A 54,042-nucleotide genomic window follows, 5' to 3' on the forward strand; every position below is an offset into this window, starting at 1 on the left:
TGGTGGTGCGCCCGGGGGGTGGTCATATGCCCCCGGCAGGTCCCATCGGTACCGCCGACGGCCGGTGTGCCGGAAATCGCCGGGAACGGGTTGGTCGCGAAGTGGACAACTTCGTGCGTAAAGTGCAAAATTGAACGGAGTTGATCTTGCTGTGCGGGTCGCCGCCAGGTGCGCGGAGGGAAATGTTCCGCACAAGGGGGCGGCATCCCGCGAAGGATCTTCCGGGGCGGCCGCACGATGTGGTGGGGGCCACCCCGTCAACGTGTCCGGATACCGACCGCACCCCCGGTGCCGCACCCCGATCCCGCCCCGCTCGTTGGCAGGTCATGAACACCACCCAGCGCGCATGTGCCGCCCTCCTCCTCACCGGCGCCGCCCTCGGTCTCGCCGGCGCCCCTCAGGCCCTGGCCGCCGACAACCCGAACGCCCAGGCCCAGGACGCCGGTCTCGTCGACCTGCTCGGCCTCGACAAGGTGGGCCGTGACAACAAGCCCCAGGCGTCCGTCAGCGGCAACAGCTCCGACGCGAACATCGGCGGCAACGTCATCGAGCAGCACACCTGACGGGGCGGGCGAGCGGATCAGGGGCGACCCGCGCGTCTACAGGCCCGCCGCCGGTTCCGTCGCCGGCCGCACCACCGCCGGTTCCGCCGCCGGCCGCACCGCCGGCTGTGCCCCCGAATCCGCCGCCGGCTCCACCGGCAGCTCCGCCGTCACCCGGTACCCGCCGCGCGGGCCCGGCCCCGAGACCAGGGTGCCGCCCGCCGCGGCGACCCGTTCCCGAAGGCCCCGCAGACCGCTGCCGGGCGTGCTGCCGGCGGGGACGCCGCGTCCGTCGTCCGTCACCGTCACCCGCACCCGCTCCGGACCGCCGCCCACCTCGATCTCGCACCGGGTCGCGCCGCTGTGCCGTACCGCGTTCGTCGCCGACTCCCGGACCACCCAGCTCAACAGCGCCTCCGTCTGCGGTTCGAGGGGCGGGCCCGACTGGCGGACGACCGGCTCGATGCCCGCGGAGGACAGGGCGTCGCGGGCCCGGTCCAGCTCCGTCGTGAGCGAGGCCTCGCGGTAGCCCGTCACCGCCTCCCGGATCTCCGTCAGCGCCTGCCGGCCGACCGTCTCGATGTCCGCCAGCTGCGCGAGCGCCGCCTCCAGGTCGCGCGGCGCCAGGCGGCGCGCCGCCTCCGCCTTCACCACGACGACGGACAGGGTGTGGCCGAGCAGGTCGTGCAGGTCGCGGGAGAAGCGCAGCCGCTCCTTCTCCACCGCCGTGCGGGCGAGTTCCTCCTGCGTGGCCCGCAGCTCCAGGACCGTGCTGTTCAGGGTGAGGATCGCCGCCGTCACCATGACCGAGATGAACGTGCCGTACACGATCCCGAACGAGTCCCAGCCGTCCCGCCAGAACGTCACCGCCGCGACCGCCAGGACCAGGGGGAAGACGATCAGCCGCAGGAGCACCGCGCCCCGCACGATTGCGCCGACCGCGAGGCCGAGCAGCGGGAAGAGGAGCAGCCACTCCCTCCCGTACCCGATGGCGAGCGCGAAGGTGAGCACCCCGAGCGAGGCGAGGAGCCACCACGTGGCCGCGGTCTCGCGGCGGTGCTTGTCGAAGGCGCGGAGGACGATCGCGATGTAGAGGGCGTTGAAGGCGAGGAGACCCAGGACGCCGATCCACGGGTTCGGCGCCTCGCCGCTGACCAGATGGGACAGCGCGCCCAGCCCCATCAGCAGCCACGGCAGCAGGCTCAGCCCGCTCGGCCCCTCCTGGTGCCGCTTCTCCGCGCGCTGCCGCAGCGCCGCGCACCTGCACCGCCACCAGTCCCTGGTCCGCGTCCCCGTCCTCATCCTCACCCCTGCGCCCGCTTCCTGTTCACGCCGCCCGTGCCGAACGACGGTACGAGACCGCCGCGTACGCGCCGAACAGTGCCGCCCACACCGCCAGGACCGTCAGCGCCGCCGCCCCCGGAGCCGTGCCCTCCGCCACCGCGCGGCCCAGCTCCGAGAAGCGGTTGGTGGGGGTGTACGAGGAGACGGTCGCCAACCACTCCGGGAACAGGTCGACGGGGAACCACAGGCCGCCGACCACCGCGAGGCCCAGGTTGCAGGCCACGTTGACGACACCCGTCGTCTGGGCGGAGAGGCGGTAGCCGTTGCCGAGGCCGAGCAGGGTGAAGGGCAGCGAACCGGCCCACAGCGCGAGGGCCACGACCGCCCACTGCCAGGCGTCGAGCCGGACGCCGTTGGTGAGACCGCCCGCCAGCAGGACCGCGGCGATGGCGGGCAGGACGACGACCGTGCCGGTCAGGGCCCGGCCGGTGACCACCTGGCGCGGCGTCATCGGAGTGATCCGCAGCTGCCGCAGCCAGCCGGAGGACTTGTCCTCGGCGACCCCGGTGCCGAGCGACAGGGCGGCGCCCAGCGCGCCGTACGCCGCCATGCCGACCATCGCGGCGGTCTTGAACTCGGGGCTGTTCTGGCCGCCGAGGTTGGTGAAGAGCAGGTACATCATGACCGGCACGCCGACCGAGGAGATCGCGAAACCGGCGTCGCGCAGGGTGCGGCGGACTTCGAGGCGGACGTACGCGGTGATCATCGGACCCGCTCCAGGGTGTCGGTGCCGGTGGCTGTGCCTGTGTCGGTGTCGGTGCCAGTGGTGGTGCGGCTCGCGGTGGCGCGGGAGGCCTGGGCGGCAGGGCCTGCCTGGGCGGCGTCGCCCCGGGTGAGGGACAGGAAGGCGTCGTTCAGCGAGACCGGGGCGACCTCCAGCCGCCGGACGAGGCCCAGGGACGCCAGCGCCAGGACCGTCGCGTCCGGGTCGTCGCTGCGCAGCCGGGCACGGTCGCCGCGGATCTCCGCCGAGGTCACTCCGGGCAGCGCGGCCAGACCGTCGGTGGGCCGGCCGGCCAGGTCGAAGGAGACCGAGGAGCCGCCGGCCGCGCGCTTGAGCTGCTCGGCGGTGCCGTCGGCGAGGACGCGGCCGGAATCGACGACCACGATCCGGTCGGCGTGCTCGTCGGCCTCCTCCAGGTAGTGGGTGGAGAAGAGGACCGTGTTGCCGCGCCGGGCGTAGCGCCGCATGGAGGCCCAGAAGGCCTCGCGGGCCTCGACGTCGAGCGCGGCCGTCGGCTCGTCCAGGACGAGCAGTTCGGGGTTGCCGGACAGCGCGACCGCGAACCGTACGCGCTGCGCCTGGCCGCCGGAGAGCCGGTCGACGCGGCGGTCCGCGAGCTCGGTGAGACCGGCCAGCGCCAGCGCCTCGCCGACGGGCAGCGGGTCCGGGTAGGTGCGGGCGACGAAGCCGACCAGCTCGCGGACGGTGACCCGCGGCACCGGCCGGGTGTCCTGGAGCATCGCACCGACCCGGCCGGCCGCCACCGCGCGGGCGGGCTCGGCGCCGAAGAGCCGGACCCGGCCGCCGTCGGGCTCGTCGAGGCCGAGGAGGAGGTTGATGGTGGTGGACTTGCCGGCGCCGTTGCGGCCCAGCAGGGCCACGGTCTCGCCGCGGCGGATGGCGAGGTCCATCCCGTCCACGGCCCGGACGGCGCCGAAGGTCCTGGTCACCGCGGAGAAGCTCACCGCCGTCCGCGTCGCCGGTTCCGCCGGTTCCGCCGGCCTCGCTGTCTTGTTCGTCATGACCACGAAGGTACGGAGCCGGGGCCGGGGCCCGGCAGGCCCGGACGTACGGACCTGACGGTGACAAATGTCCTGGGTCCGGGGCGGCAGACCAGTGATCTGACATGCCGTCAGGAGGGTTCACAACTCCCAGGGGCTCGGCTATACATGGGGATCACCGTTCTAGAACGCGTTCTAGAACGCCCCCGCACGGCCTCGGCGCGGTCGACGGTGCGGACGACCGCGCCGAGGTCTCCACCTGCCACGAGGAGCAACAGAGCGATGCCCATTGACGCCGCCAAGGCCGTCGCCGCCGAGCCCCGCAGCGCCGAGATCGCCTGGGACCACAAGGACGTGCAGCTCTACCACCTCGGCCTCGGCGCGGGCGTCCCCGCGACCGACCCCGACGAGCTGCGCTACACCCTGGAATCCCGGCTCCACGTCCTGCCCAGCTTCGCCACCGTCGCGGGCGCAGGCATGGGCGTCGTCGGCGGACTCTCCGCCCCCGGCATCGACATCGACCTCGCCGCCGTCCTCCACGGCGGCCAGTCGATCACCCTGCACCGCCCGCTGCCCGTCTCCGGCAGGGCCGTCTCCACCTCCCGCGTCGCCGCCGTGTACGACAAGGGCAAGGCGGCCGTCCTGGTGCTCCGCTCCGAGGCCGCCGACGACGACGGGCCGCTGTGGACCAGCGACGCCCAGATCTTCGTACGCGGCGAGGGCGGCTGGGGCGGCGACCGCGGGCCCTCCGAGCGCCTCGAACTCCCGGACCGCGCACCCGACGCCACCGTCGAGCGGACCGTCCGCGAGGACCAGGCCCTGCTCTACCGGCTCTCCGGCGACTGGAACCCGCTCCACGCCGACCCCGAGTTCGCCAGGCTCGCGGGCTTCGACCGGCCGATCCTGCACGGCCTCTGCTCGTACGGCATGACCCTCAAGGCCGTGGTCGACACCCTCCTCGACGGCGATGTCACGCGCGTCCGCTCCTACCGCACCCGCTTCGCCGGAGTCGTCTTCCCGGGCGAGACCCTGCGGATCCGGATGTGGGCCGCCGAGGGCCGTACGCAGGTGGCGGTCACCGCCGTCGAACGGGACGACGCCCCCGTACTCGCCGACACCGTCGTCGCACACTCCTGAACCCCATGGGCTGATTGGAGCCGCACCATGCGCGCAGCCGTACTGCACGAGATCGGCCAGGACAAACTCGAGGTCCTCGACGACGTCGAGGCGGTGGGCTTCGGCCCCGGCAAGGTGCGGATCCGGGTCCGGGCCACCGGCCTGTGCCACTCCGATGTCTCCGCCATGAGCGGCGTCCTGCCGCAGCCCGCGCCCTTCGTCCCGGGACACGAGGGCGCCGGCGAGATCGTCGACATCGGCGACGGCGTCACCGGCCTCGGCGTCGGCCAGCGGGTGCTGCTGTGCTGGCTGCCCGCCTGCGGCAGCTGCCCCGCCTGCAGGCGGGGCCAGACCCAGCTCTGTCTGGCCGGCTTCATGAACGCCGGAACTCCCAACTTCAGGCGCCCCGGCGGAGACGTCTTCGGCTTCGCCGGGACCGGCACCTTCGCCGAGGAGGTCGTCGTCGACGCCGGCTGCGCCGTCCCCATCCCCGACGACGTGCCCTTCGACATCGCCGCGCTCATCGGCTGCGGCGTGACGACGGGCCTCGGCGCCGCCATCAACACCGCGAAGGTGGAGGCCGGTTCGTCGGTCGCCGTCATCGGCTGCGGCGGCGTCGGCATCTCCGCCGTCCAGGGGGCGAAGCTCCAGGGCGCCGCCCAGATCGTCGCCGTCGACCCGGTCGAGTCCCGCCGCGAGGCCGCCCTCCGCTTCGGCGCCACCGAGGCGGTCGCGCCCGACGCGCTCGCCGACGCCAGGCAGCGGATCACCGGCGGCGAGGGCTTCGACTACGTCTTCGAGGTCGTCGGCAGGTCCGCCACCGCGCGCACGGCGTACGAGGCGACCCGGCGCGGCGGCACGCTGTGCGTGGTCGGCGCGGGCGCGCTCGACGACTTCCTCCAGCTCAACATGTTCGAGCTGTTCTTCGACGAGAAGCGGATCCTGCCCTCGATGTACGGCGGCGGGGACGTGCTCCGCTCGTACGAACGGGCCATCGCGCTCTGGCGGGCCGGGCGCATCGACCTGGCGTCCCTGATCACCCACCGGGTGCCGCTCGCCGGGATCAACGAGGCGCTGGAGCAGATGCGGACGGGCGTGGCCCTGCGCACGTGCATCGAGATCTGACCGGCACCCACACCTGAGAGGACCTGCCCCATGTCACTGCCTCTTGAGGGGCTGAGCGCGATCGTCACCGGCGCGGGCCGCGGCCTCGGCCGGGCCGAGGCCCGGGAACTGGCCAGGCTCGGCGCGGCCGTCGTCGTCAACGACTACGGCCAGCCCGGGCGCGACGGCTCCGGCGAGGCCTCGGCGGCGCCCGCCGAGGAGGTCGCGGCGGAGATCCGGGCGGCGGGCGGCCGGGCGGTCGCCCACCTCGGCGACGTCGCCGACTTCGAGACCGCGCGCGGCCTGGTCGACCTGGCCGTGGCCGAGTTCGGAAAGCTGGACGTCCTGGTCAACAACGCGGGCATCCTGCGCGACCGGATGGTCTTCTCGATGAGCGAGGACGAGTGGGACTCGGTCATCCGGGTGCACCTCAAAGGCCACTTCAACACCACGCACTTCGCCGCCGTGCACTGGCGCGGCCGGGCCAAGGCGGGCGAGAGCGGCGTCTACGGCAGGATCGTCAACACCTCGTCCGAGGCCTTCCTCGCCGGCTCGGCCGGACAGCCCAACTACGCGGCGGCCAAGGGCGGGATCGTCGGTCTGACCACCTCCACGGCGCTGGCCCTCGCCCGGTACGGCGTCACCGCGAACGCCATCTGCCCGCGGGCCCGCACCCGGATGACGGAGGACGTGTTCGCCGGCTTCGCCGAGCCGACGGCCGCGGACGAGCTCGACCCGCTGTCGCCGGAGCACGTGGCGCCGCTCGTCGGCTATCTCGCCTCCCCGGCGGCGGCCGGTGTCAACGGCCAGCTCCTCGTCGTCCACGGCGGCATGGTGGCGGTCGTGGACCGGCCCCGGGTGGCGGCGAAGTTCGACACGGCGAAGGACGTCTTCACGTACGAGGAGCTGGACGCGCTCCTGACGCCGCACTACGCGGCGCGGCCGACGGGCGAGACCTTCGCGGCGGCGGAGGTGCTGGGCCTGAAGAAGGGCTGAGCGCCGGCGGGCGCACCCAAGACCGTCCACATGGGGGTGTGGTGGGGAACGCGAACGGCCCCCGGACCTGTCGTCCGGGGGCCGTTCGCGTGCTTCTCAGACGCTGCCCTACTGGGCGTCGGGTTCGCGCCGGTGACGGCCGTGCGGCGAGGACGACGAGTCCTCCGCCGGCGCGGCCGGTCCGCGGTGCTTGCCCGAGCCGTTCTGATCCTGCGCGTCCGTGTTGCTCATGCTGGAACTCACCCCGTGCTTGTCGCTCTTGATGCGGCCCCGTGAGTCTAGCCAGCGGCTTTACGGTTGGTGAGCGGAGCCTGCTGCAACGGCACCGGGCGGCACACCTTGGGCTCCGGAGCGCCGCATCCCGTGGCGGCCGCGGAGGTTCCGGCCGCCCCTGCCTCGGCCGCGGCGGGCTCCTCGGCCGGCTGCTCCAGGGCCGCGAGACCGCAGGGCGCGCCGGGCGTCGCGTACGGGAGGCGCAGGACGCCGGCGGCCGTCCACAGGCCCGAGCCGGCCAGCCAGCCCGCGGGCGCGGCGAGCTGGTGCATCCGTCGCGAGGAGGGCCGCCACATGCCCACCCAGCTGCCGGCCATCGCGTCGATCCGGAGCGCGACGCCGCAGTTCTCCGGCATCAGCACCTGCCCGGGCTGGACGGCGATGGGCGTCACCGCCGCGTCGTCGAGCCGCAGGCACTCCGGGAAGCGGACCGGCAGCAGGCTGCCCAGCACGCCCCAGCCGAGCCGGTCGTGGCCCGGCGACGGCGCGTCGGAGCGGAGGAGCAGCAGACCGCTGTCGGGGTCCGCGAGGAGCAGCCGGTCGTGACTGTCCTCGGTGATCTGGAGCAGGGGCGTGACCTCGCCGCCGCGCTCCAGGTCGACGGCGACCGCCTTCACCGGGCCGCCGTCCAGCTGCCGGTCGAGCGCGAGCATCCGTCCCGTGCGGTCCAGCCAGACGCCGCCCGTGCAGCGGCCCCTGACCTCCGCCACCTGCTCGGGGCCGAAGGCCCCGCCCGCCACCAGCCACAGCGTGGTGGTGTCCGGGCCGACGCACATCGCGTACGCGCAGATGCCGTCCGGCGACGGCGGCAGGAGCGTCAGGGCGCCGGGGGCGGGCGCCCGGACGGAGCCGAGGGAGAGCTCGCCGGTGTCGGGGCCGGTGGGGTAGAGGAGCGAGAACGCGTACCGGCGTCCGTCCACGGCGCGGCCGACCAGCACGCGGCCGTCCGCCAGCGGCGTCAGGAGCGCGCCGGGCTCCTCTGGCTGCGCGAGCGGCAGCGGTACGGCGTAGGGCTCGGGTCCGTCGAGGGTCCACCGCTCCACGTAGAGGGCGTCTCCGGAACCGGCGAGCCGCGCCGCGTAGGCGCCGTTCGCGGTGATCGTGAACGCTCCCGGGCCGACGGCGGGGCTTCCGGGGCCGTCTCCCGTGGTCGTCTCGATGGCACAGGCTGTCATCGACTCGTCACCTCCGGCCACGAAGCTAGTTTTCGCACTTCCAGCCGAACAACACGAGCCACCCCACTTCACACCAAAGGGTGGCGGTCGTCCGATTCCTCTGAGGGGCGGGGCCGGGTTGTGCTGGTGGGGCCGGGGATGGATAAGGTAAGGCGACCCTAAGTGGAACCTGTGAGTCCGCGGACGGGTCGCGAGCTGCCCTTTCCGGCGGCCCGGCAGTCCTGCGGTCCCGCGGTCCCGCGACGCTGACGCCAGCGCCCGGTCCGCGGTCCACGGTCCCGGCCGGAGCCGGCGGACGTGGTCCGAACGCAGTAGTGCCCCTTGCCAGCCCCACCCCCGTACGCGTACAGGAGACCCGCCATGCCCCTCCGCCGCCGCGGCACCGCAGCCGCCGCCCTCAGCCTCGCCGCCGCACTCACCCTCGCGGCCTGCGGAGGCGGTGACGGCTCCTCGGAGGGCGCCAAGAAGGACGAGGGCGGCAAGAAGAAGGACGTCGCCGTCGGCGGCAAGGACTTCGGCGACGCCGCAGCCAAGACGGCCGCCATGGGCACGGACGCCAAGGCCGGCCAGTTCCCGCGCACGCTCACCCACGCGCTCGGCAGGACCGAGATCAAGTCCGCCCCGAAGCGCGTCGTCGTGCTCGACGTCGGCGAGCTCGACAACGTCGTCTCGCTCGGCATCAAGCCCGTCGGCTACGCGCCCTCCGAGGGCGACGACGGCATCCCCGGCTACCTCGCGAAGGACGCCGGCGCGCCGAAGTCCGTCGGCACCATCAACAACCTCAACCTGGAGGCCATCGCCAACCTCCAGCCCGACCTCATCCTCGGCAGCCAGCTGCGCGCCGCCGACAAGTACGACGAGCTGTCGAAGATCGCGCCCACCGTCTTCTCCATCCGCCCGGGCTTCACCTGGAAGGAGAACTACCTCCTCAACGCCGCCGCCCTGGACAGGACGGCCGAGGCGAAGTCGAAGCTCGCCGCGTACGAGACCAAGGCCAGGCAGCTGGGCACGGACATCGGCCCGAACAAGCCGACCGTCTCGATGGTCCGCTACCTCCCGGGCAAGATCCGCCTCTACGCCAAGGCCTCCTTCATCGGCACCATCCTCGAGGACGCCGGCCTGCCGCGGCCGAAGAACCAGCAGGTCGACGACCTGGCGGTCGAGATCAGCCCGGAGAAGATCGACCAGGCCGACGGCGACTGGATCTTCACCGGCGTGTACGGCGACCCGAAGGCCACCAAGCGCGACACCGCCCAGGGCAACCCGCTCTGGAAGAACCTCAAGGCGGTCAAGGCCGGCCAGGCGAAGGACGTCCCGGACGAGACCTGGTACCTGGGCCTCGGCGTGACGGCCGCGAACAGCGTGCTCGACGACCTGCGCGCGGACCTCGTCAAGTAGCCGACGGAGCCCCTGGCACGCCCGGTGCCGGGGGCTTCTCTCGCGGAGACGGCGGCAGCCGTGGGGGGAGACGGCCGCAGTTGTGTGGGGAGACGAGGGTCGCAGCCGTGGGGGGAGACGGCCGGACTCATCTGCGGGGACGGCGGCAGCCGTGTGGGGAGACGGCCGCAGCCATCTGGGGAGACGGCGGCAGCCGTTTGGGGAGACCGCCGCACCCATCTGCGGAGACGGCCGCAGCCGTTTGGGGAGGCGGCCCGCAGCCATCTGCGGAGCTGACCGCAGCCATCTGCGGAGACGCCGCACCCATCCGCTCAGATGACCGCGACCGTCAACCGGGGAACCGCGACGGCGGAGGACCCCCTTCGCGGCAGCGGCGCCGGTTCAGGCGCACAAGGCGGCCAGGTAGCCTTTCCTCCGTGCCCCGTCTGTCTGAAGTCATCGCCGAGCTCGACGCCCTCTGGCCGCCGGAGCGGGCCGAGCAGTGGGACGCCGTCGGCACGGTCTGCGGCGACCCCGACGCGGAGATCAGCCGCGTCCTCTTCGCCGTCGACCCCGTCCAGGAGATCGCCGACGAGGCGATCGACCTCGGCGCCGACCTGGTCGTCACCCACCACCCGCTCTATCTCCGCGGCACGACCACCGTCGCCGCCTCCCACTTCAAGGGCCGGGTCGTGCACACCCTGATCAAGCACGACATCGCCCTCCACGTGGCGCACACCAACGCCGACACCGCCGACCCGGGCGTCTCCGACGCCCTCGCCGGCGCCCTCGACCTGCGGGTCACCGGGCCCCTCGTCCCGGAGAACGGCCTCGGCCGGATCTGCGAGCTCGACCAGCCCGAGACCCTGGCCGAGTTCGCCGCGCGCGCCGCGAAGCGGCTGCCCGCCACCGCGCAGGGCATCCGGGTCGCCGGCGACCCCGACATGCCGGTGCGCCGGGTCGCCGTCAGCGGCGGCTCGGGCGACAGCCTCTTCGACGCCGTGCGGGCCGCGGGCGTGGACGCCTTCCTCACCGCGGACCTGCGCCACCACCCGGTCTCCGAGGCGACACAGGCCGCGCACTCCTCCGCCGGACCCCTCGGGCTCGTCGACGCCGCCCACTGGGCCACCGAGTGGCCCTGGTGCGAGCAGGCCGCCGCCCAGCTCGACACCATCTCCGACCGCCACGGCTGGGACCTGCGGGTCCACGTCTCGAAGACGGTCACCGACCCCTGGTCCTCCCACCACACCTCTTCTGGAGCCCCCAACTGAACGCCGCGCCCGCCGACCAGATCCGACTCCTCGACGTCCAGGCGCTGGACGTGCGCCTCCAGCAGATCGCGCACAAGCGCAAGTCGCTGCCCGAGCACGCCGAGATCGAGTCGCTCAACAAGGACCTCACCCAGCTGCGCGACCTGCTCGTCGCCGCGCAGACCGAGGAGAGCGACTGCGCCCGCGAGCAGACCAAGGCGGAGCAGGACGTCGACCAGGTGCGCCAGCGCGCCGCGCGCGACCAGCAGCGCCTCGACTCCGGCGCCGTCTCCTCGCCGAAGGACCTGGAGAACCTCCAGCGCGAGATCACCTCGCTGGCCAAGCGCCAGGGCGACCTGGAGGAGATCGTCCTCGAGGTCATGGAGCGCCGCGAGTCCGCACAGGAGCGGGTCACGGAGCTGACCGACCGGGTCTCCGCCGTCCAGGCCAAGGTCGACGACGCGACCGGCCGCCGTGACTCCGCCCAGGCCGAGCTCGACGCCGAGGCCGCCTCGGTCGCCAAGGAGCGCGAGCTGGTGGCGGGTTCCGTCCCGGCCGACCTGATGAAGCTGTACGAGAAGCTCCGCGAGCAGCAGGGCGGGGTCGGCGCGGCGCGGCTGTACCAGCGCAAGTGCGAGGGCTGCCACATCGAGCTGAACATCACCGAGCTCAACGAGGTGCGGGCGGCGGCGGCCGACGCGATCGTGCGCTGCGAGAACTGCCGCCGGATCCTGGTCCGTACGTCGGAGTCCGGCCTGTAATGCGCGAGCTCGTGGTCGAGGCCGACGGCGGCTCCCGGGGCAACCCGGGACCCGCCGGCTACGGCGCGGTCGTCCTCGACCCCGCGACGGGGGAGACGCTGGCCGAGCGGGCCGAGTACATCGGCGTCGCCACGAACAACGTGGCCGAGTACAAGGGCCTGGTGGCGGGCCTGCGGGCGGCCTTCGAGCTCTTCCCGGACGCGACCGTCCACGTCCGCATGGACTCCAAGCTGGTCGTCGAGCAGATGTCCGGCCGCTGGAAGATCAAGCACCCCGACATGAAGCCGCTGGCCGCCGAGGCGGGCCGGGTCTTCCCGCCGGGCCGGGTGCGGTACGAGTGGATCCCGCGCGAGCGCAACAAGCACGCGGACCGGCTCGCGAACGAGGCGATGGACGCGGGGCGCCGTGGCGAGCAGTGGTCGCCGTCGGCGTCGACCGCGGCCGTGGACCACGCCGCCGAACTTGCCGCGGCGCGCGCCGCCGCGGGCGACGCCACGACCGGGGCGGCCCGGGCGAGGGCGGCCCTGACGGGCGCGGGCCAGACGGGCGGAGGCCCAACCTCCCGCCCCGGGACCGGCACCGCCGGCGCGCGTCCCGAACCGGAGCCCGAGGGCCTCTTCGCTCCCGACGCGGCCCTGGCCGCCCAGGCCCGCGCCTCCCTGGCGACCGCGGCGACCACCGACCGCGAGGCCGCGGCGAGCGGCGACTTCGAGGCGGAGGCGGCCCACCCGGCGGCGAGCGCCACGCTCACGGAACGCCCGCCGGCGCCCGCCGCGCCCACCGCACCCGGCTGGTCCGGGCCCGACATGGGCGCGCCCGCGACGTTCGTGCTGCTGCGGCACGGGGAGACGGCGCTGACGCCCGAGAAGCGGTTCTCCGGAAGCGGCGGCACGGACCCCGAGCTGTCCCCGGCCGGGCTCCGCCAGGCCGAGGCCGTCGCGGCGGCGCTCGCCGCGCGCGGCACGATCCAGGAGATCGTCAGCTCGCCGCTCACCCGCTGCCGCCAGACCGCGCAGGCGGTCGCCGACCGCCTCGGCCTGGACGTGCGGATCGAGAACGGCCTGCGCGAGACCGACTTCGGCGCCTGGGAGGGCCTGACCTTCGCGGAGGTCCGCGAGCGGTACAAGGACGACCTGGACGCCTGGCTCGCCTCGCCGAAGGCCGCCCCGACCGGCGGCGGCGAGAGTTTCGCGACGGTCTCCCGCCGCGTGGCCGCGACCCGCGACCGTCTGACCGCCGCCCACGCGGGCCGCACGGTCCTCCTCGTCACCCACGTGACCCCGATCAAGACCCTCGTCCGGCTGGCCCTCGGCGCCCCGCCGGAGTCCCTCTTCCGCATGGAACTCTCGGCGGCCTCGATCTCGGCGATCGCCTACTACGCGGACGGCAACGCCTCGGTACGGCTCCTGAACGACACCTCGCACCTGCGGTAGGCGGGCGGGCCGGCCGGAGGCACGCGATCCGGCCCGCTCGGCGAGCCGGCGAAAACGGCTGGACCCGCGCCCCGGGCCCGTACCACCATCCCCGCATGGGCTGGCACTTCACCGAGGATCCCGAGGTCTTCCGGCGCGCCGCGCACGCGTGGCTGAGCGCCGAACCGGCGCGGAACACCACGCTGCTCGGCATGCTCGACGCCGACGGGCTGCGCGGCTGGTGGGACGGCCCGGGCGGCGGCGGCTTCCTGTCGACGCCGGCCGGGGTGCTGCTGCTCGGGACGATGCCGGACGCCGCCTCCCGTGCGCTGGGCGCCGCCGTACTGCCGTACGAGGGCGAAGTGACCGCCGCACGGGGCGAGTCCGGCACGGTCGAGGCGTACGCGCGGGCCACCGGCCGGCCGTGGCGGACCACCCGCCGGCTGCGGCTGTTCCGGCTCGCCGAGCTGACGCCGCCGCGGCCCGCACCGCCGGGCGCGCCGCGGGTGGCCGGGCCGGCCGACGTGCCGCTCGCGGCGGCGTGGATGCGGGAGTTCGCCCGGGACGTCGGCGAGGACGCCGACGCCGACTACACCGCGAACGTCGAGGCGCGCGTGGCGGAAGGCCGGCTCCACCTCTGGGAGACGGACGGCGAGAGCGTCGCGATGGCGAGCGTCTCCCGGCCCGTCGCCGGCCAGGCCCGCGTCTCGCCCGTCTACACCCCGCCCGCCCACCGCGCCCGGGGCTACGGTGGCGCCGTGACGGTCGCGGCGACCCGCGCCGCCCGCTCCGCGGGTGCCGACCAGGTCCTCCTCTTCACGGACGCGGCCAACCCGACGAGCAACGCGCTCTACCAGCGCCTCGGTTACCGCCCGATCGGCGACCACTCCGCCGTGGACTTGGAGTTGGAGTTGGAGTTGGAGGTGGATTGCAGTTGGAGTTCGGCGAGCGCCCGTCCGGCGGATGAGGGGCGGACGGGCCCGGGGAGCCGCCTGGGCGGGTGAGCGGCTAGGAAGTGCCCCGGCGGGCCGGCGGCCAGGAGTCGCTCCGGGGGGCCGGCGGCCGGAGCTGCCCCGGCGCAGGCGAGTGGCTAGGAGCCGCCCCGGCGGGCAAGCGCCCCCGCCTCGCCGGCCAGCGCAGCCGCCTCGCGGGCCAGGGACGCGACCCGCGGCCAGTCGCGCGTCGCGAGCGCGTCCGCGGGGAGCATCCAGGAGCCGCCGACGCAGGCGACGTTCGGCAGAGCCAGGTAGGACGGCGCGGAGGCGGGCGAGATGCCGCCGGTGGGGCAGAAGCGGGCCTGGGGAAGCGGGCCGGAGAGCGACGTGAGGTAGGGGACGCCGCCCGCCGCCTCCGCCGGGAAGAACTTCATGTCCGTGACCCCGCGTTCGAGGAGCGCCACGACCTCCGAGGCCGTCGCCACCCCCGGCAGGAACGGCACGCCCGAGTCGCGCATCGCGTCCAGCAGCGAATCCGTGCAGCCGGGGCTGACGAGGAACCGGGCGCCGGCGCCGACCGCGTCCGCGACGGCCGCCGCGGACAGCACCGTGCCCGCACCGACGACCGCCTCGGGGACGCCGTCCGTGACGGCCCGGATCGCGTCGAGCGCGGCCGGCGTGCGCAGGGTCACCTCGATGGCGGGCAGGCCGCCGGCCACGAGGGCGCGGGCCAGCGGCACGGCGTCGGCGGCGTCCTCGATCACGACGACGGGAACGACGGGGGCGGCGGAGGCGAGGTCGAGCACGCTCGTCATGCGCTCACCCTGCCGAGGGCAAGCGGACCACGCAACGGGCGTTGCACATGCTGCAACACCCTTCCGTGCGGACCCCTAGGGCTTGTCGGCGGATCAGGGCCGGACGGACCCCTAGTGGATCTCGTCGACCAGCACGTCGAGGGCGCCCGCCTTACCGCCGTCCTCCACCACGTATCCCAGGTCGCGCAACGCCTCCACCAGGTCCGCCACGCCCGCCGGCTCCGCACCCGCCTCCAGCAGGCTGCGCACGATGCGCCCCTTCGTCGCCTTGTTGAAGTGGCTGACCACCTTCCGCGTCGGCGCGTGCAGCACCCGTACCGTCGCCGTCCGGGCGGCCACCTCGCCCTTCGGCTTCCACGCGGCCGCGTACGCCGCCGAGCGCAGGTCGAGGACCAGGCCGTCGCCCGCCGCCTCCGGCATGACCGAGGCCATCGCCCCGCGCCAGTGCGCCCCGAGCGCGCCGAGACCCGGCAGCTTCACCCCCATCGAGCAGCGGTACGACGGGATACGGTCGGTCACCCGCACCGCGCCCCACAGGCCCGAGAACACCAGCAGTGAGCCCGCGGCCCGCTTCCTCGCCGCCGCGTCGAGCGTGGCGAGACCGAGGGCGTCGTACAGCACACCGGTGTAGATCTCTCCGGCCGGCCGCGCCCCGGCCGTCCGCAGCCCGGCGTTCTTGGCGACCTCGCCGCGCAGCCCCTCGCTGAGCCCCAGCACCTCGCGGGCCTTCTCCTCGTCGCCGGCGCACAGCTCGACCAGCTCGTCGAGCACCGCGGCCCGCGCCTCCGCGAGCCCCTGCAACGACAGTTCTTCCGCCTTGAGCGGCGCCCCGCGCCCCGAAGAGGCCTTTCCTTCGGAGGGCGGCAACAGGACGAGCACGGCGGTTCTCCTTCGTACGTACGGGGGTGGGGGTGCGGCCCCAGTGCCCCAGCGTACGAGGTGAGCGCCCGGGCCCGGCATGACGCCGGCGGCGGACGGACGGGGGCGGGCGGGCGCGACTCCGACACACTCCGAAGTCAACGGCCCCGGCCTCGCACGGGGTGCCGCGCCCGAGCCTGGCACGTCGTGCCGCACCCGGGGCCCGCCACAACGTGGCGCGCCCGTGCCTGGCAGGTCGTGGCGCGCCGGGCCCTGCGGGTCGTGCCGCGCCGGGCCCCGCAGGTATGGCGCGCCCGGGCCCGCACGACGACGTGTCCCGCCCCGGGCCCCGCACGACATGCGCGCCCGGCCCCGCACGACGTGCCCCGCCCCCGGCCCCCACACGACGTGCCGCGCCCGCCTCCGCACGACGTGCCCCGCCCCGGGCCCCGCACGACATGCCGCGCCCGCCCCGCACGTCGTGCCGCGCCCGGCCCCCCGCACGACAGGCCGCGCCCCCCCCCCCGCACGACGTGCCCCGCCCCGGCCCCCGCCATACGCTCGGTCCATGCCCCGTCGCCACATTCACGTGACCGGCGCAGCCGAGGCTCCGTTGCGGGCCGCGCTGCGCGCGCTTCGGACGGAGCTGGGGACTCCCGGTGCGTTCCCGGCCGACGTCCTCGCCGAGGCGGAGGCCGCGGCCAAGGCGCCCCGGCTGCCCGGGCGCGACGCGACCGACCTCCCCTTCTTCACGATCGACCCGCCCGCCTCCACCGACCTCGACCAGGCCATGCACCTCGCCCGCCGGGCCGGCGGCGGCTACCGCGTCCACTACGCCATCGCCGACGTCGCCGCCTTCGTCACTCCCGGCGGCGCGATCGATGCCGAGGCGCACCGCCGCGTCCTCACCCTCTACTTCCCCGACGACAAGGTTCCCCTCCACCCCGCCGTCCTCTCCGAGGGCGCCGCCAGCCTCCTCCCCGGCGAAACGCGCCCCGCCGTGCTCTGGCGCATCGACCTCGACGCCGACGGCCGGCGCGTCGCCACCGACGTCCGCCGCGCCCTCGTCCGCAGCCGCGCCAGGCTCGACTACGAGGGCGTGCAGCGCGAGATCGACGCCGGCACCGCCGAGGAACCGCTCGCGCTGCTCCGCGAGATCGGCACCCTGCGCGAGCGGCTGGAGAGCGAGCGCGGCGGGATCTCCCTCAACGTTCCCGAGCAGGAGATCGTCGAGCACGACCACACCTACACGCTCGCGTACCGGGCCCCGCTCCCCGCCGACGGCTGGAACGCCCAGATCTCCCTCCTCACCGGCACGGCCGCCGCCGACCTGATGACCGCCGCCGGCACCGGAATCCTCCGCACCCTGCCCACCGCGCCCGACGGCGCCGTGGCCCGGCTGCGCCGATCCGCGCAGGCGCTCGGCGTCGACTGGCCGCACCACGTCTCGTACGCGGACGTCGTCCGTTCCCTCGACCCCGCCGACCCGCGGCACGCCGCCTTCCTCCAGGAGTGCACGACCCTGCTGCGGGGCGCGGGCTACACCGTCTTCACCGACGGCGAGGTGCCGACGCCCGCCGTGCACGCGGCCGTCGCCGACGAGTACACCCACTGCACGGCGCCGCTGCGGCGGCTGGTCGACCGTTACGCCGGCGAGCTGTGCGTGGCGGCGGTGGCGGGGGAGGAGCCACCGGAGTGGGTACGGGCCGCGCTGCCCACGCTGCCCGACGAGATGGCGTCGGGCGCGCGCCGCGCCAACGCCGTCGAGCGCGAGAGCGTCGACATCGTGGAGGCGGCGCTGCTCAGCGGCCGGATCGGGGAGCTCTTCGACGCGTACGTGATCGACGTGAAGGAGAACGAACCGGCGGTCGGCACGGTCCACCTGGAGCAGCCCGCCGTCGTCGCCCGCATCGAGGGCGGGGGCGAGGCCGGGCTGCCGCTGGGGGAGTGGCTGCGGGTCAGGCTGACGCAGGCGGATCCGGGACGGGCGAAGGTGCGGTTCGCCCCGGCGTGAGGGAGCCCTCGGGCCGGTCGCGGACGGCGCAGTGGGGCGTGTCGTGGGGCGCGGCGTGACCCGCGCGTGCGTCCCGAAGGGCGCGGTGGAGGGCGCGGGCGTCGTCCGCGTGGAGACGGACGACCCGTACCGGGCGGGGCGCGCCGAGCAGCCGGGGCGCATGCACCGCCTCGGTGAGCTCCAGGGTGAGGGAGGTCTGGGAGCCGACCGCCAGGTTGAGTTCGCCGTCCTTCTTCTCGTGCGAGAACAGCGACTCCTGCCGCACGGCGGCGATCCGCTCCAGTGGGATCGTCACGTCCACGTGCGCCGCCTGCCGTACGCGGAGCGCGTCGCCGGTCAGCAGGTGCGGCCGGGTCGCGGAGGCGGCGTGCAGACCGAGGACGAAGAGCACGGTGTACACGTCGAGGACCAGGACGACGGCGTGGACCACCGGCCAGTCGGCGAGGAGGTACGACATGCCGACGGTCTCCACGACGCAGACGAAGGCGAAGCCGTACATCAGGGCCGCCTGGTCCCGTGCGTGCGGGAACGCCGTCGCGCCCGGCCCGCCCAGGTCCGGCCGCCGGACCGTCCACCGCCCGAGGCTCGCCATCAGCCGCAACTCGTGCCCCACGAGCCGCAGCGCGGGCTCCGGCACCAGCGCGTGCAGGGCCTCGCGGGCGGTGAGCCCGCGCCGCAGCAGCCGGAGGAAGGCGAGACCGTGTGCGAGGAGCAGCAGGGTCACGGCGGCCTCGGAGACGTGGAGGACGACGGGGGGTATCCGCACGCCGGCGACGAGACAGACGACGAGGACGAACTCGGCGGGCAGCAGGGCGTACGTGAGGAAGGCCGTCGCGCGCCTCATCGCGCACGCTCCGCCACGAGCCGCAGGGCCAGGCGTACGGCGGCGGCCTGCGCGGGGGCGAGGTCGCCGAAGAACAGGTCGGCGAGCCCGCCCTCCGGCACCTCGACGCCCGCCGCGTCCGGCAGGGCGGCGGCGAGCGCCGCGGCGGCCTCCGTGACCAGCGGGTCGTCGGGCGCGGCGCCGGCGAGGGCGTCGAGCCGGGCGTAGATCGCGGGGGCGTGGCCGGCGGCGCCGCGCATGAGCTCCATCAGCCGGGCCCGCTCCTCCTCCGGGACGACGGTGTCGAGCAGGGTGAGGATCTCGCGGTCCTTGGCCGCCATGGGCGAGTCGGCCGGAATGCCGGGCGCGCCGGGCCCGCCGAGGTCGGCGAGGAGCGCGGCCAGCTCCGGCGACACCGGCCCCTCGGCGGCGAGCCGCCCCTCCCGGGCCTGCGCGAGCAGCCCGGCGAGCCGCGCCCGCCGCTCCCGGATCACCCGCTCCTGCCGCTCCAGGTCCGCGTCCAGCTCCTCCAGCACCTCCACGAGCTCCCGCCCTTCGTCGTCCGCGATCACGTCCCCGACCTCGTCGAGCCCGAGCCCCAGCTCGGCCAGCCGCCGGATCCGCGCGAGCAGCACGGCGTCCCGGATCCCGTACTCCCGGTATCCGTTGGCCCGCCGCGCGGGCTCGGGCAACAGCCCCATCCGGTGGTAGTGCCGCACGGCCCGCGGAGTGACCCCGACGAGCGCGGCGATCTCGCCGATACGCATGACCCCAGTAGAAACCTTGACGCTGCGACAAGGTCAAGGGAGATCCGTTGCCCGGGGCGGATCATGTGCCACGATCGAGGGAACGACGATCGCTCCCAGGACGGCGGGTGCCTCGATGTCCGACGATCACGACATGACTGCCGTGCCGCACGCACCACTCACGCAGGAGGACGTCCTGCTGGAGGGCTTTCTGGCGCTGGACACGCCGGAGGGTTTCCGGGCGGAGCTGATCGAGGGGGAGATCGTCGTGACGCCGCCGCCGGACGGGGACCACGAGCACTACATCAGCCGGATCGTCCGGCAGGTGATCCGGAAATCCATGACCGACATGGACTTCTCGGGCAACAAGGGTCTGACGCTGAAGGCGGCCCCCGGGGCGCCGAGGGACCACGTCGTCCCGGACGCCACGTTCGCGCCGGAGCGGCTCTCCCTGTTCCGCGGAGCCGACTCCTGGATGCCCTGCGACGGCGTCGCCATGGTCCTGGAAGTCACCTCCACCCGCCCGGACAAGGACCGCGACGTCAAACGCCGCTGTTACGCCCGCGGCGCCATCCCGCTCTACCTGCTGGTCGACCGTGACGACTCCACCGTGACGCTCTTCACCGACCCGGGGAACGGCGACTACCGCGAGCAGCACCGGGTGCCCTTCGGCAAGCCCCTCGGCCTCCCCGCCCCCTTCGGCTTCGACCTGGAGACGTCCGACTTCCTCTGACCCGGCCCGCCCGGAACGCCAGGTAGCATGGTCGGCACGGCAGACGAGCCGGGCGGGCGGCCGCGTGGGGGTCTTCGGATCCTCCCGAGGAACGTCCGGGCTCCACAGGGCAAGGTGGTGGCTAACGGCCACCCGGGGTGACCCGCGGGACAGTGCCACAGAAAACAGACCGCCGGGGACCTCGGTCCTCGGTAAGGGTGAAACGGTGGTGTAAGAGACCACCAGCGCCTGAGGTGACTCAGGCGGCTAGGTAAACCCCACCCGGAGCAAGGTCAAAAGGGGACACCTCGGTGTCCCTGCGCGGACGATCGAGGGCTGCCCGCCCGAGTCCGCGGGTAGACCGCACGAGGCCGGCGGCAACGCCGGTCCTAGATGGATGGCCGTCACCCCGACGACCGCGAGGTCCCGGGGCACAGAACCCGGCGTACAGCCCGACTCGTCTGCCCCTTCCTCGCCGCACCCCTGGCCCGGCTGCCGGGGCTTATCGGCCCCCGTCCTCCAGCGAGCGTGCCGCCACCCGGCCCACGTGTCGCGCGAAGATCTCCGCTGCTTTCGGGGTCAGGGTTCGCAGGGCGACCATCGCCGTGATGATGACGTCGCAGAGTTCGGCCTCGACGTCCTGCCAGGTGTGGCTCGTGCCCTTGCGGGGGTTCTGGCCGGTCGCGCCGATCACCGCCTGGGCGGCTTCGCCGACCTCCTCCGAGAGTTTGAGGACGCGGAGCAGGATCTCCTCGGAGCGGGGAAGATTCTGGTGGGCCGTCAGCCAGGTGTGGAGGCGGGCGATGGTGGGCCAGGGATCCTGGGCGGCGGCGTCGGCCGCGGCGTCGGTTGCGGCGGCGTCGGCGGTTTTGGCGTCCGTGTCCCTCGCGCTGGTGTCCGTCATGGAGGAAGCCTGCCAGTTCCTCGCCGCGGCGGCCGGGGCTCGGCGCTCGCCCAGGTGGCCGACGGCCGGCGTCGGTGCCCGGCCCGGTTCCTGGGCCGGGGAACGCTCGCGGTGTACCGGTAGGGCATGACCATTCCCGTGGACCGGCTCAGCGACCCCGTCGTGCGGGCCTTCGTGACCGCCCTCAACGCCAACGACCGGGATGCCCTCTTCGGGCTCCTGACCTCCGACGCCTCCATGACCGACGACGGATCCGACCGGAACCTCCAGGAGTGGACCGAGCGGGAGATCTTCTCCTCCAACGGCCGCATGGAGGTGGAGGACGAGACCGACGGCGGGCGCACCCTCGTCGCCACCTACACCAACGACACCTGGGGCTCCATGCGCACCACCTGGCGCTTCACCGTGACCGGAGAGAAGATCTCGCGGTTCGAGACCGGGCAGGCTCCCGCCGACTGACGGCCGCCGCGCCGCATCCCCTGGGCGGGGCGCCGGCCTCATACCCCGGAGCGGGGCGCCGGCCTCCGCCCCGCCCCGCCCCCCCGGCCTCCGTCCTGCCCCGGCCCCGGCCCCGCCCTCAGCCCCGGCCGATGTACGGCATCGTCGTCGCCATCACCGTCGCGAACTGCACGTTCGCCTCCAGCGGCAGGGCCGCCATGTGCACCACCGTCGCCGCCACGTCCGCCGCGTCCATCACCGGCTCCACCGCCAGCTGCCCGTTGGCCTGGAGGATCCCGGTCTGCATCCGCGCCGTCATCTCCGTCGCCGCGTTGCCGATGTCGATCTGACCGCACGCGATCCGGTACGGACGGCCGTCGAGCGACAGGGACTTCGTCAGGCCCGTCATCGCGTGCTTCGTCGCCGTGTACGCGATCGAGTGCGGGCGCGGCACATGCGCCGAGATCGAGCCGTTGTTGATGATCCGGCCGCCCTGCGGTGACTGCTCCTTCATCGCGCGGAACGCCGCCTGCGCGCACAGGAACGCGCCCGTCAGGTTGACGTCCACCACCGACCGCCAGGTCTCCGGGTCCAGCTCCTCCACCGGCACCCCGCCGCCCGCGAACGTGCCCGCGTTGTTGAAGAGCAGGTCCACCCGGCCCCATCGGGCCCGTACCGTCTCGAAGAGGGACGCCACCTGCTCCGCCGACGTCACGTCCGTCGGCACGCACAGGGCACGCTCGGCCGGCATGGCCGTGGCCGTCTCCTCCAGCGCTTCCGCCCGGCGGCCCGCGAGCGCCACCGACCAGCCCGCCGCCGCGAGGGCCCGCGCCACGCTCCGGCCGATGCCCGAACCCGCTCCCGTCACCACTGCGATGCTCATGGGCGCGCAGCGTACGGCAGACACGGGCGCCACGAACTCATCCGTCCGACACGTGGATGTTCTGTACCCGACAACGTGAAGTCGTCCCGTCCCCCTGCAATCGGAAGCACAACATCCGTCAGGGGAGGGGACCATGACCGCCGCACCCGCCTATGCCGACGAACTGCGCTCCGCCGCCCGCCACTTCGGGCGCCGCCGCTTCCTCACCACCACCGGGACCGCCGCCGCCCTCGCCTTCGCCGTCGGCCTCCCGGCCGCCGGCACGGCCGCCGCGGCCGAGCTCGACGCCCGCCGGATCACCGACGACCCCTTCACCCTCGGCGTGGCGTCCGGCGACCCGCTGCCCGGCTCCGTCCTGCTGTGGACCCGGCTCGCCCCCCGCCCGTACGAGACCGGCGGCGGCCTGCCCGCCGGCACCCGCGTCGACGTCGCCTGGGAGCTCGCCAAGGACCAGCGCTTCACCCGCGGCCTGCGGCGCGGCACCGCCATCGCCCACCCCGAGTTCAACCACTCCGTGCACGTCGAGGTCGAGCACCTCGCCCCGGGCACCGACTACTTCTACCGCTTCCGCGCCGGCTCCTGGACCAGCCCCGTCGGCCGCACCCGCACCGCTCCCGCGCCCGCCGCCCGCAACACCTCCGTGAAGCTCGCCGCGGTCTCCTGCCAGGCGTACCCGGACGGCTACTTCACCGCCCACCGGCACCTCGCCCAGGAGGACCTCGACGTCGTCTTCCACCTCGGCGACTACATCTACGAGTACGCGGTGCCCTCCACCGCCGCCGACCGGGGCTACAAGCCCGGCACCCTCCCCGACGTCTTCGACCACGAGACCGTCACCCTCGACGACTACCGGCTGCGCTACGCCCTCTACAAGTCCGACCCCGACCTGATCGCCGTCCACGCCGCCCACCCCTTCGTCGTCACCTGGGACGACCACGAGGCCGAGGACAACTACGCCGCCGGCATCCCGCAGAACGGCCAGTCGCCGGAGGAGTTCCTGATCCGCCGCGCCGCCGCCTACCGCGCCTACTGGGAGAACCAGCCGCTGCGCCGGCCCCAGCGCCCGCAGGGCGCGGACATGAGGCTGTACCGGCGGCTGACGTTCGGGCGGCTCGCCCAGTTCGACATCCTCGACACCCGGCAGTACCGCTCCGACCAGGTCTACGGCGACGGCTGGCAGCTCCCCGGCCCGCTGATCGACGACCCCTCGCGCACCCTCACCGGCGCCACCCAGGAACGCTGGCTCGTCGACGGCTGGCGCGCCTCGCGCACCCGGTGGAACGTCCTCCCGCAGCAGGTCATGTTCTCCGAGCGGCGCAACCTGGCGACCGCCGCGTACAAGCTGTCCATGGACGCGTGGGACGGCTACCGGGCCTCCCGGCGGAGAGTCCTCGACGGCGCGGCCGCGGCCGGCGTCGAGAACCTGCTGGTCCTCACCGGCGACGTCCACGTCGCCTTCGCCATGGACATCAAGGACGACTTCGGCGACCCGTCCTCCCGCACCGTCGGCACCGAGATCGTCACGACGTCCGTATCCAGCGGCCGCAACGGCGCCGACCGCCCCGCCAACCACGCCACCCTGATGCAGGCCAACCCGCACATGCGGTTCTACAACGGGCGCCGGGGCTACGCGAAGGTCACGCTCGGCCTCGACAGCGCCCGCGTCGACTTCCGTACGGTGTCCGCCGTCACCACGCCCGGCGCACCCGTCACGACCGCCGCGTCCTTCGTCACGGAGGCCGGCAACCCGGGACTGACCCCGGCCTGACACGCGTAACCTTGCGGAGGGATCCAACGAAACGGAGCAGTCGATGCCGGAGAGCGGCCGGGCCACCGCCAAGGACAGCAGCAGTCACATACCGACCACGGCGGCGGCCATACCGGCTCCACCGGCCACACCGGCCACATCGCCCACATCGACCGCTCCGGCTCCACCGACCGCACCGGCCGATCCAGTCGCACCGGCCACACCGGCCACGCCAGACACACCGGCCCCGTCGACCGCCGCCGCCCGGCGGGCCGGGCTCCTCGTCACCCTCGTCCTCGGCGGGCTCACCGCGCTTCCGCCGCTCTCCATGGACATGTACCTGCCGGCGCTGCCGGAGGTCACGGAGTCGCTGCGCGCGCCCGCCGCCACCGTCCAGCTCACCCTGACCGCGTGCCTCGCCGGCATGGCGCTCGGTCAGCTCGTCGTCGGCCCCATGAGCGACAAGTGGGGCCGGCGGCGGCCGCTGCTCGTCGGCATGATCGTGTACGTCCTCGCCACCGCCGTCTGCGCCTTCGCCCCGTCCGCCGGGCTGCTCATCGGCTTCCGGCTGGCCCAGGGCCTCGCGGGCGCGGCCGGCATCGTGATCGCCCGGGCCGTCGTCCGCGACCTGTACGACGGCGTCGACATGGCCCGGTTCTTCTCGACCCTGATGCTCATCTCCGGCGTCGCGCCGATCGTCGCGCCGCTCATCGGCGGCCAGATCCTGCGGATCACCGACTGGCGCGGCGTCTTCCACGTCCTCACCGCCGTCGGCGTCGTCCTCACCCTGGTCGTCTGGCGCTTCCTCCACGAGACCCTGCCGCCGGAGCGGCGGCACGCGGGCGGCGTCGGCGAGGCGCTGCGCACCATGCGCGGACTGCTCGCCGACCGGGTCTTCACCGGCTACGTGCTGGCCGGCGGCCTCGCCTTCGCCGTGCTCTTCGCCTACATCTCCGCCTCGCCGTTCGTCGTCCAGGAGATCTACGGCGCCTCCCCGCAGACCTTCAGCCTGCTCTTCGGGCTCAACTCGATCGGTCTCGTGGCCGTCGGCCAGATCAACGGCAAGCTGCTCGTCGGCCGGGTCAGCCTCGACAAGGCGCTCGGCTGGGGCCTCGGCACCATCCTCCTCGCCGCGCTCGCGCTGCTCGTCATGACCAGCGGCGTCCTCGGCGACCCCGGGCTGCCCGCCGTGGCCGCCGGGCTCTTCGTGCTGATGTCGGCGATGGGCCTGGCGATGCCCAACACCAACGCCCAGGCCCTGATGCGCACCCCGCACGCGGCGGGATCCGCCTCCGCCCTGCTCGGCACCAGCTCCTTCCTCATCGGCGCCGTCGCCTCCCCGCTCGTCGGCATCGCCGGCGAGACGACGGCCGTCCCGATGGCCGTCGTCCAGGTGAGCTGCGCGGTCGCCGCCCTCGGCTGCTTCCTGCTGATGTGCCGGCCCTGGCGCACCGGGACGACCTGAGGGGCTGCCGGCGGCGAACACTAGAATGTCGAGGTGAACGCCTCCCTCCCCTCCGCCGCCACTCTGCGCAGCGCGCTCGGCGCGGTCCTCGACGGCCTGCCGCCGCGGCAGGCCGCGCAGGCCGTCGACCGGCTGATCGCGAACTACCGGGGGGCCACCCCGACCGACGCGCCCGTGCTGCGCGACCGGTCCGACGTCGCCGCCTACGCCGCGTACCGGATGCCGGCCACCTTCGAGGCGGTACGGGCCACGGTGTACGCCCTCGCGGACGCCGCTCCCGACTGGACGCCCGCCTCGCACACCGACGTCGGCGGCGGGACCGGGGCGGCGAGCTGGGCGGTCGCGGAGGCCTGGGAAGGCGCCGCCCGCACCACCGTCCTGGACTGGGCCGAGCCGGCCCTGGCGATCGGTGCCGAGCTCGCCCGCGGCGTCTTCGAGGCCGAGTGGCGCCGGGAGCGGATCGGCGGGGCGCTGCGGCTCGCCGACACCGACCTGGTGACCGTCTCCTACGTCCTCAACGAGCTCACCGAGGCCGACCGCACGGCCCTCGTCACCGAGGCCGCGCGCGCGGCGCGGGCCGTCGTGATCGTCGAGCCGGGCACGCCCGACGGCTACGAGCGGATCATCGCCGCCCGCACCCTCCTCGTCGAGGCGGGCTTCACCGTCGCAGCGCCCTGCCCGCACAGCGGCGCCTGCCCGATCGTGCCGGGCACCGACTGGTGCCACTTCGCGGCCCGGGTCAGCCGCTCCTCGCTGCACCGGCAGGTGAAGGGCGGCTCGCTGCCGTACGAGGACGAGAAGTACGCGTACGTGGCCGCCGCCCGCTTCCCCGTCACCCCGGCGACCTCCCGGGTGACCCGCAAGCCGCAGATCCGCAAGGGCCAGGTGCTGCTCGACCTGTGCGGGCCGGACGGCCTGGCCCGGGAGACGGTCAGCAAGCGGCACGGCGCGCTCTACAAGGAGGCCAGGGACGCCGAGTGGGGCGACCCCTGGCCCCCTGCCGAAGAGGAGCGCTAGGCCCGTCCGGCCCTACTCCGCCCGCAGCTCCTGGGTGCAGCACTTCACGCTGCCGCCGCCCTTGAGCAGCTCGCCCAGGTCCATGCCGATCGGCTCGAAGCCGCGCGCCCGCAGCGGCTCGAAGAGGCCCACGGCCGCCTGCGGCAGCAGCACGTGCCGGCCGTCGCTCACCGCGTTCAGGCCGAGAACGGCGGCGTCCCCGGCCGAGACGAGCAGGGCGTCGGGGAACAGCCGCTGCAGGACGGCGCGGCTGCCAGGAGAGAAGGCGTCCGGGAAGTACATGATCTCGTCGTGGACGTCGTCCAGGACGCACAGCGCCGTGTCCAGGTGGTAGTAGCGCGGGTCCACCAGCTCCAGGCCGATCACCGGCCGGCCGAAGAACTCCTGGGCCTCGTGGTGCGACAGCGGGCTGGAGCGGAAGCCCTGGCCGGCCAGGATCCATGAGGCGGTCACGGCGAAGTCGCCCTCGCCCTCGTTGACGTGCTCGGGAACCCGTACGTCCGCGTCCGCGTAACCGTTCCTGCGGAACCAGTCCAGGTGCGCCGCGGCCTCGGCGGACCGCTCCGGGTAGGCGAACCTCGCGCCGAGCACCCGGCCGCCGACCACGGTCGCGCCGTTCGCGGCGTACACCATGTCGGGCAGCCCGGGAAGCGCGTCGAGCAGCTCGACGGTGTGGCCGAGCGCGCGGTAGCGGTCGCGCAGGTCCTCCCACTGCGCGAGCGCGAGCGGCAGGTCGACCGGTTTCGTGGGGTCCATCCAGGGGTTGATGGAGTACGTCACCTCGAAGTGCGTGGGTGGGCACAGGAGATAACGGCGGGGCGAGGGCTCACGCGGAGTGGTGCGCAAAGAGGGCTCCTCTACGGTCTGTGGACTCGAGCTCGTCGGCGGACCGGTCGTCGACGCCGATCGTGAGCCCATGGTCCGCTTTCCGGGGTCGGTGCGCAGTGGACCGTTCGGGTGGTTCGGATGAAGAGCGGGCGACCGTACGGGTGGCGAGACGGGGCGTCTCGCCACCTGGTAGCGTGGACGCATGTCCGACACCAAGGCGCCCGACTCCTCCCGGCGCAGCGAGCGTTCCCGCCGCGCCATCTACGCCGCCGCCCTCGACCTCGTCTCCGAGCAGGGCTACGCGAAGACCACCGTGGAGGGCATCGCCGCCCGCGCCGGCGTCGGCAAGCAGACCATCTACCGCTGGTGGCCCGCCAACTCCAAGGCCGCCGTCCTCATGGAGGCCTTCCTCGACCTCGCCGACCAGGCGGGCGAGGCGCTGGGAGACGACGCCGGAAGTGAGATCCCCGACACCGGCGACCTCGCCGCCGACCTCAGGCTGGTGCTCCGCGCCACCGTCGACGAGCTCAACAACCCGCTCTTCGACCGGCCCACCCGCGCGCTCGCCGCCGAGGGCATCGTCGACCCGGCGCTCGGTGCCGAGTTCACCGCCAAGCTGCTGGAACCCCAGCTCCAGGCCTACGTGCGCCGCATCGAGGCCGCCCAGGCCGCCGGACAGGCCGACCCCGACGTCGACCCGCGGATCGCCCTGGAACTCCTCGTCGGCCCCCTCCACCACCGGTGGCTCCACCGCACCCTGCCGCTCACCCACGCCTACGCCGACGCCCTCGTCGATCTCGCCCTGCGCGGCCTGTCCGCGAAGAAGTGAGACCCCCGGTTCCCGACTCCGGTCACCCGGGGCGCAGGATGGTGGGACCATGGAGAGCCCGTAGGACCGAACGGGCGAGCTTGAGGTGAGGGGATAGATGGGCGACGGCATCGGCCGCTACCGCGGCACGGAGAGCAGACTCGCGCAGTGGCTGCGCAGGCGCCCCAGGCGGAGCGCGGCCGACATCGAGAACGACCGCGAGAAGTCGCTCCTGGCCGTCGCCGCCGCGGGGATGCCCGTCGCCCCCGCCGCGTACCCCGTCGGCTACCGCTGTTCCTGCGAGCGGATCGGCTGTCCCACGCCGGCCCGCCACCCGGTCTCCTTCGCCTGGCAGACCCAGTCGACCACCGACCGCGCCCAGATCGAGCGCTGGGCCCGTAACCAGCCCGAGGCGAACTTCATCACCGCCACCGGCATGGTCCACGACGTGCTCGACGTGCCCCTTCCCGCCGGCCGCGCCGCCCTGGAGCGGCTCCTCGCCGAGGGCGTCGAGGTCGGGCCCGTCGCGGTCTCCGGCGCCGCGGAGGACCGGCCCGACGAGGGCCGCATGCTCTTCTTCACCGCCACCCGCGGCACGCCCGAGGACGAGGACGAGTGGTGGCCGTGCGAGCTGGACTGCCATCCGGAGACCATGGACGAGCATCCCGGCCTGCGCTGGCACTGCCGTGGCTCGTACGTCCTCGTGCCGCCGTCCCGGCTTCCCGGCGACGAGGGCAGCCAGCCCGTCCTGTCCTGGCTCCGGGGCCCCGAACACGCCCTGCCCGAGCCGCTGAACCTCCTGGAAGCCCTCACCGACGCCTGCGCCCGGCACGCGGCCGCCCAGGCCGAACAGGGCGCCCATGGCGCTCACGAGCCCGCCTGGCCGCTGAGCCGCTGAGGCCGAGCCGGCCCGGGACTCGGGCCCGGGCCGTCGAGCCCGGGCCGGGGCCCGGCCTCGGGCTCCGGCGAGCCGCGGGCCGCTCGCCCGGTTACGAGCCCTCCGCCGCCGTCACTCCCTGGAGGCGGGCCAGGACCTCGACGGCGGCGGTCGTCGTGCCCGTCGGCTTCACCAGGGCGGACTGGCTGGAGACCCAGCGCTTGGTGACCGTGTTCCTGATCTCGCCGGTCATCAGCGCCCGCACCTCCGGGCCGACCTTCGGGCGGTAGCCGGGTGCGGCCGTCTGGCGTTCGAAGTAGCGGGTGGCGAAGAAGACCAGGGCGCCGCCGTCCTCCGTCGCCAGGGCGAGCGGGGCGAAGTCACCGCGGTTCTCGGTCTGGTCGACGTACTGGGTGGCGAGGCCCGGGCGGGTGCCCGCCTTCTTGCGGTCGTCGCGCCAGCCGGTGGTGTGCGGGCCGGGCGCGAACGGCCCCTCCTGCCCGTCCTTCAGGAAGGACACGTAGCGCTCGCCCAGCCGCCCCGGCGCGACCGCCACGGCGGCGCTGTCGGCGGCGACCGGCACCGCGTACCCCGCCTCCTTCTTGAACGCGGGGATCTCGTCCGGCGTCAGGATCGACAGATAGGCCACCTCCCACGACTGGGAGGCGCTGCCGCGCACGAAGACGAGCAGCCAGCGGGTGTCGCCGGCGGCCTTGTCGGTGTCGCGGTTGGAGTCGGTGTCGGCGACGAACCAGCGCGGCCAGCCCGCCTTGCGCGGTATGACGAACCTCGCGTCGGTGAGCTCCAGCGGCGAGTGGTCCTTGTTGCCTTCTGGGCTGAGCTTCTGACGCGACCGCAGACCCGCCTGGTTGATCTCCCCGAGCGGACCGGTGACCCGGCCCGCGTCCAGGGCCGGGTCGTAGGCCTTGTCGGCCTTGTTGTAGGCGTCCGTGAAGTCCTTGACGGCCTGGGCGGCCTCGGCCTCGCTCGCCGCCGGGATCAGCTCCCGCTCGCCGTGCACGGTCACGCACCCGCTCGCGCCCAGCGCGAGGACGGACGCCGTGACCGCCGCGAGGAGCGTGTCAGCCTGCCGCCTCGGCCCGGTTCGCCTCAGCCTTCTCATCGGTCTCGGTCGCCTTCTGCTTCTCCACCCGCCTGGACGGACCCGACCCTACCGGGGCCAGGAAGACGGCGAGCGTGGGGATCAGATAGAGCGCCCACACCGTGACCTGAACGACCGTCGGATCGGGCTGGAAGTTGAACACGCCCTTGAGCAGCGTCCCGTACCAGCTGTCCGGCGGGATCGTCGCGGAGACGTCGAAGGCCTTGTTCCCCAGACCGCCCAGGAAGCGCGCCTCCTGGAGGTCGTGCACGCCGTACGCGAGGACGCCGGCGGCCACCACGACCAGCATGCCGCCGGTCCAGGTGAAGAACCTCGCCAGGTTGATCCTCAGCGCGCCCCGGTAGAACAGCCAGCCCAGGAACACCGCGGTGAGCAGCCCGAGCACCACGCCGGCCAGCGGCGCGTACGTGCCGTCGGCGCCGCTCGACGAAGCCGCCCGCACCGACGCCCACACGAACAGCGCCGTCTCCAGGCCCTCGCGGCCCACCGCCAGGAACGCGGTCGCGACCAGCGCGCCCGTGCCCATCCGCAGCGCGGCGTCCAGCCTGCCGTGCAGTTCGGCCCGCAGGTGCCGCGCGGTGCGCCGCATCCAGAAGACCATCCAGGTCACGAGCACCACGGCGAGGATCGACAGCGAGCCGCCGAGCAGCTCCTGCGCCTCGAAGGTCAGCTCCTGCGAGCCGAACTCCAGGCCGGCGCCGAAGGCCAGCGCGAGCCCGACGGCGACGCCGATGCCGATCCAGATCGGCTTCAGGGCGTCACGGCGGTCCGTCTTCACCAGGTAGGCGATGAGGATGCAGACGACGAGGCTGGCCTCGAGGCCCTCACGCAGGCCGATCAGATAGTTCCCGAACACGTCGGACTCCTTCTTGGATCACGCGAACAGCGCCCGGCCCCACCAGTCGTCCTTGTCCCGGACGCCCGGCGGGATCGCGAACATCGCCGAACCCACGTGCTGGATGTACTCGTTGAGGACGTCGGCCCGCGCCAGGGAGGTCTGCACCGGGATGAAGCCGGTGCGGACGTCCTTCTGGTACGCGAGGAAGAACAGGCCCGTCTCCAGGCGGCCGAGACCGTCCGTGCCGTCCGTGAAGGAGTAGCCGCGGCGCAGGATCGTCGCGCCGTTGTTGGAGTCCGGGTGCGCGAGCCGTACGTGCGCCTCCGGCTTCATCGCCTTCAGGAACGGCTCGTCGTGCTCCCTGGCCTTGCCGACGGGCGCGCCTTCCTTCTTGTCGCGGCCGAAGATGTCCTCCTGCTCCTGGAGCGGAGTGCGGTCCCAGATCTCGACGTTCATCCGGATGCGGCGCGCCACCAGGTACGAGCCGCCGTCCATCCAGGCCGCCGGGCCCTGGGCGGCCTTCCCGGACACCCAGACGTGCTTGTCCAGGCGCGCGGTGTCGGTGCCCGCGATGTTGCGGGTGCCGTCCTTGAAGCCGAACAGGTTGCGCGGGGTCTGCGCTTCCGGGGTGGTCGAGGAGGTCTTGCCGAAGCCGAGCTGCGACCAGCGCACCGCGACCTTGCCGAAGCCGATCCGGGCCAGGTTGCGGATGGCGTGCACGGCGACCTGCGGGTCGTCCGCGCAGGCCTGGATGCAGATGTCGCCGTTGCTGCGGGCCTTGTCGAGGTTGTCGCCGGGGAACTTCGGCAGGTCGACCAGCGCCTCGGGCCGCCGGTCCCGCAGGCCGAAGCGGTCGTCGAAGAGCGAGGGGCCGAAGCCGATGGTGAGGGTCAGCCGGGAGGGCTTGAGACCGAGCGCCTCGCCGGTGTCGTCCGGCGGGGCCTCCGGCAGACCGCCATAGGCGCCCTCGCCGACCTCGTGACCCGCCGTCATGCGCTCGGCGGCCCGGGTCCAGTCCTTGAGGAGCTGGATCAGCTCGTCGCGGTCCTTCGTCTTCACGTCGAAGGCCGCGAAGTGCAGCCGGTCCTGGACCGGGGTGGCGATGCCGGCCTGGTGCACGCCGTGGAAGGGGACGGCGCCGCCGAAGTCGGCGACCGGGGCGGTGTCGTCCGTACGGCCCTGGGCCAGGACCACGGCGCCGCCCGCCGCGGCGGCGCCGAGCGCGAGCCCGGCCCCGCCCCAGCCGATGACGCTGCGGCGGGAGGGCGCGGCGCCGCCCTGCTGCTTGGAGGCGCCGGTGCTCCCGGCGCCTTCCGTGCTCTCGGCGCCCGCGGCGCCCTCGGTGTGCTCGGTCATCCCTGTGTCCCCCTTACTTCACGACCGCGGCGGCGAGCTTGGAGAGCGGCTCGCCCAGCGCGTTCACGCCGTCCGAGAGCTCCTTGCGCTGCTCCTTGGAGACCTTGTCGTACGAGGTGAAGACGTAGCTCGCCTTGTCCGTGCGGTACTTGTCGAGCAGCGTGTTCAGGGCGGCGAACTGCTTGTCGAGCTCGGCGACCAGCTTCGGGTCGTTCTTCTGGGCGACCGGCTTGAGCAGCTCGAAGGCCTTCTGGGCGCCCTCGACGTTGGCCTTGAAGTCGACCAGGTCGGTGTGGGAGTAACGCTCCTCCTCACCGGTGACCTTGCCGGAGGCGACCTCGTCCAGGAGTTCCTTGGCGCCGTTGGCCATCGAGGTCGGGGTGATGTCGGCCTTGCCGACCCGCTTCACCCAGTCCGCGAGGTCCTTGTCGAGGAGGTCGGCGAGCTGCTTCTCGCGGTCGCCGATCTTCTTGTCCTGCCACAGCGCCTTCTCCAGGCGGTGCCAGCCGGTCCAGTCCTTCGCCGGGTCCTGGCCGGCCTCCAGGCCGTCCTCGCGGACGTCGACCTTCGGGTCGATGTCGCCGAAGGACTCGGCGACCGGCTCGGTGCGCTCCCAGCCGATGCGGGAGTCGGCGTAGGCCGCCTTGGCGGCCTCGACGTCGCCGGCGCGGACGGCGTCGGTGAACTTCTTCACCTTGGGCAGCGTCTCGTCGGCCTGCGCCTGCACGTACTGGCGGTAGGCGGCGACGGCGGCGTCCATCTCGGGGGAGCGCTTGGCGGTTCCGGCGCCGGCGCCGGTGGCCTTGACCTGCTGGCGGATGCCGTCGCCCTTCATGCCGGGCTTGCAGGCGATCTCGTAGTCGCCGGCCTTGATCTCGGCGGTGATGGTGGCCTTGGTGCCGGGGCCGATGTTCTCGCGCTCGGTGACGATGCGGTCGTCCGGGTAGAGGACGTAGACCTCGGTGACCTTGCTGCCGCGGTTCTCCACGTTCAGCTTGAGGTGACCGGCCGGGAAGTCCTTCTTGGAGACCTCGCAGGAGTCGTCCTTGGCGACCACGGTGATCGCACCGTCGCCACCCTTGGCGTCGTCGCCTTTCTGCGCGCAGCCCGTGACGGCGGCCAGGGTCGCCGCTGTCGCGGCGGCGGTGACGACGGAGAGACGGACGGCTCGCATGAGGGCTCCACTCGGGGACGGAAGGGCGGGGGACGGGGGTGAGGCGGACCTAACTTAACCGAGGCTTACCTCAGCCATACCCGCCCGTCCAGTGATTCAGCTCTCAGGCCCGGCGGACCGGACACGGCACGGTCACAGCGGACTCATGGGGATTTCATGGCTCGGTCAAGGGACGGTCAAGCGGGGGGAATTGTCCCGATTTCAGTTACGTACGGGTAGGGGCCGGTGGCCCGGCCGCCGCGATCCGCCCGCCGACGAGGCCGGCCGCCGCCCCTACCGGTCGCGCGCATGCGTGGACCGGAGCGACGGCGGGGACCGCACGCCCGCGTGGCCGATTCCGGGTGGAGCCGCCGAATGGGACGCCTGGATGCTTGAATTCCGCCATGAACACGACCGCGACGAGCCCCTCCGCCGCCACTGACATCGACGTCCTGCGGGTCTTCTGCGCGGGCGACGGCCGGTACGGCAACGCCCTCGGCGTCGTGCGTGACGGGCGCGCCTACCCCGACGAGGCGGCCCGGCAGGCGCTCGCGAAGGAGCTCGGCTTCAGCGAGACCGTGTTCGTCGACGACCCGGAGCGCGGCACCGTCGACATCTACACGCCCGGAGTGCGCCTGCCCTTCGCCGGGCACCCGCTCGTCGGCGCGGCCTGGCTGCTCGACGTGGAGGTGGTCTGCCCGCCGGCCGGCGAGGTGTGGGTGCGCGGGGACGGGGAGTTCACCTGGATCGAGGCCCGCGCCGAGTGGGCGCCGCCGCGCACGCTGCGCCAGTACGGCTCCGCCGCCGAGGTCGAGGCCCTCGACGTGCCCGAGCCGGGTGAATGGATCTACGCCTGGGCCTGGGAGGAGGAGGCCGCCGGCCGGATCAGGGCCCGTGCCTTCCCCGGGCGCGGCGACGGCATCGACGAGGACGAGGCGACGGGCGCGGCGGCGCTGCTCCTCACGGCCGAACTCGGCCGCGCCCTCAACATCACCCAGGGCCTGGGCTCGCAGATGCTCACCGCGCCCGGCCCCGACGGCATCATCGAACTCGGCGGCCGGGTCCGCCTGGAGCGGACCCTGACCGTGTGAGTGCCCGGGCGCGGGCGCGGGCGGGCGGCGGCCTGTGACCGCACGAGCCTGTGAGCGTCAGGCGGCGCTGAGCGGGAACTCGTCCGACAGCTGCCGGAACACCGCTCCGTTGAAGTCGAACGCGCGCTTGCACTCGTCGACGATCCGCTGCTTCTCCAGGTCGTCGGCGTTCACCGCGTCGAGCAGCTCCCGGTACCCCCGCTTGAAGGCGGCCGGGTTGGCGATGTCCTCGAAGACGTAGAACCGCACCCCGTCGCCCTTGCGGGTGAAGCCCCACGTGCGCTCGGCCTTGTCGCGGATGATCTGGCCGCCCGAGAGGTCGCCGAGGTAGCGGGTGTAGTGGTGCGCCACGTAGCCGGCCGGCCAGTCGCGGGCGCACTCGGCGATCCGCGCCGCGTACGCCTCGGTGGCGGGCAGCGCGGTCACACCGGCGCGCCAGCCGGGCCCGCGCAGGTGGGCGAGGTCCTGCTCCAGGGCCTCCGTGCGGAACAGCTCCGGCTGTATGAAGGGCCCGGCGACCGGGTCGGTCCTCAGGGTCTCCGCGCCGTCCTCGAGTGCCCGGTACACGAACCACAGCTGCTCCGTGTAGCGGGCGTAGGCGTCGACGGCCAGCCGTCCGCCGAGGAGGTCGCTCATGAACGACGACGACTCCGCTTCCGTGTGCTGTGCGTGCGAGGCGGTGCGGATGAGCGTCGAGAAGGGGGTGTCCAAGGCGTGCCTCCGGGACCGTCGGGACCGTAGGGGTCGGGAACCACTGCCGATCGTGCCGACTTAGGTAGACCTAAGTCAATGGTTCCCGACGTCCTGTCGGTAAAAACGTACCCCTGCGACGCGTCAGGGCAACGTGAGGATCTCGGCCCCGTTCTCCGTCACCACGAGCGTGTGCTCGAACTGCGCGGTCCGCTTCCGGTCCTTCGTCACCACGGTCCAGCCGTCGTCCCACATGTCGTACTCGTGCGTCCCGAGCGTCAGCATCGGCTCGATCGTGAACGTCATGCCCGGCTGCATCACCGTCGTGTGGTGCGGAGAGTCGTAGTGCGGAATGATCAGCCCGGAATGGAACGACGAGTTGATGCCGTGCCCGGTGAAGTCCCGCACCACGCCGTAGCCGAAGCGCTTGGCGTACGACTCGATGACCCGGCCGATGACGTTGACCTGGCGGCCCGGCCTGACCGCCTTGATGGCCCGGTTCAGCGACTCCCGGGTCCGCTCGACGAGCAGCCGGGACTCCTCGTCCACGTCGCCGCACAGGTAGGTGGCGTTGTTGTCGCCGTGGACACCGCCGATGAACGCGGTCACGTCCAGGTTCACGATGTCGCCGTCCTTCAGGACGGTCGAGTCGGGGATGCCGTGGCAGATCACCTCGTTGACGGACGAGCACAGCGACTTCGGGAAGCCGCGGTAGCCGAGCGTGGACGGGTAGGCGCCGTGGTCGCACAGGAACTCGTGGGCGACCCGGTCCAGCTCGTCCGTGGTGACGCCCGGCGCGATGTGCTTGGCGGCCTCCTCCATCGCCTGCGCGGCGAGGCGGCCGGCGACGCGCATCCGCTCGATCGTCTCGGCGTCCTGCACCTCAGGACCGGTGTACGGGGTGGGAGCGGGCTTTCCGACGTACTCGGGGCGGCGGATGGACCCGGGAACGGAACGGTGGGGGGACAGCTCCCCCGGAACGAGAAGCGACTGGCCAGACATGTCAGCGAGTCTAACGACCGCGTCTGGGGCAGCATGGTGACGGAGGAAGGAGCCGACATGGCCCTGTTCAAGAAGCGCACGTCGGGCAAGCCGGGCGAGTGGTACTACTGCCTGGAGCACAAGAAGGTCGAGGAGGGCCCCGAGTGCCCGGCCAAGAACCGCTTCGGCCCCTACACCAGCCGCGAGGAGGCCGCCCACGCCATGGAGACCGCCCGCGAGCGGAACCTGGAGTGGGACACCGACCCGCGCTGGCACGACAAGGCGGGCGGGGGACCGGTCGGCGACGAGGACCCGGGCGACCGGGACGGCTTCGGCCGCTAGGGCCTGACCGGCGGATCCTTGACCGGGTCCGCGATGCCTGGGCCGTCCCTTCCGGATCTCGGCCGGGGCCACGACCTGGGCCGTTTCTTTCGGATCAGGGCCGGATAGGCCGTGCCAGGCGTCGCGGACCCGGCCCTGATCCGGAAGAGACGGCCTAGGCGCGTCCGACCGCGGCGGGTCCGCCCATGTGCCGGATGCCGGACAGCGCCCGGGGCGGGTCAGGGACCTGCCCCGGGCTCGGCGCTCGGCCCGGTGAAGCGGGCCTCGGCGAGGACGGTGCCGTCCGGGCTCAGCAGGCGGGCGCCGGTCACCGCTCCCGGATCCACTCCGGAGACCGGCGCACCCCAGTACCCGTAACCCTTCTTCAGCGGGAACGAGCCCACGGGCGTCGTCGACCCGTCCGCCGCCACGAGGACGCAGCGCACCGGGCCGCCGGCGGCCCGTTCCAGATCGACCGACATGTACACCCAGCCGCCGCCGGCCCCCGCGTGGGCGTAGAACCGGCCCACCTCACGGCCGTCGGCGAGCAGCGCGGCCTCCCGCAGCAGGGTCCCGTCCGTCCGCTCGGCCACCGCCGGCGCGCCCTGGACCGCCGTTCCGACCGCCCAGCCGCCGAAGCCGAAGGCCAGCGCACCGGCGACGGCCGCCGCCGCGAGCCGCAGCCGCCGCCCGCGCACGCGCCCCGCCCGCCGCGGCACGGGCGGCTCCGCGGCCACGGCCCGCACCACCCGGGTCTCGAAGCCGACCGGCGGCTCGGCCTCCGGCAGCAGCCCGAGCAGCCCGTCGCCGACCGCCGTCAGCTCCCGGACCCGCTTCCGGCAGTCCGGGCAGCCGTCCAGATGGGCCACCGCCTCGGCCCGCTCCCGGGCCGGCAGGACCCCGAGCGCCAGCTCCGCGACCCGCTCCCGCAGCCGCTCGCACTCCGCGCCGCTCACCGTCTCCCCTCCTCCCCTTCGTCCCGCTCCCTCTCCTCGCGCTCCCCTCGGCCGAACCTTCCTGCTTCGCACCCTCCCTCGCCGGGCTCCCCTTCCTCCAGGAGCACCCGCACCCTGAGCATCCCCGTCCTGATCCGCGTCTTGGCCGTCCCCAGCGGAATGCCCTCGACCCCGGCCACCTCCCGCGCCGTCATCCCGTAGATCCCCGCCATCACCAGCGCCCGGGCCTGCCCTCGCGGCAGCGCCGCCACCGCCCGCCGTACCCGCCGCGCGCTCTCGTCGGCGAGCGCCCACCGCTCCGGCGTCTCGGTCACCAGGCCGAGGAGCGCGTCCAGGTCCTCCGGCGGAACCGGGCTGGTCCGTCGCGCCCGTACAGCGTCGACCGCCAGGTTGTGGGCGACGGCCGTCAGCCACGTCCGTACCGAACCGCGCCGCGGGTCGTACACCTGGGCGTGCCGCCACGCCCGCTCGAAGGTCTGCTGGGCGATGTCCTCGGCGAGCTGGGGATCACGGACGACGGCGACGGCCACACCGAAGACGGTGCGCTGGAAACGGCGCACGAACGCGACCGCGATCTCCGGATCGCCCGTCGTCAGCCCGGAGAGCAGTGCCTCGTCGGACACCCGCCCGAGGGGCAGGCCTCCGAGGGGAAGGGCCATGCGCCGCATACCCGTGGATACGTACCGTCGCCCCGAGGGGATTGCCTACGGCCATTGTCCGCCGCGGGCGCGCCGCGGACCCGCAATCCCTTCCCGCGGCTGCGCCGTATCCCCTGCGGAGGACCGAACCATGACGTACTCACGCACCCCACCCAGCCCCCGCACCCCACCCGGCCCGCACACCCCGCGCACCCCCGGCGCTCGACGCCGCCGGCGTGACCGTGTCGCGCTCGGCATGTCGGCCGCCGCCCTCACCGCCTTGCTGGCCGCCGCATGCGGCGGCGACGGAGACGGCGACGACGGCGCCACCACACCGCCGCCGGCCGACACCACGGCCTCGACCCAGGTCGACGCGACGCTCTCCGACTTCCGCATCACCTTCTCGCAGCAGACCTTCGAGCCCGGCGCCTACACCTTCACCGCGAAGAACACCGGACAGCACGACCACGCCCTGGAGTTCGAGGGACCCGGCGGCGAGAACCGCAGCGCGACCGTCGGCCCAGGTGAGTCCACGACCCTGAAGGTGACCCTGGAGTCCGGCACGTACGAGGTCTACTGCCCCGTCGACGGTCACAAGGACATGGGCATGAAGACCGAGATCACCGTGGGCGGCGGCACGAACGGCACGCCGGACCGGAGTCCCGGCACCGGCTACTAGAGACGGCCGCGAGAACCGGCCACGGGGAGCTGGACATGGCTACGAGAAGGGCGGTGGCGACGGTGCTCCTGCGGGTGGCGGCCGCGGGACTGACCGCCGCGACGGCCGCGATCCACCTGCACCTGTGGGACTCCGGCTACCGTGACCTCGCCACCATCGGCGCGCTGTTCCTCTTCAACGGCGTCCTCGGCTGCGTCCTCGCCGTGGCGCTGCTCGTCACGCCCACGCGCTGGCTCGGGCCGGTGGCCGCCGTGACGGCGCTGTTCACGGCCGGGACCCTGGGCGCGCTGTTCCTCAGCCTCACCACGGGCCTGTTCGGCTTCGAGGAGTCGCCGGACGCCGAGCTGGTGCGGCCCACGCTCGGCGTGGAGACGGCGGGAGTGGTCGTCCTGACCACACTGGCGGTGGCCACGCTCAGCCACCACCACTTCCAGCACCTCCCGCACCCTCCGCACCTCCCACACCTTCCGCACGAGCCGCACCGCGCTCATCCCCGCCGGCCTTCCGGACGGGAGGACGGCTCCTAGGGGGTGTCAGGCCGTCGCCGTCCGCGTCGCCGGTTCCGATGCCGTCGCCTGCTGCTGGGCCTTTCTGGCCAGCGCGTCCTCGTCCGTCTCGGCGTCGTACGCGAGGAGCTTCGGCAGGGCGAGGCAGAGCAGCCCCACCGACGCCACGCACGCGACGCCGCCCGACCAGACCGCCGGCCGGGTGCCGGTCCAGCCGGCCATCGTGCCCGCGCGGACCTGGCCGAGCTGCGGGCCGACGCTGTACGACAGGACCTCGATGCCCGCCAGGCGGCCCCGCAGCTCCTCCGGGATCGTCTGGTTCCAGATGGTCGAGCGCCCGAGCCCGCTCAGCATGTCGCCGGCGCCCGCGAACGCCAGGCACAGCAGCACCGCCCACACGTTCCCGAACCAGCCCGCCGCCGCGATCGCGAGCCCCCAGCCGGCCGCGCCCACCGCCACCAGGACGCCGTGCCGCCGCACCTTCGAGGTCCAGCCGCTGGTGAGCCCGAGGAGCAGCGAGCCCACCGACCCGGCCGCGTACATCAGACCCAGCGACCACTCCGCGTCCAGGTCGTCCGCGAGGAACGGGAAGACCGTGTTGGGGAAGGCGAAGAACATCGCCGCCAGGTCGACGGCGTACGTCCCCAGCAGCACCGGCCGCGACCACGCGTACCGCGCGCCCTCCGCGATCCCGCGGAGCGACGGCTTGTCGGCGTCGTGCGCCGGCGGCGCGGGCGACAGCCGCCGGCACAGCAGCACCGACACCAGATAGCCCGCGAAGGTCACGGCGTACGCGGCGGAGTGTCCCGCGTACGCCACGACCAGACCCGCGAGCGAGGGCCCGGCGATGGAGCCGATCTGCCAGCGCAGCGAGTTGAGCGCGGCGGCGGCCGTCTGCTGCCCGTGCGGGACGATGCGGGAGAGGAGGGAGTCGAGCGCGGGCCGCTGGAGGCCGGAGAGCGCGGAGACACCGGCCGCGACGACGTACAGCGGCCACAGCACGGGCTCCGGCAGCAGCGCGTTCACGAGCAGGACCAGGGCGAGCACGCCGAGGCCCGCCTCCGTCGCGAGGATCACCTTCCGCCGGTCGACGGCGTCCGCGAGCGCCCCGCCGTACAGCCCGAACACGACCAGCGGCACCAGCTCCACGACACCCATCGCGCCGACCGCGAACGGCGAGCCGGTCAGCTCCTTGATCTGCAGCGGCAGCGCCACCAGCGCCATGAACGAGGCGAAGACCGTGACGGCGCCCTGCACCCAGAGCAGCCGGAAGTCGGCCGAGGAGCGCCAGGGCGCGAGATCGGGGAGGAGACGGGCGAGGCGTTTCACGACGTGCCATGCTCGGCACGGTCGGCGCCCCCGGCAACTGATTTACGCGGCGCGGCGAGGGCCGCAGCCGTCACCAGCGCGCCGGCGGCGGGGCCGTCAGCTGGTCGGCGAGGCGCGAGAGGCGGTCGCGGAAGCGGAGACGGCCGCGCGGGGCGGGCGGCAGGCAGTTCTCGCCGGTCGCCGCGCTCACCAGGTGCTGCACCGTGTCCAGGTCGACCTCGGCGTCCGGCGCCACCGTCAGCGTCTCGTGCGCCAGGCCGAGCAGCTCGGCGTCGCCACCGTCCAGTGACAGCACCGTCGCGCCCGCCCGGCGGGCGTCGTGGACCCGTTCGAGCAGCCCCTCGTCCGGCCGCGACGGCGCCACCATGAGCAGGGTCGCCCCGCGCCCCGCCGACTCGATCCGCCCGAGCCCGACGGCCAGGTGCGCCGGGTCGCCGGCCCGTACCCGGTGCCGCACCAGGGTCGGGGCCAGCTCGGGGCGGCCCGACCAGGCGGACTCGTCGACGAGGTGCGCGGCCAGGTGCCACGGCTCGTACTCCGCCGTGCCGACGAGCAGCAGCCCGCCGCCGTGGGAGACGACGGAGGACCGGAGCGAGCCCGCGAAGCGCCGGGCGGCGGCCGGCCACTCGGTCCCGGCGAGCACTTCGCGCAGCAGCGCGACACGTACGGCGTCCATGGCCCCGCATGCTGCCCGCCCGGCCCGCCGCGCGCAGCCCCTTCGCGGCGGACTCACCCGGACGGGGACCACCGGGCCGACCGGCCAGTAATGTCGAGGCCATGACTTCCTCCACCACTGCACCGCAGGCCCCGAAGGACCCCTGGGACCTGCCCGACGTCTCCGGACTCGTCGTCGGCGTCCTCGGCGGCACCGGCGACCAGGGCCGGGGGCTCGCCTACCGGCTCGCCAAGGCCGGCCAGAAGGTGATCATCGGCTCGCGCGCCGCCGACCGCGCCCGTGCCGCGGCCGACGAGCTGGGCCTCGGCGTCGAGGGCGCCGACAACGCCGAGTGCGCGCGGCGCAGCGACATCGTGATCGTCGCCGTGCCGTGGGACGGCCACGCGAAGACGCTGGAGGCGCTGCGCGAGGAGCTCGCGGGCAAGCTCGTCGTGGACTGCGTCAACCCGCTCGGCTTCGACAAGAAGGGCGCCTACGCGCTCAAGCCGGAGGAGGGCTCGGCCGCCGAGCAGGCCGCCGCGCTGCTCCCGGACTCGCGGGTCACCGCCGCCTTCCACCACCTGTCGGCGGTCCTCCTCCAGGACGCCTCGATCGACGAGATCGACACCGACGTGATGGTCCTCGGCGAGGTCCGCGCCGACGTGGAGCTCGTCCAGGCCCTGGCCGGCCGCATCCCGGGCATGCGCGGCGTCTTCGCGGGCCGGCTGCGCAACGCCCACCAGGTCGAGTCGCTGGTCGCCAACCTGATCTCGGTGAACCGCCGCTACAAGGCCCACGCGGGCCTGCGCGTCACGGACGTCTGAGCCGGACGCCCCACCCCGGCACGGACGCCCGAGCCGGTCCCGGCGCGGGGCAGGGCATGGGGGACACTGGACGGGCACCATCAGCCGTACCCGGACAGGAGCCGACCCCCATGCCCCGTCTCGCCCTCTACGCCCTCGCCGTCTGCGTCCTCGCGGTCGTGGCCGCCGTCGTCTCCTTCGCCCAGGGCAGCTGGCTGGGAGTGGTGTGGGTCCTGTTCGCCGGCCTGTCCTCGAACATGGCGTGGTTCTACGTCAAGCGCGCCCGCATGACGCAGGACTAGGCCCCGCAGATCTCCGGCGCCTCGCCCTGCCAGAAGCGGTACATCTCGGAGCCGCAGGCGCGGGACAGCTCCGGCACGCCCAGGGCCTGCATCAGCGCGTCGACGCCGTCGAAGAAGGCCCCGTTGACCGCCGGGACGAAGAGCAGCGCGATGACGACGAAGAAGCCGTACGGCGCGTAGGGCTCGATCTGCCGCTTGACGTTGTACGAGAGCCAGGGCTCGATCACGCCGTAGCCGTCCAGGCCCGGCACCGGCAGCAGGTTCAGGATCGCCGCCGTGACCTGGAGGAACGCCAGGAACGCGAGCGCGTACTGGAAGGCGGTCGGCACGCCGTCGAGCGCGTCGAGCCAGAACGGCGCCGTGCAGACCACGGCGAACAGGACGTTCGCGAGCGGCCCGGCCACCGAGATCAGGCTGTGCTTCCAGCGGCCGTGCACCCGGCCGCGGTCGACGAACACGGCGCCGCCGGGAAGACCGATGCCGCCCAGGATCACGAAGAGCACCGGCAGGATGACGCTCAGGACCGCGTGGGTGTACGCGAGCGGGTTGAGCGTCAGATAGCCGCGGGCGCCGATCGTGATGTCCCCGCTGTGCAGGGCGGTGCGGGCGTGGGCGTACTCGTGGAGACAGAGCGACACGATCCACGCCGCGGTCACGAAGAGGAACACCGCGAGCCCGGGCAGCGCGGCGAAGTCCGTCCACACGGCCCAGCCGGTGACGGCCATCACCGCGAGGATCGCCAGGAAGACGGGGCTGATCCGCCGCTCGTCGTGGCGATGGGTGGTCGTGGACATGGAGCTTCTCCCCGGGGCTGCGGTCCGTCGGCCGGTCGGCCGCGTGTGCGGGAAACGTACCGGCCCCGCTCCGGGGTTCCGGCCCCGGCCCCCCGCACCGGCCCCTGGCCCCGCCCTCCGCACCGGCGCCGCCCGTACCCCGGCCCCCCGCACCGGCGGCCCGGGCGCCGGTCGCGGGCGGGCTCGCGGAGAATGGGGGCGTGCGCTATTCCGTCCTCGGGGCCGCTGGGGCTCACACGTCAGAAGGCACCGTCACCGTCGGCGGGCCGCGGGTGCGTGCGCTGCTCACCGTCCTCGCGCTGCGGGCCGGCCGGGCGGTGCCCGTGGGCCTGCTCGTGGACGAGGTGTGGGGCGGCGAGCCGCCCGCCGACGCGGTGGCCGCGCTGCAGGCGCTCGTCGGACGACTGCGCAGGGCCCTCGGGCACGAGCGGGTGCTGTCCACCGAGGGCGGTTACCGGCTCGCGGCCGCGCCCGACGACGTCGACGCGCACCGCTTCGTACGGCTCGCGGCCGAGGGCGTACGGGAACTGGACGCGGGGCGGCCGAAGCGCGCGGCCGAGCTGCTGGACGAGGCGCTGGCCCTGTGGAAGGGGCCGGCGCTCGCCGATCTGCCCGACGGCGCGGCGGAGGCCGCCCGTTGGGAGGCGCGCCGGCTCGACGCCCGCCGGGCCAGGCTGGCCGCCGCGCTCGCGCTCGGCGAGGCGGCCGCCGTACTGCCCGAGCTCGACGCCCTGTGCGCCGGGCATCCGCTCGACGAGCCCCTTCAGGCCCTGCGGATCCGCGCCCTGCGGGACGCGGGCCGTCCGTCGGAGGCGCTCGCCGCCTTCGAAGCGGTGCGGCGCGAGCTGGCCGAGCGGCTCGGCGCGGACCCGTCCCCGGAACTGCGCGCCCTGCACGCCGAGTTGCTGGCGGGCGCCGCGCCGGCCGATCGTCCTCACGCCGCCCCTCCCGGCTCCGCGACCGGCTCCCTGACCGGCTCGGCGACGGGCTCCGCTCCCGTCGTGGGGAACCTGCGCGCCCGGCTCACCAGCTTCGTCGGTCGCGAGGACGACATCTCCGCCCTCCAGGACGCCCTGCGGGCCGGCCGGCTCGTCACGCTCCTCGGGCCCGGCGGCGCCGGGAAGACCCGGCTCTCGCAGGAGGCCGCCGAGCGGGCCGGCGCCGGCGGGGGATGGCCCGACGGCGTCTGGCTCGTCGAACTCGCCCCCGTCACCGACCCGGAGGCCGTCACCGAGGCCGTCCTCGGCGCGCTCGGCGCCCGCGAGACCGTGCTGCGCGGCGCGGGCGCCGAGGAACTGCGCCTCGGCGAGGAGCCCACGGGCCGGCTCGTCGAGCACTGCGCCGGCCGCCGGATGCTGCTCCTGCTCGACAACTGCGAGCACGTGATCGGCGCGGCCGCCGGGCTGGCGGAGACGCTGCTCGCCCGCTGCCCCGGCGTGACGGTGCTCGCGACGAGCCGGGAGCCGCTGGGCGTGCCGGGCGAGGTGCTGCGCCCGGTGGGCCCGCTGCCTCCGGAGACCGCCCTCCGCCTCCTCGGCGAGCGCGGCGCCGCCGTGCGGCCCGGCTTCGAGGTGGAGGAGGACCCGGAGGCGGCGGCCGAGATCGTGCGCCGTCTCGACGGTCTGCCCCTGGCGATCGAACTCGCGGCGGCCCGGCTGCGGATGCTGACGGCCCGGCAGATCGCCGACCGGCTGGACGACCGGTTCCGGCTGCTCACCTCCGGAGCCCGGACCGTCCTGCCGCGCCAGCAGACCCTGCGCGCGGTCGTCGACTGGTCCTGGGACCTCCTCGACGCGCCCGAACGCGCGGTGCTGCGCCGCCTGTCGGTCTTCACGGGAGGCTGCGACCTGGAGGCGGCGGAGGCCGTCTGCGGCGAGCCCGCCCAGGGCACGGCCGGACCCGGCGCGGGACCCGCCGGACCCGAGGTGCTCGACGTCCTCGGGTCCCTCGTCGACAAGTCGCTCGTGGTCGCCGCGCCGGACGGTGGTCCCGGGGGCGGCGGCATGCGCTACCGGCTCCTGGAGACCGTCGCCGAGTACGCGGGGGAGCGGCTCGACGAGGCCGGGGACCGGGCGGCCACCGAGCGCCGACACCTCACGTACTACCGGGAGCTCGCCCGGCTCACCGACCCCGAGCTGCGGACCGGTCGACAGGTCGCCGCCATGGGCCGGTTCACCGTCGAGTACGGCAACCTGCGCACCGCCCTGCGGCGGGCGGTCGCCGCACGCGACGAGCACGAGGCCCTGGTGCTCGTACACGCGCTGATCTGGTACTGGAACATGCGGGACCTGCGCTCCGACGCCCTGCACTGGGCCGAGGCCGTCGCCGCGCTCGGGCCCGACCCGTTCGGACCGGACGCGGGCCCGGTCGTCCCGCTGTACGAGCCCGTCGCCGCCGCGCCGCCGCCGCTGGACGAGGAGCGGCTCTGGGAGGCCCGGCGCGGGGTGCGGCTGGTCGAGCTGCTCAACATGGACCACCAGACCGGCCGGTGGACCACCCCGGAGGGCGTGGCGCGGCTGCGGCGGATCACCTCCGTCTACGCCCCGGGCCTGCCGCAGACCTGCCGGCTGCCCGGCTCCTTCAGCGTCTTCGCCGTCCTGCTCATCGCCGAACCCGGCCGCATGGGCGAGGCCCTGGACGCCCATGTGGCCGCCTGCCGCCGCTACGGCTATGACTGGGAGCTCGGCAACGCTCTCCAGCTGCGCGCCAACATGCGCGCCAACCGGGCCGACCTGGCCGAGAGCGCGGCCGCCGACGCCGAGGAGAGCCTGGAGATCTTCGTACGCCTCGACGACGCCTGGGGCGCGGCCGAGGCACTGTCCTCGCGGGCCGAGGCCCGGGAGCGGCGGCTCGAGTTCCAGGGCGCGGCGGAGGACTTCGCGGCGGCCATCGAGTACGCGCGGCGGATCGGCGCCCAGTCGCAGATGGCGCTGCTGCGCGCCCGTTACGCCGACATGCTGATCGAGACCGGCCGGAAGGACGAGGCGGAGCGCATCCTGCGCGAGGTCGTCGAGGGCGAGCACGGCCGCGGTCACGAGCCGATGCTCGCGGCCCGGATCTTCCTCGCGCTGCTGCTCGGCCGGACCGGCCGGACCGCCGAGGCGCGGGTCCATCTCCACCGGCTCCTCGACGAGTTCAGCTCGGAGACCTTCTCCCTCTTCGAGGGCTTCACGCTCGGCAGCCTGGGCTGGGTGTACAACCTCGACGAGGAGTACGGCCCGGCGTTCGAGCTGTCCCGGAGGGCGTACGGGCGGTCCCTCGGCGCGCTGTCGATGATGGTGGCCCCGGCGATGCCGGCGATCCACCTCGTCAGCGCCGCGTGGGCGCTGGCCGGACTCGGAGGCCCCGGGGCCCGTACGGCGGCCGTGCTGCTCGGCGCGTACGAGGCGCTGCTGCCGCCCGCCCACCAGGCGCCTCCGCTGGAGCGGGAGAACGTGGCGCGGGCCACCGCGCTGACCCGGGCGGCGCTCGGCGACGACACCGTGTTCGAGGCCGCGTACGCCGAGGGCGGCGGCCTCTCCCTGGAGGAGGCCGCCGCCCTGCTCGAACGCGCCGACGCGATCTGAGGCGCGCCGAGTACCGTTCCCCCGCGTCGGCGGATCAGGTCTTCTTGCGGAACTTGGCGACCGCGAGCGGCGCCGTGACCACGGTGATGCCGACGGCCCAGGCGAGCGTCATCCACACGGAGTGGGCGAGGGGGCCGCCGTTGATGAGGGCGCGGGCGGCGTCGGCGAGGTTGGACAGCGGGTTGTAGTCGGTGAAGGTCTGCAGCCAGCCGGGCATCGTGGTCGGCTTGGCGAAGATCGAGGAACCGAACTGCAGCGGCATCAGGACGAGCATGGCCATTCCCTGGACGGCCTGGGCCGTCTTCAAGGTGAGACCGAGCAGGATGAAGATCCACATCAGGGCGGCGCCGAAGACCATGGACAGGCCGATGGCGGCTGCCAGGTCGAGCACCGAGGTGCGGATCTCCAGGCCGAGCAGGAAGCCCATGCCCAGCAGGATCGCGGTGGCGACCAGCATGCGGCCGATCTCGACGACGATCTTCGCGATGAGGACCGAGGAACGGGCGATCGGCATGGTCCGGAACCGGTCCATGACGCCCTTCTTGAAGTCGTCGTTGATGCCGGTGCCGACGGCCATCGCGATGTTCATGCCCATCATGGCCATCATGCCGGGCACCAGGTAGTTCACGTACTCCTGCTGGTTGCCCTTGCCGGCGACGGCGCCGCCGAAGACGTACACGAACAGCAGGATGAAGACGATCGGCATCAGGACGGCGTCGAACATCGACTCCGGGTCCTGCTTGATCTGCAGCGCGTTGCGCCGGGCGAGGGCGCCGATGTGGCGGAGGTTGGCCCGCAGGCCGATCCGGCCGTCGGCGCGGCCGGCGGGGGCCGTGGCGGGCGTGGCGCCGGGGGCGTCCACGGGTGACTGGGAGAGGGTGGGGGCGCTCATGCGGCGACCTCCTCGCGGATCGCGTCGGACACGTTCGTCTTCTCGCCGGTGATGGCGAGGAACACCTCGTCGAGGCTGGGCAGATGGGTGCCGATGTGGCTGATGCCGAAGCCGCGGGCGCCGAACAGGCCCACGACGGCGGTCAGCTGTTCGTCGCTGAGGATCGGCACGTACAGCAGGCCCTCGTCGGGGACGACGGACGCGCCGCCGATCCCGTCGAGGCCGGCCTCGCGGAGCGCCGCCGCCATGGCGGACAGGTCGGCGGGGTCGGCGGGGCGGACCTGGAGGGTGCGGCCGCCGACGCGGGCCTTGAGCTCCTCGACGCCGCCCTTGGCGATGACCCGGCCGCGGTCGATGACGGTCAGCTCGCTCGCGAGCTGCTCCGCCTCCTCCATGTACTGGGTGGTGAGCAGCACGGTCGCGCCCTCGGCGACCATCCGCTGGACCTCGTCCCAGACCTCGTTGCGGGTGCGCGGGTCGAGACCGGTGGTGGGCTCGTCCAGGTAGAGCACCGCGGGCCGCCCGATCATGGAGGCGGCCAGGTCGAGGCGGCGCCGCATGCCGCCGGAGTAGTTCATGGCCGGGCGCCTGGCGGCCTCGGTGAGGGAGAAGCGCTCCAGCATCTCGTCGGCGCGGCGGCGGGCGTCCTTGCGGGAGAGGTCGAGCAGCCGCCCGATCATGTAGAGGTTCTCCCAGCCGGACAGCTTCTCGTCGACCGAGGCGTACTGGCCGGTGAGGCCGATGGTGCGGCGCAGCTGACGGGGCTGGCGCACCACGTCGTAGCCGGCGACGACGGCGGTCCCGGCGTCCGGGACGACGAGGGTGGACAGGCAGCGGACGAGGGTGGTCTTGCCGGCGCCGTTGGGACCGAGGACGCCGAGGACGGTGCCCTCGCGTACGTCCAGGTCGATCCCGTCGACCGCCTTGGTCTCGCCGAAGTGCTTCACGAGGCCCCGGACCTCGACGGCGTTGGTGTGTGATCGCGTCATGTCCACCATGGAACAGGCGGCCACCGACAGCGCACCGACAGCCGACCGACAGCGCCGCCCGCGGCGCGCCCGCGGGTGTCGGCGGACTGTCGGCGGACATGTCGGCGTGACGTCGCCGGACGGGGCCGGCGCGGACGGTCGACAGCCCGCCGACGGGGGACGGTCGGCGGGCTGTGGCGCTCCTCCCGTGCCGGAGGCCGCGGGGGAGCGTCTTACCGGACTGGCTAGTGGAAGGTGTGCTCCTCGGCGGGGAACGCCCCGCCGGTGACGTCCTCCGCGAAGGCGCGGGCGGCGTCGCCGAGCGTCTCGCGCAGGTTGGCGTACTGCTTGGTGAAGCGCGGCACCTTGCCGCCGGTCAGACCGGCCATGTCGGTCCAGACGAGGACCTGGGCGTCCGTGTCGGGACCGGCGCCGATGCCGATGGTGGGGATGTGCAGGGAGCGGGTGACCTCGGCGGCCAGCTCGGCCGGGACGAGCTCCAGGACCACGGCGAAGGCGCCCGCGTCCTGCGCGGCCTTGGCGTCGCGCAGCAGCTTGTGGGCGGCCTCGTCGGAGCGGCCCTGCACCCGGTAGCCCATGGTGTTGACGGACTGCGGGGTCAGGCCGAGGTGGGACATGACGGGGATGCCGGCCTGGACGAGCAGCTCGGTCTGCGGCAGCGAGCGCTCGCCGCCTTCCAGCTTGACCGCGCCGACGCCCGCGTCCTTGACCAGCCTGGTGGCGTTGCGCAGGGCCTGGACGGGCCCTTCCTGGTACGAGCCGAAGGGGAGGTCGCCGACGACGAGGGCGCGCCGGGTGCCCCGTACGACGGCGGCGGAGAGCAGCGTCATCTCGTCCATCGTGACGGGCACGGTGGTGTCGTAGCCGAGGTGACAGTTGCCCATGGAGTCGCCGACGAGGATCACCGGGATCCCGGCCTCGTCGAAGACGGAGGCGGTCATGGCGTCGTAGGCGGTGAGCATGGGCCACTTCTCGCCGCGGGTCTTGGCGGCGGCGATGTCGTGGACGGTGATGCGGCGGGTGCCCTTCCCTCCGTACAGCGCCTTGCTGCTGTCGGCGGGCGGTTTCTGGGCAGCCTGAAGCGTCATGGTGAACGGCTCCTTTTGTCATCTCGAGGCGCCCTGTGGCGTCCCCGGACCACATCCATGGTGGCACCTCGCGGGGCGGGCGGGGAAGCGGGGCGGGGCAGCGGAGCGGCGTGGCGCTGTTCACACCGCGGAAACACCGGGCTCGGGGGCCTTCGGGCGTCGGCGGGCGGCCGGCCGGAACGTAAAGAGTCCGTCAGCTTTTTCGATACGAGACGGTCTCGTATCGAAATGGGCCTAGGGTGGGGATCATGTCAACGTCACACAGCCGTCGCTGGGCGATCCTCGGCGTGCTCATGCTGAGCCTCTTGATCGTCGTCCTCGACAACTCGATCCTCAACGTCGCGGTCAAGACGATCGCCAGTCCCGCCCCCGTCGGCATCGGCGCCACCCAGAGCGAGCTGGAGTGGGCCATCAACTCGTACACGCTCGTCTTCGCCGGACTGCTCTTCACCTCGGGTCTGCTCGGCGACCGCCTCGGCCGCAAGAAGGTCCTGCTCTTCGGCATCACCGTCTTCGGCATCGGCTCCGCGCTCGCCGCGCTCTCCACCGGCCCCGGCGAGCTCATCGCCTACCGGGCCGTGATGGGCCTCGGCGCCGCCTTCGTCATGCCCGCCACCCTCGCCGTCCTGATGAACGTCTTCGAGCGCGACGAGCAGCCCAAGGCCATCGGCATCTGGGCCGGCGGCGTCGGTCTCGCCATCGCCATCGGGCCGATCACCGGCGGCGTGCTCCTGGAGCACTTCTGGTGGGGCTCGGTCTTCCTGGTCAACGTCCCCGTCGTGCTCCTGGCACTCGCGCTCATGGTCTGGCTGGTCCCCGAGTCCAAGGACCCCAGGCCCGGCCGCGTCGACGTGCCCGGCGTGCTGCTCTCCGTCCTCGGGCTCGTCCTGCTCGTGTACGGCATCATCCGCGGCGGCGAGCTCGCCAGCTTCACCGACGTCACCGTGCTCGTGCCGTCCCTCGCGGGCCTCGCGGTCCTGGTCGCCTTCGTGCTGTACGAGAAGCGCAGCGACCACCCGGCCCTCGACGTCTCGTACTTCCGCAAGCCCGCCTTCTCGGCCGCCGTCGCCGCCATCGCGCTGGTCTTCTTCGCCCTCATGGGCGTGACCTTCTTCTCCGCCTTCTACCTGCAGAGCGTCCGCGGCTACAGCGCACTGGAGTCCGGCCTGCTCATCCTGCCGCTCGCCGTCGCCCAGATGGTGTTCGCGCCGCGGGCCCGGCTGGTCGTCGAGCGCTTCGGGGCGAAGGCCGTGTGCACCGTCGGCATGCTCGCCGTCGCCGTGGGCCTGGCCGCCTTCGCCTTCTTCGACGCCGGCACGCCCGTATGGGTCCTGGAAGCCGTCTTCTTCCTCCAGGGAGCGGGCATGGCGCACATCATGCCGCCCGTCACCGTCGCCGTGATGCAGTCGCTGCCGCGCGAGAAGGCCGGCTCCGGCTCCGCCGTCAACAACACCTTCCGGCAGGTCGGCGGCGCGCTCGGCGTGGCCGTCCTCGGCTCCGTGCTCTCCAGCACCTACCGCGGTGAGATCGAGGGCCACCTCGGCGCCGTCCCGGCGGGCCTGCGCGAGACGGCGGGCGAGTCGATCGAGGCGACCCTGGCCGTCGCCGACAAGCTGGGCCCGGCCGGCCGCGGCCTGGTCGCCCCGGCGTACGACGCCTTCCTCGACGCGATGCACGTCACCGCCGTCGGCTCGGCCGCCGTCGCCGTCCTCGGCGCGGTCGTCGTCGCGCTGTTCCTGCCCGGCCGCACACCGGAAGGCCGGCCTCCCGCGGCGGCGGTCCCGGGCAGCCGCGCGGACGCGGGAGAATCGGTCCCCAGGTAGCCCAGGAGGAGAGGCGGAAGACGTGTCGCAGGAGAACGGCCGGGCGGTCACGGCCGGCCCCGGCCCCGACCCCGCGCGCGCGGCCGCGCCCGCTCCCGCCCGCCCCGGCTCCGGCCCCGAGGCCGGGCCGGGCGCGGGCGCGGGGGCCGCACGGCGCGGGCGGCCCCGCAGCGAGGCGGCGGACCAGGCGATCTTCGACGCGGTGGTCGGACTCCTGGAGGGCGGCGTGCCGCTCACCGAGCTGTCCATCGAGAAGATCGCCCGCACCGCCGGCGTCGGCAAGGCCACGATCTACCGCCGCTGGGCCGGCAAGGAGGAGCTCCTGATCGAGCTCCTGCGCTCGGTCGAGCCCCCGGACCCGGTGCTGCCCGGCACCTCGGTCCGCGACGACCTCGTCAGGCTCCTGGAGTCGCTGCGGCAGCGCGGCCTCGTCAAGCGGACCTCCGCGCTGCTGCACAACGTCTTCTCGCAGATGCAGTCGTATCCCAAGCTGTGGGACGCCTACCACCACACCGTCATCGAGCCCCGCCGCCGCATGGGCCTGGCCGCCATCCAACGTGGGATGGAGCGCGGCGAGCTCCGGGCCGACCTCGACGTCGAACTCGTCAACGACCTCTTCGTCGGCCCCCTGTTGCTGCGCACCGTCATCCGCCCCGGCGCCCCTCTGTCGCCCGGCCTGCCCGAGGAGATCGTGGACGCCGTCCTGGAGGGGCTGCGCCCGCGCTCCTGAACCGCCCCGACCGCCGGAGCGGGCGATCCGTACGAATGTGCGCGTTCTGTCACAGCCGTACGCCCCGCGCCACCTGCAGGAACCCGCCACGCGCGGCTGTCGTCCCTCGAAGAGTACGACCGGCCCGGAATCGCCTAGGGTCGACACCGGGTCGCACAGCAAGGCAGCAAGGCAGTGAGGACGACGGCGATGACGCGGGTGGACATGACGGGGACCGAGCACGGCGGAGCGGGAACCGAGCGCTCCGGCTCACGGTTCCGGACCGCCCTGGAGCGCCTGCGCGGCGACCGCGGCATCTGGCGCCGGGGCATCGTCCTCGCCCTGTGCGCCGTGCTGCTCGCCCTGGTGATGGGCCTTCACTCCGACATCCCCAACCGGATCGGCAACCTCGGCAGCCTGTCCGAGACCTTCCTGCCCTGGTTCGGCCTGTTCCTGCCGGTGCTGCTCGTCCTCGCCGTGCTGCGGCGCTCGGCGACCGCCCTGATCGCCCTCGTCCTGCCGGCCGTGGTCTGGCTCAACCTCTTCGGCGGGCTGGTCGTCGACAAGTCGCAGACCGGCGGCGACCTCACCGTGGTCACCCACAACGTGAACGCCGACAACCCCGACCCCGAGGGCACGGCCCGTCAGATCGCCGCCTCCGGCGCCGACGTGGTGGCCCTGGAGGAGCTCAAGGGCGACATGGTGCCCGCGTACGAGCGGGTCCTCGCCGACACGTACGCGTACCACTCGGTGCAGGGCACGGTCGGCCTGTGGAGCAGGTACCCGCTGCGCGACGCCGGACCCGTGGACATCCGCATGGGCTGGACCCGCGCCATGCGGGCCACGGTCGCCGCCCCGGCGGGCGAGGTGGCCGTCTACGTCGCCCACCTCCCCTCCGTACGCGTCAGGCTGGACGCCGGATTCACCGCCAACCAGCGGGACGACAGCGCCAACGCCCTCGGCGAGGCCATCTCGCACGACCCGCACCGGCGGATCGTCCTGCTCGGCGACCTCAACGGCACGATGAACGACCGCGCCCTCAACGGCGTGACCTCCCAGCTCCGCTCCACCCAGGGCGCGGCGGGCGACGGCTTCGGCTTCAGCTGGCCGGCGTCCTTCCCGATGGCCCGCATCGACCAGATCCTGGTCCGCGGCGTGGAGCCGGTGTCCTCCTGGACCCTGCCGGAGACGAAGAGCGACCACCTTCCGGTGGCCGCCCGCGTCAGGCTCTGACCGTCCCTCACCGGCCGCTTACAGGGGCGTCTCCCGCCACCGGTTGGTGATCGGCAGCCGGCGGTCCTTGCCGAAGCCCTTCGCGGAGATCTTCGTGCCCGGCGGGTACTGGCGGCGCTTGTACTCGGCCAGGTCGACCATGCGCAGGGTCCTGGTCACCAGTTCCGGGTCGAATCCCGCCGCCACCAGTTCGTCCTTGCCCTGGTCGCGGTCGACGTACAGTTCGAGCATCCGGTCCAGGAGCTCGTAGTCGGGCAGCGAGTCCGTGTCGACCTGGCCGGGGCGCAGTTCGGCGCTCGGCGGCTTGACGATGGAGTTCTCCGGGATCGGCGGCGTCTGGCCGCGTTCCTCGGCGGCCCGGTTGCGCCAGCGGGCGAGCCGGAACACCCAGGTCTTGTAGACGTCCTTGATCGGTCCGAAGGCGCCCACCGCGTCCCCGTACAGGGTCGAATAGCCCACCGCGAGCTCGGACTTGTTGCCCGGGGCGAGGACGAGGTGTCCCTCCTGGTTGGACAGCGCCATGAGCAGCGTGCCGCGCAGCCGCGCCTGGAGGTTCTCCTCGGCCAGCCCGGTGAGGCCCAC

General features: G+C 73.7%; 54 protein-coding genes and 1 other RNA gene (1 of these 55 cut by a window edge). 28 read left to right on the top strand and 27 right to left on the bottom strand.

What is annotated here, in order from left to right; all coding sequences use genetic code 11:
- Window positions 1-326: 326 nt before the first annotated feature.
- Window positions 327-563: a hypothetical protein gene (locus ACFVGS_RS11410; RefSeq protein WP_384418649.1), complete on the top strand. Its 237-nt coding sequence runs from the start codon at window positions 327-329 to the stop codon at window positions 561-563.
- Between the two features lie 36 nt (window positions 564-599).
- Here ACFVGS_RS11410 and ACFVGS_RS11415 read toward each other — a convergent pair whose 3' ends face one another.
- The 3 genes from ACFVGS_RS11415 to ACFVGS_RS11425 are packed head-to-tail and all read right to left on the bottom strand — an operon-like array spanning window position 600 to window position 3,521.
- Window positions 600-1,844: a sensor histidine kinase gene (locus tag ACFVGS_RS11415; RefSeq protein WP_385692355.1), complete on the bottom strand. Its 1,245-nt coding sequence runs from the start codon at window positions 1,842-1,844 to the stop codon at window positions 600-602.
- Between the two features lie 25 nt (window positions 1,845-1,869).
- Entirely contained in the window at window positions 1,870-2,592 is a 723-nt protein-coding gene (locus tag ACFVGS_RS11420; protein ID WP_385692357.1) for an ABC transporter permease, read from the bottom strand.
- Window positions 2,589-3,521: an ATP-binding cassette domain-containing protein gene (locus ACFVGS_RS11425; RefSeq protein WP_385692409.1), complete on the bottom strand. Its 933-nt coding sequence runs from the start codon at window positions 3,519-3,521 to the stop codon at window positions 2,589-2,591. The genes ACFVGS_RS11420 and ACFVGS_RS11425 overlap by 4 nt, the downstream gene beginning before the upstream one ends.
- A 372-nt stretch (window positions 3,522-3,893) precedes the next feature.
- On the opposite strand from ACFVGS_RS11425, the gene ACFVGS_RS11430 reads away from it, so the two are divergent.
- From ACFVGS_RS11430 to ACFVGS_RS11440, 3 genes are read left to right on the top strand one after another with little or no spacing between them, the layout of a single operon-like run.
- A complete protein-coding gene (locus ACFVGS_RS11430) occupies window positions 3,894-4,748 on the top strand; it encodes a MaoC/PaaZ C-terminal domain-containing protein (RefSeq protein ID WP_385692359.1) in 855 nt (284 codons plus the stop codon).
- Between the two features lie 27 nt (window positions 4,749-4,775).
- Window positions 4,776-5,852 carry a Zn-dependent alcohol dehydrogenase gene (locus ACFVGS_RS11435; protein ID WP_384418661.1) on the top strand — a complete coding sequence of 359 codons (1,077 nt, stop codon included), beginning with the start codon at window positions 4,776-4,778 and terminating at the stop codon, window positions 5,850-5,852.
- Between the two features lie 30 nt (window positions 5,853-5,882).
- Complete coding sequence (locus tag ACFVGS_RS11440) at window positions 5,883-6,827, top strand: 3-oxoacyl-ACP reductase (RefSeq protein WP_385692361.1); 945 nt, start codon at window positions 5,883-5,885, stop codon at window positions 6,825-6,827.
- Window positions 6,828-6,935: 108 nt separating this feature from the next.
- Here ACFVGS_RS11440 and ACFVGS_RS11445 read toward each other — a convergent pair whose 3' ends face one another.
- Together ACFVGS_RS11445 and ACFVGS_RS11450 are read right to left on the bottom strand one after the other, a co-directional pair.
- Window positions 6,936-7,058, bottom strand: coding sequence for a hypothetical protein (locus ACFVGS_RS11445; RefSeq protein WP_384413920.1), 123 nt, complete (start codon window positions 7,056-7,058; stop codon window positions 6,936-6,938).
- 47 nt (window positions 7,059-7,105) lie between these two features.
- Window positions 7,106-8,275 carry a hypothetical protein gene (locus ACFVGS_RS11450; protein WP_384413917.1) on the bottom strand — a complete coding sequence of 390 codons (1,170 nt, stop codon included), beginning with the start codon at window positions 8,273-8,275 and terminating at the stop codon, window positions 7,106-7,108.
- Window positions 8,276-8,635: 360 nt separating this feature from the next.
- On the opposite strand from ACFVGS_RS11450, the gene ACFVGS_RS11455 reads away from it, so the two are divergent.
- From ACFVGS_RS11455 to ACFVGS_RS11475, 5 genes are all read left to right on the top strand, one after another.
- Window positions 8,636-9,673 carry an ABC transporter substrate-binding protein gene (locus ACFVGS_RS11455; RefSeq protein ID WP_384413914.1) on the top strand — a complete coding sequence of 346 codons (1,038 nt, stop codon included), beginning with the start codon at window positions 8,636-8,638 and terminating at the stop codon, window positions 9,671-9,673.
- A gap of 416 nt (window positions 9,674-10,089) precedes the next feature.
- Window positions 10,090-10,923: a Nif3-like dinuclear metal center hexameric protein gene (locus tag ACFVGS_RS11460; RefSeq protein ID WP_384413911.1), complete on the top strand. Its 834-nt coding sequence runs from the start codon at window positions 10,090-10,092 to the stop codon at window positions 10,921-10,923.
- Window positions 10,920-11,663: a zinc ribbon domain-containing protein gene (locus ACFVGS_RS11465; protein WP_384413925.1), complete on the top strand. Its 744-nt coding sequence runs from the start codon at window positions 10,920-10,922 to the stop codon at window positions 11,661-11,663. The genes ACFVGS_RS11460 and ACFVGS_RS11465 overlap by 4 nt, the downstream gene beginning before the upstream one ends.
- Window positions 11,663-13,096 (top strand): bifunctional RNase H/acid phosphatase, encoded by a 1,434-nt coding sequence (locus tag ACFVGS_RS11470; protein ID WP_385692362.1) that lies wholly within the window; start codon window positions 11,663-11,665, stop codon window positions 13,094-13,096. Before ACFVGS_RS11465 ends, ACFVGS_RS11470 begins: the two co-directional genes overlap by 1 nt.
- 95 nt (window positions 13,097-13,191) lie before the next feature.
- Entirely contained in the window at window positions 13,192-14,079 is an 888-nt protein-coding gene (locus ACFVGS_RS11475; RefSeq protein WP_385692363.1) for a GNAT family N-acetyltransferase, read from the top strand.
- Window positions 14,080-14,165: 86 nt separating this feature from the next.
- Here ACFVGS_RS11475 and eda read toward each other — a convergent pair whose 3' ends face one another.
- Both eda and yaaA read right to left on the bottom strand, forming a co-directional pair.
- Window positions 14,166-14,825: a bifunctional 4-hydroxy-2-oxoglutarate aldolase/2-dehydro-3-deoxy-phosphogluconate aldolase gene (gene eda / locus ACFVGS_RS11480; RefSeq protein ID WP_385692364.1), complete on the bottom strand. Its 660-nt coding sequence runs from the start codon at window positions 14,823-14,825 to the stop codon at window positions 14,166-14,168.
- 111 nt (window positions 14,826-14,936) lie between these two features.
- Window positions 14,937-15,704, bottom strand: a complete 768-nt coding sequence (gene yaaA, locus ACFVGS_RS11485; protein WP_385692365.1) for a peroxide stress protein YaaA — start codon at window positions 15,702-15,704, stop codon at window positions 14,937-14,939.
- Between the two features lie 547 nt (window positions 15,705-16,251).
- On the opposite strand from yaaA, the gene ACFVGS_RS11490 reads away from it, so the two are divergent.
- On the top strand, window positions 16,252-17,697 hold the full coding sequence (locus ACFVGS_RS11490) for an RNB domain-containing ribonuclease (protein WP_385692366.1): 1,446 nt from the start codon (window positions 16,252-16,254) through the stop codon (window positions 17,695-17,697).
- On the opposite strand, the gene ACFVGS_RS11495 is transcribed toward ACFVGS_RS11490, so the two are convergent.
- Window positions 17,642-18,541 carry a hypothetical protein gene (locus ACFVGS_RS11495; protein ID WP_385692367.1) on the bottom strand — a complete coding sequence of 300 codons (900 nt, stop codon included), beginning with the start codon at window positions 18,539-18,541 and terminating at the stop codon, window positions 17,642-17,644. The genes ACFVGS_RS11490 and ACFVGS_RS11495 overlap by 56 nt on opposite strands.
- The gene (locus tag ACFVGS_RS11500; RefSeq protein WP_385692368.1) at window positions 18,538-19,287 is read right to left on the bottom strand and encodes a MerR family transcriptional regulator; all 750 of its coding nucleotides are present in this window, start codon (window positions 19,285-19,287) and stop codon (window positions 18,538-18,540) included. Before ACFVGS_RS11500 ends, ACFVGS_RS11495 begins: the two co-directional genes overlap by 4 nt.
- Window positions 19,288-19,420: 133 nt before the next feature.
- Here ACFVGS_RS11500 and ACFVGS_RS11505 point away from each other — a divergent pair, with 133 nt between their 5' ends.
- Both ACFVGS_RS11505 and rnpB read left to right on the top strand, forming a co-directional pair.
- On the top strand, window positions 19,421-19,999 hold the full coding sequence (locus ACFVGS_RS11505; protein ID WP_385692369.1) for a Uma2 family endonuclease: 579 nt from the start codon (window positions 19,421-19,423) through the stop codon (window positions 19,997-19,999).
- A gap of 44 nt (window positions 20,000-20,043) precedes the next feature.
- Window positions 20,044-20,442: RNase P RNA component class A (rnpB, locus tag ACFVGS_RS11510), an RNA gene on the top strand.
- Between the two features lie 38 nt (window positions 20,443-20,480).
- Here rnpB and ACFVGS_RS11515 read toward each other — a convergent pair.
- Window positions 20,481-20,882, bottom strand: a complete 402-nt coding sequence (locus ACFVGS_RS11515) for a MazG-like family protein (RefSeq protein WP_385692370.1) — start codon at window positions 20,880-20,882, stop codon at window positions 20,481-20,483.
- A gap of 126 nt (window positions 20,883-21,008) precedes the next feature.
- Between ACFVGS_RS11515 and ACFVGS_RS11520 the strand changes: the two genes are divergently transcribed.
- Entirely contained in the window at window positions 21,009-21,341 is a 333-nt protein-coding gene (locus ACFVGS_RS11520) for a nuclear transport factor 2 family protein (RefSeq protein WP_385692371.1), read from the top strand.
- 118 nt (window positions 21,342-21,459) lie between these two features.
- On the opposite strand, the gene ACFVGS_RS11525 is transcribed toward ACFVGS_RS11520, so the two are convergent.
- On the bottom strand, window positions 21,460-22,203 hold the full coding sequence (locus ACFVGS_RS11525) for an SDR family oxidoreductase (RefSeq protein WP_384413881.1): 744 nt from the start codon (window positions 22,201-22,203) through the stop codon (window positions 21,460-21,462).
- Window positions 22,204-22,336: 133 nt separating this feature from the next.
- Here ACFVGS_RS11525 and ACFVGS_RS11530 point away from each other — a divergent pair, with 133 nt between their 5' ends.
- From ACFVGS_RS11530 to ACFVGS_RS11540, 3 genes are read left to right on the top strand one after another with little or no spacing between them, the layout of a single operon-like run.
- Window positions 22,337-23,971 carry an alkaline phosphatase D family protein gene (locus tag ACFVGS_RS11530; RefSeq protein ID WP_385692372.1) on the top strand — a complete coding sequence of 545 codons (1,635 nt, stop codon included), beginning with the start codon at window positions 22,337-22,339 and terminating at the stop codon, window positions 23,969-23,971.
- Between the two features lie 43 nt (window positions 23,972-24,014).
- The gene (locus ACFVGS_RS11535) at window positions 24,015-25,415 is read left to right on the top strand and encodes a multidrug effflux MFS transporter (RefSeq protein WP_385692373.1); all 1,401 of its coding nucleotides are present in this window, start codon (window positions 24,015-24,017) and stop codon (window positions 25,413-25,415) included.
- A 33-nt stretch (window positions 25,416-25,448) separates the two neighbouring features.
- Entirely contained in the window at window positions 25,449-26,432 is a 984-nt protein-coding gene (locus ACFVGS_RS11540; protein ID WP_385692374.1) for a small ribosomal subunit Rsm22 family protein, read from the top strand.
- A gap of 12 nt (window positions 26,433-26,444) precedes the next feature.
- Here ACFVGS_RS11540 and ddaH read toward each other — a convergent pair whose 3' ends face one another.
- On the bottom strand, window positions 26,445-27,278 hold the full coding sequence (gene ddaH, locus ACFVGS_RS11545) for a dimethylargininase (RefSeq protein WP_385692375.1): 834 nt from the start codon (window positions 27,276-27,278) through the stop codon (window positions 26,445-26,447).
- A gap of 184 nt (window positions 27,279-27,462) precedes the next feature.
- On the opposite strand from ddaH, the gene ACFVGS_RS11550 reads away from it, so the two are divergent.
- Together ACFVGS_RS11550 and ACFVGS_RS11555 are read left to right on the top strand one after the other, a co-directional pair.
- Window positions 27,463-28,089 (top strand): TetR/AcrR family transcriptional regulator, encoded by a 627-nt coding sequence (locus ACFVGS_RS11550; protein ID WP_384413867.1) that lies wholly within the window; start codon window positions 27,463-27,465, stop codon window positions 28,087-28,089.
- Window positions 28,090-28,186: 97 nt separating this feature from the next.
- Complete coding sequence (locus ACFVGS_RS11555; protein ID WP_384413865.1) at window positions 28,187-28,966, top strand: bifunctional DNA primase/polymerase; 780 nt, start codon at window positions 28,187-28,189, stop codon at window positions 28,964-28,966.
- 91 nt (window positions 28,967-29,057) lie between these two features.
- Here the strand turns inward: ACFVGS_RS11555 and ACFVGS_RS11560 are convergent, their stop codons facing one another.
- Genes ACFVGS_RS11560 through efeO form a run of 4 tightly spaced genes read right to left on the bottom strand, consistent with a single transcriptional unit; the run spans window position 29,058 to window position 33,436 of the window.
- On the bottom strand, window positions 29,058-30,068 hold the full coding sequence (locus ACFVGS_RS11560) for a hypothetical protein (RefSeq protein ID WP_384413862.1): 1,011 nt from the start codon (window positions 30,066-30,068) through the stop codon (window positions 29,058-29,060).
- The gene (gene efeU, locus ACFVGS_RS11565) at window positions 30,028-30,924 is read right to left on the bottom strand and encodes an iron uptake transporter permease EfeU (protein ID WP_384413859.1); all 897 of its coding nucleotides are present in this window, start codon (window positions 30,922-30,924) and stop codon (window positions 30,028-30,030) included. Before efeU ends, ACFVGS_RS11560 begins: the two co-directional genes overlap by 41 nt.
- An 18-nt stretch (window positions 30,925-30,942) precedes the next feature.
- Window positions 30,943-32,262, bottom strand: a complete 1,320-nt coding sequence (gene efeB, locus ACFVGS_RS11570) for an iron uptake transporter deferrochelatase/peroxidase subunit (protein ID WP_385692376.1) — start codon at window positions 32,260-32,262, stop codon at window positions 30,943-30,945.
- A gap of 13 nt (window positions 32,263-32,275) precedes the next feature.
- The gene (gene efeO / locus ACFVGS_RS11575) at window positions 32,276-33,436 is read right to left on the bottom strand and encodes an iron uptake system protein EfeO (RefSeq protein ID WP_384413853.1); all 1,161 of its coding nucleotides are present in this window, start codon (window positions 33,434-33,436) and stop codon (window positions 32,276-32,278) included.
- Window positions 33,437-33,819: 383 nt separating this feature from the next.
- On the opposite strand from efeO, the gene ACFVGS_RS11580 reads away from it, so the two are divergent.
- Window positions 33,820-34,506, top strand: a complete 687-nt coding sequence (locus tag ACFVGS_RS11580; RefSeq protein WP_384413850.1) for a PhzF family phenazine biosynthesis protein — start codon at window positions 33,820-33,822, stop codon at window positions 34,504-34,506.
- Between the two features lie 57 nt (window positions 34,507-34,563).
- On the opposite strand, the gene ACFVGS_RS11585 is transcribed toward ACFVGS_RS11580, so the two are convergent.
- Together ACFVGS_RS11585 and map are read right to left on the bottom strand one after the other, a co-directional pair.
- Window positions 34,564-35,217 carry a heme oxygenase (biliverdin-producing) gene (locus ACFVGS_RS11585; RefSeq protein WP_384413847.1) on the bottom strand — a complete coding sequence of 218 codons (654 nt, stop codon included), beginning with the start codon at window positions 35,215-35,217 and terminating at the stop codon, window positions 34,564-34,566.
- A 123-nt stretch (window positions 35,218-35,340) separates the two neighbouring features.
- Complete coding sequence (gene map / locus ACFVGS_RS11590; RefSeq protein ID WP_384413844.1) at window positions 35,341-36,198, bottom strand: type I methionyl aminopeptidase; 858 nt, start codon at window positions 36,196-36,198, stop codon at window positions 35,341-35,343.
- 57 nt (window positions 36,199-36,255) lie between these two features.
- Between map and ACFVGS_RS11595 the strand changes: the two genes are divergently transcribed.
- Window positions 36,256-36,519, top strand: a complete 264-nt coding sequence (locus tag ACFVGS_RS11595) for a hypothetical protein (RefSeq protein WP_384413841.1) — start codon at window positions 36,256-36,258, stop codon at window positions 36,517-36,519.
- Between the two features lie 218 nt (window positions 36,520-36,737).
- Here ACFVGS_RS11595 and ACFVGS_RS11600 read toward each other — a convergent pair whose 3' ends face one another.
- Together ACFVGS_RS11600 and ACFVGS_RS11605 are read right to left on the bottom strand one after the other, a co-directional pair.
- A complete protein-coding gene (locus ACFVGS_RS11600; protein ID WP_384413838.1) occupies window positions 36,738-37,454 on the bottom strand; it encodes a zf-HC2 domain-containing protein in 717 nt (238 codons plus the stop codon).
- The gene (locus tag ACFVGS_RS11605; RefSeq protein WP_384413835.1) at window positions 37,451-38,122 is read right to left on the bottom strand and encodes an RNA polymerase sigma factor; all 672 of its coding nucleotides are present in this window, start codon (window positions 38,120-38,122) and stop codon (window positions 37,451-37,453) included. Before ACFVGS_RS11605 ends, ACFVGS_RS11600 begins: the two co-directional genes overlap by 4 nt.
- 121 nt (window positions 38,123-38,243) lie before the next feature.
- Between ACFVGS_RS11605 and ACFVGS_RS11610 the strand changes: the two genes are divergently transcribed.
- Window positions 38,244-38,771 (top strand): plastocyanin/azurin family copper-binding protein, encoded by a 528-nt coding sequence (locus ACFVGS_RS11610; protein ID WP_385692377.1) that lies wholly within the window; start codon window positions 38,244-38,246, stop codon window positions 38,769-38,771.
- Window positions 38,772-38,806: 35 nt separating this feature from the next.
- On the top strand, window positions 38,807-39,298 hold the full coding sequence (locus ACFVGS_RS11615; protein ID WP_385692378.1) for a hypothetical protein: 492 nt from the start codon (window positions 38,807-38,809) through the stop codon (window positions 39,296-39,298).
- A gap of 6 nt (window positions 39,299-39,304) precedes the next feature.
- Here ACFVGS_RS11615 and ACFVGS_RS11620 read toward each other — a convergent pair whose 3' ends face one another.
- Window positions 39,305-40,606 (bottom strand): MFS transporter, encoded by a 1,302-nt coding sequence (locus ACFVGS_RS11620; protein WP_385692379.1) that lies wholly within the window; start codon window positions 40,604-40,606, stop codon window positions 39,305-39,307.
- Window positions 40,607-40,676: 70 nt separating this feature from the next.
- The gene (locus ACFVGS_RS11625) at window positions 40,677-41,282 is read right to left on the bottom strand and encodes a hypothetical protein (RefSeq protein WP_385692380.1); all 606 of its coding nucleotides are present in this window, start codon (window positions 41,280-41,282) and stop codon (window positions 40,677-40,679) included.
- Between the two features lie 101 nt (window positions 41,283-41,383).
- On the opposite strand from ACFVGS_RS11625, the gene npdG reads away from it, so the two are divergent.
- Both npdG and ACFVGS_RS11635 read left to right on the top strand, forming a co-directional pair.
- Complete coding sequence (gene npdG, locus ACFVGS_RS11630; RefSeq protein WP_384413820.1) at window positions 41,384-42,085, top strand: NADPH-dependent F420 reductase; 702 nt, start codon at window positions 41,384-41,386, stop codon at window positions 42,083-42,085.
- A gap of 56 nt (window positions 42,086-42,141) precedes the next feature.
- Window positions 42,142-42,366 carry a hypothetical protein gene (locus ACFVGS_RS11635; RefSeq protein ID WP_384413817.1) on the top strand — a complete coding sequence of 75 codons (225 nt, stop codon included), beginning with the start codon at window positions 42,142-42,144 and terminating at the stop codon, window positions 42,364-42,366.
- Here the strand turns inward: ACFVGS_RS11635 and ACFVGS_RS11640 are convergent.
- Window positions 42,363-43,160, bottom strand: coding sequence for a site-2 protease family protein (locus tag ACFVGS_RS11640; protein ID WP_384413814.1), 798 nt, complete (start codon window positions 43,158-43,160; stop codon window positions 42,363-42,365). The two genes, ACFVGS_RS11635 and ACFVGS_RS11640, sit on opposite strands and share 4 nt — an antisense overlap.
- 200 nt (window positions 43,161-43,360) lie before the next feature.
- Here ACFVGS_RS11640 and ACFVGS_RS11645 point away from each other — a divergent pair, with 200 nt between their 5' ends.
- A complete protein-coding gene (locus tag ACFVGS_RS11645; protein ID WP_384413811.1) occupies window positions 43,361-46,726 on the top strand; it encodes a BTAD domain-containing putative transcriptional regulator in 3,366 nt (1,121 codons plus the stop codon).
- Between the two features lie 34 nt (window positions 46,727-46,760).
- On the opposite strand, the gene ACFVGS_RS11650 is transcribed toward ACFVGS_RS11645, so the two are convergent.
- From ACFVGS_RS11650 to panB, 3 genes are all read right to left on the bottom strand, one after another.
- Window positions 46,761-47,618 (bottom strand): ABC transporter permease, encoded by an 858-nt coding sequence (locus tag ACFVGS_RS11650; RefSeq protein WP_384413808.1) that lies wholly within the window; start codon window positions 47,616-47,618, stop codon window positions 46,761-46,763.
- The gene (locus ACFVGS_RS11655) at window positions 47,615-48,616 is read right to left on the bottom strand and encodes an ATP-binding cassette domain-containing protein (RefSeq protein WP_384413805.1); all 1,002 of its coding nucleotides are present in this window, start codon (window positions 48,614-48,616) and stop codon (window positions 47,615-47,617) included. Before ACFVGS_RS11655 ends, ACFVGS_RS11650 begins: the two co-directional genes overlap by 4 nt.
- Before the next feature lie 215 nt (window positions 48,617-48,831).
- Window positions 48,832-49,695, bottom strand: coding sequence for a 3-methyl-2-oxobutanoate hydroxymethyltransferase (gene panB / locus ACFVGS_RS11660; RefSeq protein WP_384413802.1), 864 nt, complete (start codon window positions 49,693-49,695; stop codon window positions 48,832-48,834).
- 248 nt (window positions 49,696-49,943) lie between these two features.
- Between panB and ACFVGS_RS11665 the strand changes: the two genes are divergently transcribed.
- The 3 genes from ACFVGS_RS11665 (at window position 49,944) to ACFVGS_RS11675 (ending at window position 53,460) form a co-directional block, all read left to right on the top strand.
- Window positions 49,944-51,518 (top strand): MFS transporter, encoded by a 1,575-nt coding sequence (locus ACFVGS_RS11665; RefSeq protein WP_384413799.1) that lies wholly within the window; start codon window positions 49,944-49,946, stop codon window positions 51,516-51,518.
- A 22-nt stretch (window positions 51,519-51,540) separates the two neighbouring features.
- Window positions 51,541-52,248 carry a TetR/AcrR family transcriptional regulator gene (locus tag ACFVGS_RS11670; protein WP_384413796.1) on the top strand — a complete coding sequence of 236 codons (708 nt, stop codon included), beginning with the start codon at window positions 51,541-51,543 and terminating at the stop codon, window positions 52,246-52,248.
- Between the two features lie 189 nt (window positions 52,249-52,437).
- Entirely contained in the window at window positions 52,438-53,460 is a 1,023-nt protein-coding gene (locus ACFVGS_RS11675; protein WP_384413793.1) for an endonuclease/exonuclease/phosphatase family protein, read from the top strand.
- A gap of 18 nt (window positions 53,461-53,478) precedes the next feature.
- Here the strand turns inward: ACFVGS_RS11675 and ACFVGS_RS11680 are convergent, their stop codons facing one another.
- Window positions 53,479-54,042, bottom strand: the end of a protein-coding gene (locus ACFVGS_RS11680) for an NAD+ synthase (protein ID WP_385692381.1). It continues 1,206 nt past the right edge of the window; only the last 564 of its 1,770 coding nucleotides appear in the window; the start codon falls outside the window, past its right edge; it ends in the stop codon at window positions 53,479-53,481.

This window comes from Streptomyces sp. NPDC127114, assembly GCF_042677525.1.
GTDB lineage: Bacteria > Actinomycetota > Actinomycetes > Streptomycetales > Streptomycetaceae > Streptomyces.

Excerpts from the sequence above, each read along its gene's own strand:
- ACFVGS_RS11410 (WP_384418649.1), top strand. The coding sequence starts at position 327 with ATGAACACCACCCAGCGCGCATGTGCCGCCCTCCTCCTCACCGGCGCC.
- ACFVGS_RS11415 (WP_385692355.1), bottom strand. The coding sequence starts at position 1,844 with ATGAGGACGGGGACGCGGACCAGGGACTGGTGGCGGTGCAGGTGCGCG.
- ACFVGS_RS11420 (WP_385692357.1), bottom strand. The coding sequence starts at position 2,592 with ATGATCACCGCGTACGTCCGCCTCGAAGTCCGCCGCACCCTGCGCGAC.
- ACFVGS_RS11425 (WP_385692409.1), bottom strand. The coding sequence starts at position 3,521 with ATGGACCTCGCCATCCGCCGCGGCGAGACCGTGGCCCTGCTGGGCCGC.
- ACFVGS_RS11430 (WP_385692359.1), top strand. The coding sequence starts at position 3,894 with ATGCCCATTGACGCCGCCAAGGCCGTCGCCGCCGAGCCCCGCAGCGCC.
- ACFVGS_RS11435 (WP_384418661.1), top strand. The coding sequence starts at position 4,776 with ATGCGCGCAGCCGTACTGCACGAGATCGGCCAGGACAAACTCGAGGTC.
- ACFVGS_RS11440 (WP_385692361.1), top strand. The coding sequence starts at position 5,883 with ATGTCACTGCCTCTTGAGGGGCTGAGCGCGATCGTCACCGGCGCGGGC.
- ACFVGS_RS11445 (WP_384413920.1), bottom strand. The coding sequence starts at position 7,058 with ATGAGCAACACGGACGCGCAGGATCAGAACGGCTCGGGCAAGCACCGC.
- ACFVGS_RS11450 (WP_384413917.1), bottom strand. The coding sequence starts at position 8,275 with ATGACAGCCTGTGCCATCGAGACGACCACGGGAGACGGCCCCGGAAGC.
- ACFVGS_RS11455 (WP_384413914.1), top strand. The coding sequence starts at position 8,636 with ATGCCCCTCCGCCGCCGCGGCACCGCAGCCGCCGCCCTCAGCCTCGCC.
- ACFVGS_RS11470 (WP_385692362.1), top strand. The coding sequence starts at position 11,663 with ATGCGCGAGCTCGTGGTCGAGGCCGACGGCGGCTCCCGGGGCAACCCG.
- ACFVGS_RS11475 (WP_385692363.1), top strand. The coding sequence starts at position 13,192 with ATGGGCTGGCACTTCACCGAGGATCCCGAGGTCTTCCGGCGCGCCGCG.
- eda (WP_385692364.1), bottom strand. The coding sequence starts at position 14,825 with ATGACGAGCGTGCTCGACCTCGCCTCCGCCGCCCCCGTCGTTCCCGTC.
- ACFVGS_RS11490 (WP_385692366.1), top strand. The coding sequence starts at position 16,252 with ATGCCCCGTCGCCACATTCACGTGACCGGCGCAGCCGAGGCTCCGTTG.
- ACFVGS_RS11495 (WP_385692367.1), bottom strand. The coding sequence starts at position 18,541 with ATGAGGCGCGCGACGGCCTTCCTCACGTACGCCCTGCTGCCCGCCGAG.
- ACFVGS_RS11500 (WP_385692368.1), bottom strand. The coding sequence starts at position 19,287 with ATGCGTATCGGCGAGATCGCCGCGCTCGTCGGGGTCACTCCGCGGGCC.
- ACFVGS_RS11505 (WP_385692369.1), top strand. The coding sequence starts at position 19,421 with ATGACTGCCGTGCCGCACGCACCACTCACGCAGGAGGACGTCCTGCTG.
- ACFVGS_RS11515 (WP_385692370.1), bottom strand. The coding sequence starts at position 20,882 with ATGACGGACACCAGCGCGAGGGACACGGACGCCAAAACCGCCGACGCC.
- ACFVGS_RS11520 (WP_385692371.1), top strand. The coding sequence starts at position 21,009 with ATGACCATTCCCGTGGACCGGCTCAGCGACCCCGTCGTGCGGGCCTTC.
- ACFVGS_RS11525 (WP_384413881.1), bottom strand. The coding sequence starts at position 22,203 with ATGAGCATCGCAGTGGTGACGGGAGCGGGTTCGGGCATCGGCCGGAGC.
- ACFVGS_RS11530 (WP_385692372.1), top strand. The coding sequence starts at position 22,337 with ATGACCGCCGCACCCGCCTATGCCGACGAACTGCGCTCCGCCGCCCGC.
- ACFVGS_RS11535 (WP_385692373.1), top strand. The coding sequence starts at position 24,015 with ATGCCGGAGAGCGGCCGGGCCACCGCCAAGGACAGCAGCAGTCACATA.
- ACFVGS_RS11550 (WP_384413867.1), top strand. The coding sequence starts at position 27,463 with ATGTCCGACACCAAGGCGCCCGACTCCTCCCGGCGCAGCGAGCGTTCC.
- ACFVGS_RS11555 (WP_384413865.1), top strand. The coding sequence starts at position 28,187 with ATGGGCGACGGCATCGGCCGCTACCGCGGCACGGAGAGCAGACTCGCG.
- ACFVGS_RS11560 (WP_384413862.1), bottom strand. The coding sequence starts at position 30,068 with ATGAGAAGGCTGAGGCGAACCGGGCCGAGGCGGCAGGCTGACACGCTC.
- efeB (WP_385692376.1), bottom strand. The coding sequence starts at position 32,262 with ATGACCGAGCACACCGAGGGCGCCGCGGGCGCCGAGAGCACGGAAGGC.
- efeO (WP_384413853.1), bottom strand. The coding sequence starts at position 33,436 with ATGCGAGCCGTCCGTCTCTCCGTCGTCACCGCCGCCGCGACAGCGGCG.
- ACFVGS_RS11580 (WP_384413850.1), top strand. The coding sequence starts at position 33,820 with ATGAACACGACCGCGACGAGCCCCTCCGCCGCCACTGACATCGACGTC.
- map (WP_384413844.1), bottom strand. The coding sequence starts at position 36,198 with ATGTCTGGCCAGTCGCTTCTCGTTCCGGGGGAGCTGTCCCCCCACCGT.
- ACFVGS_RS11595 (WP_384413841.1), top strand. The coding sequence starts at position 36,256 with ATGGCCCTGTTCAAGAAGCGCACGTCGGGCAAGCCGGGCGAGTGGTAC.
- ACFVGS_RS11605 (WP_384413835.1), bottom strand. The coding sequence starts at position 38,122 with ATGCGGCGCATGGCCCTTCCCCTCGGAGGCCTGCCCCTCGGGCGGGTG.
- ACFVGS_RS11610 (WP_385692377.1), top strand. The coding sequence starts at position 38,244 with ATGACGTACTCACGCACCCCACCCAGCCCCCGCACCCCACCCGGCCCG.
- ACFVGS_RS11615 (WP_385692378.1), top strand. The coding sequence starts at position 38,807 with ATGGCTACGAGAAGGGCGGTGGCGACGGTGCTCCTGCGGGTGGCGGCC.
- ACFVGS_RS11625 (WP_385692380.1), bottom strand. The coding sequence starts at position 41,282 with ATGGACGCCGTACGTGTCGCGCTGCTGCGCGAAGTGCTCGCCGGGACC.
- npdG (WP_384413820.1), top strand. The coding sequence starts at position 41,384 with ATGACTTCCTCCACCACTGCACCGCAGGCCCCGAAGGACCCCTGGGAC.
- ACFVGS_RS11635 (WP_384413817.1), top strand. The coding sequence starts at position 42,142 with ATGGGGGACACTGGACGGGCACCATCAGCCGTACCCGGACAGGAGCCG.
- ACFVGS_RS11640 (WP_384413814.1), bottom strand. The coding sequence starts at position 43,160 with ATGTCCACGACCACCCATCGCCACGACGAGCGGCGGATCAGCCCCGTC.
- ACFVGS_RS11650 (WP_384413808.1), bottom strand. The coding sequence starts at position 47,618 with ATGAGCGCCCCCACCCTCTCCCAGTCACCCGTGGACGCCCCCGGCGCC.
- ACFVGS_RS11655 (WP_384413805.1), bottom strand. The coding sequence starts at position 48,616 with ATGGTGGACATGACGCGATCACACACCAACGCCGTCGAGGTCCGGGGC.
- panB (WP_384413802.1), bottom strand. The coding sequence starts at position 49,695 with ATGACGCTTCAGGCTGCCCAGAAACCGCCCGCCGACAGCAGCAAGGCG.
- ACFVGS_RS11665 (WP_384413799.1), top strand. The coding sequence starts at position 49,944 with ATGTCAACGTCACACAGCCGTCGCTGGGCGATCCTCGGCGTGCTCATG.
- ACFVGS_RS11675 (WP_384413793.1), top strand. The coding sequence starts at position 52,438 with ATGACGCGGGTGGACATGACGGGGACCGAGCACGGCGGAGCGGGAACC.